The organism is Fontibacillus phaseoli (genome assembly GCF_003337355.1).
Lineage (GTDB): Bacteria > Bacillota > Bacilli > Paenibacillales > Paenibacillaceae > Fontibacillus > Fontibacillus phaseoli.
In genome coordinates, this window is record NZ_QPJW01000003.1 from 237,672 (window position 1) to 287,522 (window position 49,851).

At 50.9% G+C, this 49,851-nt stretch carries 44 protein-coding genes and 1 pseudogene; 13 read left to right on the forward strand and 32 right to left on the reverse strand.

Annotated features, from left to right (window positions below; genetic code table 11):
- Together DFP94_RS25490 and DFP94_RS11245 are read right to left on the reverse strand one after the other, a co-directional pair.
- The coding region (locus DFP94_RS25490; RefSeq protein ID WP_181873102.1) for an InlB B-repeat-containing protein at positions 1–1,916 on the reverse strand (1,916 nt) is incomplete at its 3' end.
- A gap of 243 nt (positions 1,917–2,159) precedes the next feature.
- A complete protein-coding gene (locus DFP94_RS11245) occupies positions 2,160–3,035 on the reverse strand; it encodes a cation diffusion facilitator family transporter (RefSeq protein ID WP_114496570.1) in 876 nt (291 codons plus the stop codon).
- Positions 3,036–3,348: 313 nt separating this feature from the next.
- On the opposite strand from DFP94_RS11245, the gene DFP94_RS11250 reads away from it, so the two are divergent.
- Positions 3,349–3,630: a phosphatidylinositol kinase gene (locus DFP94_RS11250; protein WP_114496571.1), complete on the forward strand. Its 282-nt coding sequence runs from the start codon at positions 3,349–3,351 to the stop codon at positions 3,628–3,630.
- A gap of 121 nt (positions 3,631–3,751) precedes the next feature.
- On the opposite strand, the gene groL is transcribed toward DFP94_RS11250, so the two are convergent.
- The 7 genes from groL to DFP94_RS11285 all read right to left on the reverse strand — a co-directional run bounded on the left by groL (position 3,752) and on the right by DFP94_RS11285 (position 8,946).
- On the reverse strand, positions 3,752–5,371 hold the full coding sequence (gene groL, locus DFP94_RS11255; RefSeq protein ID WP_114496572.1) for a chaperonin GroEL: 1,620 nt from the start codon (positions 5,369–5,371) through the stop codon (positions 3,752–3,754).
- An 88-nt stretch (positions 5,372–5,459) separates the two neighbouring features.
- On the reverse strand, positions 5,460–5,741 hold the full coding sequence (gene groES, locus DFP94_RS11260; RefSeq protein ID WP_114496573.1) for a co-chaperone GroES: 282 nt from the start codon (positions 5,739–5,741) through the stop codon (positions 5,460–5,462).
- A gap of 304 nt (positions 5,742–6,045) precedes the next feature.
- Positions 6,046–6,804 carry a twin-arginine translocase subunit TatC gene (gene tatC / locus DFP94_RS11265; protein ID WP_114496574.1) on the reverse strand — a complete coding sequence of 253 codons (759 nt, stop codon included), beginning with the start codon at positions 6,802–6,804 and terminating at the stop codon, positions 6,046–6,048.
- A 101-nt stretch (positions 6,805–6,905) separates the two neighbouring features.
- Positions 6,906–7,124 (reverse strand): twin-arginine translocase TatA/TatE family subunit, encoded by a 219-nt coding sequence (locus DFP94_RS11270; protein WP_114496575.1) that lies wholly within the window; start codon positions 7,122–7,124, stop codon positions 6,906–6,908.
- 126 nt (positions 7,125–7,250) lie between these two features.
- Positions 7,251–7,736: a MogA/MoaB family molybdenum cofactor biosynthesis protein gene (locus DFP94_RS11275; RefSeq protein WP_114496576.1), complete on the reverse strand. Its 486-nt coding sequence runs from the start codon at positions 7,734–7,736 to the stop codon at positions 7,251–7,253.
- A 62-nt stretch (positions 7,737–7,798) separates the two neighbouring features.
- Positions 7,799–8,266, reverse strand: coding sequence for a cyclic pyranopterin monophosphate synthase MoaC (gene moaC / locus DFP94_RS11280; protein WP_114496816.1), 468 nt, complete (start codon positions 8,264–8,266; stop codon positions 7,799–7,801).
- Between the two features lie 38 nt (positions 8,267–8,304).
- Complete coding sequence (locus tag DFP94_RS11285) at positions 8,305–8,946, reverse strand: 5-formyltetrahydrofolate cyclo-ligase (RefSeq protein WP_114496577.1); 642 nt, start codon at positions 8,944–8,946, stop codon at positions 8,305–8,307.
- A gap of 190 nt (positions 8,947–9,136) precedes the next feature.
- On the opposite strand from DFP94_RS11285, the gene DFP94_RS11290 reads away from it, so the two are divergent.
- Positions 9,137–11,098, forward strand: coding sequence for an ABC-F family ATP-binding cassette domain-containing protein (locus tag DFP94_RS11290; protein WP_114496578.1), 1,962 nt, complete (start codon positions 9,137–9,139; stop codon positions 11,096–11,098).
- Between the two features lie 327 nt (positions 11,099–11,425).
- Here the strand turns inward: DFP94_RS11290 and DFP94_RS11295 are convergent, their stop codons facing one another.
- Positions 11,426–11,743: a YciI family protein gene (locus DFP94_RS11295; RefSeq protein ID WP_114496579.1), complete on the reverse strand. Its 318-nt coding sequence runs from the start codon at positions 11,741–11,743 to the stop codon at positions 11,426–11,428.
- Positions 11,744–11,916: 173 nt separating this feature from the next.
- Here DFP94_RS11295 and DFP94_RS11300 point away from each other — a divergent pair, with 173 nt between their 5' ends.
- On the forward strand, positions 11,917–12,795 hold the full coding sequence (locus DFP94_RS11300) for a hypothetical protein (protein WP_114496580.1): 879 nt from the start codon (positions 11,917–11,919) through the stop codon (positions 12,793–12,795).
- Here DFP94_RS11300 and DFP94_RS11305 read toward each other — a convergent pair.
- Positions 12,782–13,288 carry a hypothetical protein gene (locus DFP94_RS11305; RefSeq protein ID WP_114496581.1) on the reverse strand — a complete coding sequence of 169 codons (507 nt, stop codon included), beginning with the start codon at positions 13,286–13,288 and terminating at the stop codon, positions 12,782–12,784. The two genes, DFP94_RS11300 and DFP94_RS11305, sit on opposite strands and share 14 nt — an antisense overlap.
- A gap of 232 nt (positions 13,289–13,520) precedes the next feature.
- Between DFP94_RS11305 and cysK the strand changes: the two genes are divergently transcribed.
- Positions 13,521–14,444 (forward strand): cysteine synthase A, encoded by a 924-nt coding sequence (gene cysK / locus DFP94_RS11310; protein ID WP_114496582.1) that lies wholly within the window; start codon positions 13,521–13,523, stop codon positions 14,442–14,444.
- Here cysK and DFP94_RS11315 read toward each other — a convergent pair.
- The 4 genes from DFP94_RS11315 to DFP94_RS11330 form a co-directional block, all read right to left on the reverse strand.
- On the reverse strand, positions 14,421–15,242 hold the full coding sequence (locus DFP94_RS11315; protein ID WP_114496583.1) for an AAC(3) family N-acetyltransferase: 822 nt from the start codon (positions 15,240–15,242) through the stop codon (positions 14,421–14,423). The two genes, cysK and DFP94_RS11315, sit on opposite strands and share 24 nt — an antisense overlap.
- Positions 15,243–15,422: 180 nt before the next feature.
- Positions 15,423–15,842 carry a DUF6157 family protein gene (locus tag DFP94_RS11320; RefSeq protein ID WP_114496584.1) on the reverse strand — a complete coding sequence of 140 codons (420 nt, stop codon included), beginning with the start codon at positions 15,840–15,842 and terminating at the stop codon, positions 15,423–15,425.
- Complete coding sequence (locus DFP94_RS11325) at positions 15,839–16,708, reverse strand: VanW family protein (protein ID WP_425459254.1); 870 nt, start codon at positions 16,706–16,708, stop codon at positions 15,839–15,841. The genes DFP94_RS11320 and DFP94_RS11325 overlap by 4 nt, the downstream gene beginning before the upstream one ends.
- Positions 16,709–17,087: 379 nt before the next feature.
- A complete protein-coding gene (locus DFP94_RS11330; RefSeq protein ID WP_114496586.1) occupies positions 17,088–18,179 on the reverse strand; it encodes a ParM/StbA family protein in 1,092 nt (363 codons plus the stop codon).
- Between the two features lie 372 nt (positions 18,180–18,551).
- Between DFP94_RS11330 and DFP94_RS26280 the strand changes: the two genes are divergently transcribed.
- Together DFP94_RS26280 and DFP94_RS11340 are read left to right on the forward strand one after the other, a co-directional pair.
- Positions 18,552–19,568, forward strand: coding sequence for a M23 family metallopeptidase (locus DFP94_RS26280; RefSeq protein WP_114496587.1), 1,017 nt, complete (start codon positions 18,552–18,554; stop codon positions 19,566–19,568).
- Entirely contained in the window at positions 19,568–20,044 is a 477-nt protein-coding gene (locus tag DFP94_RS11340; RefSeq protein ID WP_114496588.1) for a bactofilin family protein, read from the forward strand. Before DFP94_RS26280 ends, DFP94_RS11340 begins: the two co-directional genes overlap by 1 nt.
- 119 nt (positions 20,045–20,163) lie before the next feature.
- On the opposite strand, the gene tsaD is transcribed toward DFP94_RS11340, so the two are convergent.
- The 4 genes from tsaD to tsaE are packed head-to-tail and all read right to left on the reverse strand — an operon-like array spanning position 20,164 to position 23,124.
- Positions 20,164–21,213, reverse strand: a complete 1,050-nt coding sequence (gene tsaD / locus DFP94_RS11345) for a tRNA (adenosine(37)-N6)-threonylcarbamoyltransferase complex transferase subunit TsaD (protein WP_245954725.1) — start codon at positions 21,211–21,213, stop codon at positions 20,164–20,166.
- 2 nt (positions 21,214–21,215) lie between these two features.
- Entirely contained in the window at positions 21,216–21,728 is a 513-nt protein-coding gene (gene rimI, locus DFP94_RS11350) for a ribosomal protein S18-alanine N-acetyltransferase (protein ID WP_245954733.1), read from the reverse strand.
- A gap of 11 nt (positions 21,729–21,739) precedes the next feature.
- The gene (tsaB, locus tag DFP94_RS11355; RefSeq protein WP_114496590.1) at positions 21,740–22,627 is read right to left on the reverse strand and encodes a tRNA (adenosine(37)-N6)-threonylcarbamoyltransferase complex dimerization subunit type 1 TsaB; all 888 of its coding nucleotides are present in this window, start codon (positions 22,625–22,627) and stop codon (positions 21,740–21,742) included.
- Positions 22,628–22,632: 5 nt separating this feature from the next.
- Entirely contained in the window at positions 22,633–23,124 is a 492-nt protein-coding gene (tsaE, locus tag DFP94_RS11360) for a tRNA (adenosine(37)-N6)-threonylcarbamoyltransferase complex ATPase subunit type 1 TsaE (RefSeq protein WP_114496591.1), read from the reverse strand.
- Positions 23,125–23,758: 634 nt separating this feature from the next.
- On the opposite strand from tsaE, the gene ku reads away from it, so the two are divergent.
- The gene (gene ku, locus DFP94_RS11365) at positions 23,759–24,808 is read left to right on the forward strand and encodes a non-homologous end joining protein Ku (RefSeq protein WP_114496592.1); all 1,050 of its coding nucleotides are present in this window, start codon (positions 23,759–23,761) and stop codon (positions 24,806–24,808) included.
- 22 nt (positions 24,809–24,830) lie between these two features.
- Here ku and DFP94_RS11370 read toward each other — a convergent pair whose 3' ends face one another.
- The gene (locus DFP94_RS11370; RefSeq protein ID WP_114496593.1) at positions 24,831–25,778 is read right to left on the reverse strand and encodes an ATP-dependent DNA ligase; all 948 of its coding nucleotides are present in this window, start codon (positions 25,776–25,778) and stop codon (positions 24,831–24,833) included.
- A 173-nt stretch (positions 25,779–25,951) separates the two neighbouring features.
- Here DFP94_RS11370 and ligD point away from each other — a divergent pair, with 173 nt between their 5' ends.
- Positions 25,952–26,854: a non-homologous end-joining DNA ligase gene (gene ligD, locus DFP94_RS11375; RefSeq protein ID WP_114496594.1), complete on the forward strand. Its 903-nt coding sequence runs from the start codon at positions 25,952–25,954 to the stop codon at positions 26,852–26,854.
- Between the two features lie 25 nt (positions 26,855–26,879).
- On the opposite strand, the gene cls is transcribed toward ligD, so the two are convergent.
- Positions 26,880–28,310 (reverse strand): cardiolipin synthase, encoded by a 1,431-nt coding sequence (gene cls / locus DFP94_RS11380; protein ID WP_114496595.1) that lies wholly within the window; start codon positions 28,308–28,310, stop codon positions 26,880–26,882.
- Between the two features lie 176 nt (positions 28,311–28,486).
- On the opposite strand from cls, the gene DFP94_RS11385 reads away from it, so the two are divergent.
- A complete protein-coding gene (locus tag DFP94_RS11385) occupies positions 28,487–29,473 on the forward strand; it encodes a M23 family metallopeptidase (RefSeq protein ID WP_245954737.1) in 987 nt (328 codons plus the stop codon).
- Between the two features lie 32 nt (positions 29,474–29,505).
- Positions 29,506–29,916 carry a bactofilin family protein gene (locus DFP94_RS11390; protein WP_114496596.1) on the forward strand — a complete coding sequence of 137 codons (411 nt, stop codon included), beginning with the start codon at positions 29,506–29,508 and terminating at the stop codon, positions 29,914–29,916.
- 198 nt (positions 29,917–30,114) lie between these two features.
- Here DFP94_RS11390 and DFP94_RS11395 read toward each other — a convergent pair whose 3' ends face one another.
- The 5 genes from DFP94_RS11395 to DFP94_RS11415 all read right to left on the reverse strand — a co-directional run bounded on the left by DFP94_RS11395 (position 30,115) and on the right by DFP94_RS11415 (position 34,785).
- Positions 30,115–30,318, reverse strand: coding sequence for a hypothetical protein (locus DFP94_RS11395; protein ID WP_245954739.1), 204 nt, complete (start codon positions 30,316–30,318; stop codon positions 30,115–30,117).
- A gap of 79 nt (positions 30,319–30,397) precedes the next feature.
- Positions 30,398–31,228: a phosphoenolpyruvate hydrolase family protein gene (locus tag DFP94_RS11400; RefSeq protein WP_114496597.1), complete on the reverse strand. Its 831-nt coding sequence runs from the start codon at positions 31,226–31,228 to the stop codon at positions 30,398–30,400.
- Positions 31,229–31,257: 29 nt separating this feature from the next.
- Positions 31,258–32,469: a Tm-1-like ATP-binding domain-containing protein gene (locus DFP94_RS11405; RefSeq protein ID WP_114496598.1), complete on the reverse strand. Its 1,212-nt coding sequence runs from the start codon at positions 32,467–32,469 to the stop codon at positions 31,258–31,260.
- Between the two features lie 132 nt (positions 32,470–32,601).
- Complete coding sequence (locus DFP94_RS11410) at positions 32,602–33,831, reverse strand: phosphoenolpyruvate hydrolase family protein (protein WP_114496599.1); 1,230 nt, start codon at positions 33,829–33,831, stop codon at positions 32,602–32,604.
- A 213-nt stretch (positions 33,832–34,044) separates the two neighbouring features.
- Positions 34,045–34,785, reverse strand: coding sequence for a hypothetical protein (locus DFP94_RS11415; protein WP_114496600.1), 741 nt, complete (start codon positions 34,783–34,785; stop codon positions 34,045–34,047).
- Between the two features lie 343 nt (positions 34,786–35,128).
- Here DFP94_RS11415 and DFP94_RS11420 point away from each other — a divergent pair.
- A pseudogene (locus DFP94_RS11420) lies at positions 35,129–35,458 on the forward strand (phosphatidylglycerol lysyltransferase domain-containing protein); the annotation flags it as partial.
- A gap of 338 nt (positions 35,459–35,796) precedes the next feature.
- On the opposite strand, the gene gltB reads toward DFP94_RS11420, so the two are convergent.
- From gltB to DFP94_RS11435, 3 genes are all read right to left on the reverse strand, one after another.
- The gene (gene gltB, locus DFP94_RS11425) at positions 35,797–40,392 is read right to left on the reverse strand and encodes a glutamate synthase large subunit (RefSeq protein ID WP_114496602.1); all 4,596 of its coding nucleotides are present in this window, start codon (positions 40,390–40,392) and stop codon (positions 35,797–35,799) included.
- 393 nt (positions 40,393–40,785) lie between these two features.
- Positions 40,786–42,966, reverse strand: coding sequence for a YhgE/Pip family protein (locus DFP94_RS11430; protein WP_114496603.1), 2,181 nt, complete (start codon positions 42,964–42,966; stop codon positions 40,786–40,788).
- Positions 42,967–43,039: 73 nt separating this feature from the next.
- A complete protein-coding gene (locus DFP94_RS11435; RefSeq protein ID WP_114496604.1) occupies positions 43,040–43,618 on the reverse strand; it encodes a TetR/AcrR family transcriptional regulator in 579 nt (192 codons plus the stop codon).
- Positions 43,619–43,907: 289 nt separating this feature from the next.
- Between DFP94_RS11435 and DFP94_RS11440 the strand changes: the two genes are divergently transcribed.
- Positions 43,908–45,074: an MGDG synthase family glycosyltransferase gene (locus DFP94_RS11440; RefSeq protein WP_114496605.1), complete on the forward strand. Its 1,167-nt coding sequence runs from the start codon at positions 43,908–43,910 to the stop codon at positions 45,072–45,074.
- Positions 45,075–45,078: 4 nt separating this feature from the next.
- Here the strand turns inward: DFP94_RS11440 and DFP94_RS11445 are convergent, their stop codons facing one another.
- Positions 45,079–45,894 carry a cell wall hydrolase gene (locus DFP94_RS11445; protein WP_181873103.1) on the reverse strand — a complete coding sequence of 272 codons (816 nt, stop codon included), beginning with the start codon at positions 45,892–45,894 and terminating at the stop codon, positions 45,079–45,081.
- A gap of 183 nt (positions 45,895–46,077) precedes the next feature.
- Positions 46,078–46,668, reverse strand: a complete 591-nt coding sequence (gene thpR / locus DFP94_RS11450) for an RNA 2',3'-cyclic phosphodiesterase (RefSeq protein ID WP_114496607.1) — start codon at positions 46,666–46,668, stop codon at positions 46,078–46,080.
- A 160-nt stretch (positions 46,669–46,828) separates the two neighbouring features.
- Between thpR and DFP94_RS11455 the strand changes: the two genes are divergently transcribed.
- A complete protein-coding gene (locus DFP94_RS11455) occupies positions 46,829–48,523 on the forward strand; it encodes a methyl-accepting chemotaxis protein (RefSeq protein WP_114496608.1) in 1,695 nt (564 codons plus the stop codon).
- Positions 48,524–48,622: 99 nt separating this feature from the next.
- On the opposite strand, the gene DFP94_RS11460 is transcribed toward DFP94_RS11455, so the two are convergent.
- Positions 48,623–48,898, reverse strand: a complete 276-nt coding sequence (locus DFP94_RS11460) for a KGG domain-containing protein (protein WP_114496609.1) — start codon at positions 48,896–48,898, stop codon at positions 48,623–48,625.
- Positions 48,899–49,851: the final 953 nt, after the last annotated feature.

Consider the following 49,851-nt stretch of genomic DNA (forward strand, 5'->3'; position numbering starts at 1 on the left):
AGCGTCGGCTCTGCAGGTGCGGCTATCTTCGAGCCGAAATCCGCGGAAATCGGTGCTACCGGACTGCCGCCGGTGCTGTTAAAGTTCACCGTGTATTGGTTCGCTTCGTATTGCGCGGTCACCGTCAAGGCACCGGTCACATTGGTAAACTCCTTGTCCCAGCCCGTGAAGGTGTAGCCGGCTCTCGAAGGTGCCTGCGGTGCTGTGGCAGCTTCTCCTCGGTTCACCGTCTCCGTCTTCAACTCGGTCCCGTCCCAGTCCTCGAAGGTGACCTGGTAAACGCTGATTTTCCACTTCGCGTACAAAGTAATCCCGTCCAGCGGTACGGTATCCGCGGCAAAGTTCCATGCCTGCGTCAATCCCGAGTCCTTGTACCAACCGTCAAACGTGGAGCCTTCCAGCGTCGGCTCTGCAGGTGCGGCTATCTTCGAGCCGAAATCCGCGGAAATCGGCGCTACCGGACTGCCTCCGTTGCTGTTAAAGTTCACCGTATATTGGTTCGCTTCGTATTGCGCGGTCACCGTCAAGGCACCGGTCACATTGGTAAACTCCTTGTCCCAGCCCGTGAAGGTGTAGCCGGCTCTCAAAGGTGCCTGCGGTGCTGTGGCAGCTTCTCCTCGGTTCACCGTCTCCGTCTTCAACTCGGTCCCGTCCCAGTCTTCGAAGGTGACCTGATAGGCTGCGGCTAGGCTGTGCCTTAAAAGCCAAACGTCATAAGTACTGCGACCGGCTTCTTTATCATTAATTAGGGCGGACAGCTTCCCGTCCACATCCAAAAAAGGAATACTCGTGCCATATTCATCATTCAAAGCTGGCAGGCTTGACGATACATCGCCTTGATATGCCCCCGTATCGTCGAAAATTTCGAAATAGGAATGATAGGTATCAGGTTCGGTATTATAGTCCAAATAGGAAGTTCCGAGTAAAAATCCTCCTTCCGGAAGAAGGATCGGTTCGGATATGCCTCCCCATGAATTTAGATTCCGTATCAGGGTCTCCTCTTTGTATGTAGTTCCGTCGGAATTGTAAATTTGGAGTGCCGCGCTCCTGGAGCTGGTATCGGCTCCCGTCTTCTTTTGATAAATAGCCAAAAACCTTCCGTCCGGCAGGGCTTTCAGCCATTGAACCTCATTTCCGTTCTCACCCCGATTTGAAATGACGAAGGAGTTCTGCCCATTGACCTGGATCGGGGTCGATGAATCGTTATTAAAAATCATTCCTACGTAGTTGGGGTTATAATATGAAATCATAATCATATATTTGCCGTTCTCTTGGGCTGCAATATCATGGGTATATTGCGATCCCGAAATCCCCGCCAAAGAAGTGACGGAAAGCTGTGCGGCGTCCACGGGATTCCCGTCCGGCTGAAATTTTCTTAAAGCATAATTACTGCCGTTCGTCGCCCATACAAACGCCAAATTGCCGTTGGACAGCTCGGCAAATTTCGTAAAGCGATTCAATTCGCCTGGACTGGAGTTGATTTTGGTCGCCTCGACGACTTCCGTACCGCTTTGATTAATGATCTTAAAGTAAGTATCCGTAAATCCCTTACCTGAGCTGCCGCTATACCAATATACGAGGATATTGCCGTTCGAAAGCCCCTCGTAAACAATCGTATCGCTCTGGTCATTAGTTCTGGGACCAATCGCCGGAGCGGGCAGCGATTCGAAAGAACCGTCAGGATTCATAAGAATCAGATGGTCCTCCGGAATGGAATAGTCCTGCCAATACACAAGGAGCTTGTCCCCCAACAGCACCGGTTTCAGAGGCGCATAACCATCTTGGGCATCATTAGTCTCCACATCCACCCGGACAGATCCGAAATCGATATCGGCTGCGGATGCTTGCGGGGATAGCCAAGAGAATAAAACAAAAAATAATAGTACGGGAATAAATAATTGTCTCCGTTGCAACATGCCTCACCTCCTTGATTTTAAATATCAAATTTTAAATATATTTAAAATAAACTATAATATAACCTGTCCCATATGAATAGTATTAAAATGTCGAAAATTACCGTTTTTTTTGCAATTTATCCGGCAGAACAGCAAAAAACGATTAAAAAATCCAAGAGAATACAAGAAAAGACTTCCCTAAGGCGAAATCATCCTTGGTAAAGTCTTTTTTCAAATTGGATTTAGTCTAATGTTGTTTTCCCGTTATGCGTGCTCTGGTTCAACATGGACATGCACCGCATAAACATCATGCTTGTTCAATAATGCATCTTCCACATTAGTCGAAATATCATGAGCCTGTTCAATGCCCAAGTCGGATTTGACCGTTATTACGACATCGACGACTGCATTGTTGCCGTAGTTGCGAGCCTTCAAATCTTTAACATCATCCACACCTTCAATATTCGTGACTTCATTTTTGTAGACTGCAATTAATTCTTCATCAAAACCATCCGTGAGATAGTGTGTAGCTTCACGAAAGATATCCCATGCGGTCTTACAAATCAACAACCCTACCGCCACTGCTGTTAACGGATCCAGCCAAGGCAGGCCAAATTGAGAACCAACAATTCCGACAACAGTACCGAAGCTTACCCAAGCATCCGAAATATTATCTTTTGCGGCAGCCATAACAGCCTGACTCTTGATTTGGGTTGCAAGCTTTTTATTATATCGATAGACAAAATACATGACCGCGGCACAGAAAATGCCTGTCCATCCCGCTATAAGATCCGGGGATTCACTCTTTCCACCAAAAATGGATGGAACTGCTCCAAATAGTACCTGTAGGCCAACCGCCATCATAATAAATGAAGACACTAATGATGCGACCGTCTCAGCTTTCCAATGACCGTACATATGATCTTTATCGGCCGGTCGTTGCGCAAGCCTCAAACCGATTAAGACCGCAAGGGAAGCTACAATATCGGTAGCATTGTTTAGCCCGTCAGCTTTTAATGCTTCAGAATTTGACATAAAACCGATTATCAGTTTTATGGCCGATAGGCAAACATAAGCAACTATACTTATGATTGCTCCTTTTTCGCCCAATTTCAAATTACTATATTTAAGTTGATCCACCAGCCGAATCCCCCACCGTTCTCTAATATTTCCTACCCTCGTTCCATGGTATCACCCGGATATAAAGTGGGTCTAGAGAAACGTTTTGACGCCCGCGAAACATAATCTGACGGCCGAAAGAGTTTAATAGAGAACAAAAAAAATTGACCGGGGCAAACTTAATTTGCCGAATGCATTTTGATACTGTGGAAAAAGATAGCCTGCTTCCTATGACACGAGTTTAAGTTATTTTTTATCTTTAGGCATTTGCCGCGAGCGGAATGGGTTGAAGTCCATAGACTGTAGTCGAGTAAAAATATTGAGGAGGTTATCCATGGATACCAATTATCAGCAAATCGCACTGAGTTGCATGAATAAATATGTTGGTATTACTACTACTGACGGACAGTCTCATGACGGGTTTATTGCACATGTTGGCCAGGACTACATTACTCTTGCAATTCCTTCATCCGACATGAACGGAATGCCCGTCAATGCATCTACGTACAGACAATTCGGATTCCATCCAGGTTTTTTCCCGCGCCGTCGCTTTTTTCCGAGACGCATCCCATTTCCTTTTATCACCAGCTTGTATTTGCTTCCGTTTTTCATTTAGAGTGCTTACTCAAAATAGAGTCGGTTTTGCAAGAAACGTGGTTTTTTCGTGATTTCACGTAAAAAGGCTCCCTCTCGGGAGCCTTTCGTATTGCGGTATTTCAGGGTTTTAGAACCCTTTATTACATCATTCCACCCATGCCGCCCATGTCAGGCATAGCCGGTTTTTCAGGTTCCGGTTTGTCGGCAATTACAGCTTCAGTGGTCAGGAACAAGCCAGCTACGGAAGCGGCATATTGCAATGCGGAGCGGGTTACTTTCGCCGGATCGACGATCCCTGCGTCAAACATGTTGACCCATTCGCCAGTAGCAGCGTTGTAGCCGATGCCTACTTGCTCTTTTTTCAGGCGGTCAACGATGACGGAGCCTTCTTCGCCAGCGTTAGCAGCGATGGTGCGAACCGGCTCTTCCAGTGCGCGAAGCACGATTTCGGCACCGGTTTTTTCGTCGCCTTCCAGGTTCAAGGAAGCCACAGCGCTATATACGTTCACGAGGGCTACGCCGCCGCCGGATACGATACCTTCTTCAACCGCTGCACGCGTAGCGTTCAGGGCGTCTTCGATGCGCAGTTTGCGCTCTTTCAATTCGGTTTCGGTAGCCGCACCGACTTTGATTACCGCTACGCCGCCGGCCAATTTAGCCAAACGTTCTTGCAGCTTCTCTTTGTCGAATTCGGAAGTCGTTTCTTCCAGTTGTGCGCGGATTTGGTTAACGCGGGCGTTGATGTCGCCCTTGTCGCCGCTGCCGTCAACGATCGTCGTGTTTTCTTTAGTAACGATAACTTGACGAGCATTACCCAGTTGTTCCACGGAAGTACTCTTCAGATCAAGGCCCAGTTTCTCGGTAATCACTTGACCGCCGGTCAGAGCGGCGATATCTTGCAGCATTGCTTCGCGACGGTCGCCAAAGCCAGGCGCTTTAACGGCTACCGCGCTGAATGTACCGCGCAGTTTATTCACGATCAGCATCGCTTGCGCTTCGCCTTCGAGGTCTTCGGCGATAATAAGCAGCGGTCTGGATTGTTGAACGATCTTCTCGAGGATCGGCAGGATCTCTTGCGTGCTGCTGATCTTCTTGTCAGTAATCAGGATGTAAGGATTGTCGAGCACGGCTTCCATTTTGTCCGTATCGGTAATCATGTACGGGGAAACGTAACCGCGGTCGAATTGCATCCCTTCAACCACTTCCAGCTCCGTTGCGAAGCCGCGGGATTCTTCAACGGTAATAACGCCGTCTTTACCCACTTTTTCCATGGCTTCGGCGATCAATTCGCCAACTTCTTCGTCGGCTGCGGATATCGCGGCAACTTGAGCGATCGATTGCTTGCCTTCGATGGCTTTGGAGATCTTCTTCAGTTCTTCTACTGCGGTGCGGACCGCTTTGTCGATCCCTTTACGGAGTCCGATCGGGCTAGCGCCTGCAGTCACGTTCTTCAAGCCTTCGCGGATCAGCGCTTGAGCCAGAACCGTTGCTGTAGTCGTACCGTCACCGGCAACATCGTTGGTTTTGGTAGCTACTTCTTTAACGAGTTGAGCGCCCATGTTTTCAAAAGCGTCTTCCAATTCGATTTCTTTAGCGATCGTCACGCCGTCATTCGTGATGAGCGGGCTGCCGAATTTTTTCTCCAATACCACATTGCGGCCTTTCGGTCCGAGCGTAACTTTAACTGCGTTAGCCAAAGTGTCGACCCCACGAAGCATGGAGCGGCGTGCGTCTTCACTGAATTTGATTTCTTTTGCCATGGTTAAATTACCTCCCTGGTTAATATGAATGGTGAAGAATTAGTTGATGCCGTGCTTGCTAACAACACGGTGATATAATGCTTTCGCCTTAGCCGACGATTGCGTGAATATCGCTTTCTTTCATAATCAAATACTCTTTGCCTTCATATTTAACTTCCGTGCCGGCATATTTGGAGAACAGCACGCGGTCGCCTTCCTTCACTTCCAAAGGTACGCGGACTCCGTCTTTCAATGCGCCGCTACCCACAGCGACTACTTTACCTTCCTGCGGCTTTTCTTTAGCCGTGTCCGGAAGCACGATACCAAAAGCGGTTGTTTCCTCTTGTTCGATCGGTTCTACCAATACGCGTTCACCTAAAGGTTTGATCATGAAAAAATAGCCTCCTTTAAATATGTTGTGTTAATGGATAGATGTAATCTATGTATTAGCACTCGACATCCTCAAGTGCTAATAACCACTTTTATGATACTCAACTTAACTGCAGATTTCAAGTCCCTGATCCAATTTTTGTTTCCGATTGCGAAAAAAAATGGACGAACACACCCTCACCATTTTATCCTCCGGCACATAAAAATATTCCAACCTTTCCCTGAGGCCAGCAAGCCGCCGGTTAACCTGCATTTTCCTAAAAAAAGACACCCCCGCTAATGCAGACATGTCTCTAAGTTAGTCATTATTTATATTTTGATTCCCGCTCCGCATCGGCTGCCAGCTGTTTTTTGTATACCCGTTTGGAAAGCATCACACTCAGTTCATACAGAAGCACGAGCGGGATCAGCACAAGAAATGCCGAAAAAAAGTCCGCCGGAGTTATCATTACCGAGATGACTACCAGAATAAAATACGCAACCCGTCGCATCTTCTTTAGCCGAATCGGGTTCAAAATCCGTAGTTGTGTCAGGAACAAAATCACAAGCGGCAATTCAAACAGCAGAGAAATCGGCAGAACGATGTTCAGCAAAAATTTGAAGTAGTCCGCCATCCCATACGTTTCAATCAGCCCCAGCTGTTTGTTAAGCGAACCTGTAAACGACATCGCTAGCGGGAAAACGACGAAATAACCAAAAGCGAGTCCCGCCAAAAAACAAATAAAGACGAACGGGATGTACTTAAGCGTAGCCTTCTGTTCCGCAGGCTTCAGCCCCGGGCTTACAAATGCCCAAACCTGGTACAACGTAAACGGCAAAGTGATTCCCAGGGCTACAACCATAGCGATTTTCATGTAGACGCCGACTCCATCCCAGAAGGAGAACGCGTTCAATTCGATCCGGACGCCGGAGAGCGCATTCACGGTCAGATAATGATAGATCGGATCCACAACGAAGAACGCGGCGACCAGAACAAGGACGAACACGGACAAGACATAAAACAGCCTGCGTCTCAGCTCCGACAAATGATCGAACACGCTTTGATTATTTTTTTCCTCCGCCACAGGCCAGCCTCCCCGCCATCCTAGTGCAAACCTTACATACAAAATCCCTCCCGGACTAGGAAGGGATCGCAGCCATTTATATTCCTCACGGACTCAAGTTATTATTCGGGCAAACGCCGATGATCGGTCTTCTCGGGCGATGGGGTCGAAGCTACTGGCGCCTCCGCCTTCTTCACCTCGGGTTGATCATCCACAATATCCCGGGTGGCATCTTTGAATTCACGGAACGTACGACCAACCGCCCGTCCCAGTTCCGGCAATTTATTCGGTCCGAACAGCAGCAATGCCGCGATAACGATTAACAGAAATCCGGCTGTCATGCTCGACTCTCCCTCCGCAACAATAGGATTTCAAACCTCATTTAATATAGTAATACCATAACCTATATCACAAAATTAGTCCATCCATCCGATAATATTGCGTCAAATAAAAAGAGCCGTTATAAATTAAAGACGGAATTGGCCGGTTACCATCAATAACGCTTCCGGAAGTTGATCCATAATGGCAGCCAGATTTTCATGCACGCCCTTCGGGGTTCCCGGCAAATTTACGATCAAGGTGCGGCCACGGATGCCGACAATACCGCGAAACAGCATCGCTCCTCTATTTTTTTGCATCGACGCATAACGCATCGCTTCCGCCATTCCCGGAACTTCCCGTTCTATGACTCTCCGTGTCGCTTCAGGAGTTACGTCACGGATCGCGAGCTCTGTACCGCCTGTCGTCAGCACCAGATCGGCTTGAAAATAATCGGTCATCTCGATCAGGGCAGCAATAATTTCATCAGGTTCATCGGGAACAATGCGATATTCCACAATTTCGCCGCCGAGTTCTTCTTCCACCAGTTCCCGGATTACCTGGGCGCTCGTGTCTTCACGTTCACCTCTAGCTCCTTTGTCGCTTGCCGTTAGGATCGCTGTTTTCCAAACCATGAGTCACCCTCCTTATCCAATTCTCGATACGATTACTGATCGGCTTCGATTTCTGCCTGTATCTAATTGCCCCGTACGTAATCACCGCTCTTTCCGCCGCTCTTCGAACGAAGCTGCGTCGGTCCGATCACCATATCTTTTTGCAGTGCTTTGCACATATCATAAACGGTAAGCGCAGCGGACGATACCGCCGTGAGCGCCTCCATCTCTACCCCGGTTTTTCCTTCGGTCTTCACGGTAGCCTCGATATAAAGCCGGTCCGTCCCATTATCACTGAATACGAGATTAACGCCGGTCAGCGGTAGGGGATGGCACATCGGAATCCAGTCCGATGTCCGCTTGGCTCCCTGTATTCCGGCTATTTGGGCTACGGCAAGCACATCGCCTTTCCCGATTCTGCCTTCCTTGATCGCCAGAAGCGTCGAAGGTAGCATAGTGATCGTCGTTTCCGCGACGGCGATACGAACCGTAGATTCCTTGCCCGATACGTCGACCATCCGGGCTCTTCCCTGTTCGTTAAAATGAGTCATTTGGCCTTGACCTTCTGCCGAATCCATTATGTGTCTCACTACTTTCCTTCTATATATATGGTACCGGACTCCGTAAACAGCAAGTCCAGTTTAAAATCATGCTCTTCCATGGGGATCAAGCCGGACAGGATCTGTTCCTTGAACGCCAGTGCGGCTCTTAACACGGGTTCGCCATTCTTCGCCTGGGCTTCTAGCGCCCTTCTTAATTCAGCCATGAAACGATCATAATATCCTGCGCCGAATCCGATCCGGCCTCCCTGCAGGTCATAAGCCAAGCCCGGCACGAGGACGAAATCAATCTCGCCGTAGCGGCTGACCGGCCATTCGGGAATATGGCTGTCCGGTTCAGGAATGCCCCATGTTCCGGATACGAGATCCTGCTCTGCGGGCAAAAGATGCAATGATATTCTGTCGTTTCCGGCCACTTTAGGTACAAGCACCACGTCGCCCCGTTCCACACAGTTTCGCAGCAGCGGGCGAGTGTCCGGTTCATCCCGAAACGACAAATAACTGAATACCGTCAGCTTGGAACCTTTACGGGCCCGTAGCGGCCGCAGCACCTCGCGCTCGGCATGCATGCATGCCTCCAGCGATTGCCGGCTTCGGGACTCCGAGGATATCCCGGAACGAACCCCGGTCATCACTGCTCTCAGCCCTCTTTTGCTATCCCTGATGTCCATCTCAAGAACTCCTCCCCCGCCAACGACGGGACTTGCTATATCTTTCCTTAGTGTATCATTGTTGAGGCAAAATGAAAACTGAATCGGGATCGCTCAAAGCCCGGCCCTCCGGGAATGAGCGGTGCATTTATGCGTTATTTCATGTACACTATTTAAAGATAGGGAGTTATATAGGAGGATCGAATAAGATATGCTGCTTCAAGCTACTGATATTACCAAGCTTTACGGTGTCACCACCATTCTGGGAGGAATTGGCCTGCAGGTTCTTGAACGGGACCGGATCGGTCTCGTCGGCGTGAACGGTGCCGGCAAATCTACCTTCCTGCAAATTTTAGCGGGGGAATTGACACCGGACGGCGGTCAAATATTCAAAGCAAAGGAAACCAAGGTCGGTTATCTTGCGCAAAATAGCGGTTTGCAATCCGATCGTACCATTTGGGAGGAAATGCTTGACGTGTTCTCCGACCTGACGGAAGCGGAACAGGAACTCCGGCGGATGGAGCTGCAAATTGCCGATCCGTCTCTGCCCCATGAAGATAAAGCGTATCAGGAACTGCTGAGCCGTTACGCAACCAAATCGGACTGGTTCAAAGACAACGGCGGCTATGAGATAGAAACCCGTATCCGCAGCGTGCTGCACGGCATGGGCTTCGGCTCTTTCCCGCCGGATACGATCGTTTCCACCTTGAGCGGCGGCCAGAAGACCCGGCTTGCGTTAGCGCGAATTCTTTTGCAGGCTCCGGACCTGCTCATGCTGGATGAGCCGACGAACCATTTGGACATCCAGACACTGACCTGGCTGGAAGACTATTTGCGCAATTACTCCGGTGCCCTGCTCGTCGTTTCCCATGACCGCTACTTCCTAGATCGCCTTGTTACGGCAATCGTGGAAATCGAACGGCATCAATCCCGCAGATACACCGGGAATTACAGCCGCTACATTGAATTAAAAGCCGTGGAATATGAGAGCCAGATGAAGTTGTACGAGAAGCAGCAGGACGAAATTGCCCGGATGGAAGGCTTCATCCAGCGTAATATCGTGCGTGCTTCAACCACCAAGCGGGCGCAAAGCCGCCGCAAGGCCTTGGAGAAGATGGATGTTATGGACCGGCCGCTCGGGGATTTGAAGAAAGCTAATTTCACTTTTGAAGCCGAAATCATGAGCGGCAAAGAAGTGCTTCATGCTGACGGGTTAAGCTATGCCTTTGAACCCGGCTCTTCCCCATTGTTCCGGGGCGTATCTTTCTATCTGAGGCGCGGAGAAACAGTCGCGCTGATCGGGCCGAACGGAATCGGCAAATCGACGCTTCTGAAAATATTAACCGGAGATTTGCAGCCTTCTTCCGGCTCCATCACATGGGGAGCCAAAGTCAAGGTAGGTTATTATGACCAGGAGCAGAGCCATTTAAATCCGCAGAACACCGTGCTGGAGGAAGTCTGGAACGACTTCCCCTATATGGAGGAAGCGCGAATCCGCAGCGTACTCGGCAATTTCCTGTTCAGCGGCGAGGATGTGCTCAAGAAAATTTCAGCCCTCAGCGGCGGCGAAAAAGCTAGAATCGCACTCTCCAAGCTCATGCTTCAAAAGGCCAATGTCCTGATTCTCGATGAACCTACCAACCATTTGGATCTGTTCAGTAAAGAAGTGCTTGAATCGGCCCTGCTGGATTATGACGGAACGCTGCTGTTCATCTCCCATGACCGTTATTTTCTAAACAAAATGGCGGAACGGATCGAAGAGCTTCATCCGGGCGGCGCAGAACATTTCCTGGGTAATTATGACGACTATTTGGAGAAAAAGCAGGAATTGCAAGATTTGGCCGCCGAACAGGCCGGTTTAGAAGTCTCGAAAGCGAGCCCGAATGACCGAAATGCCGATAATGAAAACTCGGCTGGAAAAGCGGGAGCGGCTACGTTTGAAGCGGATAAGCAAGCCAAGCGCCAGGAAAGAGCCCGTCAACGCAGACTTGAGCAATTGGAAGAGGTCATTTCCCGGTTGGAGCGCGAAATTTCAAGCCTTGAAGCGGAATTGATGCTTCCCGAAGTATATCAGGATTATACAGCGCTGCAAGAGCGCCAATCCGTTATCGATAAAAACAAATCCGAACTAACCTCTGCCTATGAAGAATGGGAATCACTCGCCGAGGAATAATTTTAAAAAAAGTTCAAAAAAGATAATTCATCCTTTATACACATTGATATCCACAACGATGATATGATATTCACAAAAAAAACGACCCCCAAGGTCGTTTTTTTAACGTTTTTCCGCCCTATTTTAAAAAATGTACAATTTATCCACCAGGTTATACACATTATCCACAGTTTTCAGAAAAAAATGACTCAATTTTCGAGATGAAGCTCAATTCGTTGGCAGACAAGCTTTCAAACTATTTTCAATAAGCTGCCTGTCAAGCTGTGGATAATCTTGTCCACAGCTTGACAAAAGAATTAGAATCGTAGTATGCATCCTTGAAACCTATCATCCCATCCCCAAGTGATTGTTCTCCTCGCATGAAATTTCCCAGGCCCTTAGTTCGTAGTTCTCAGTTCCTGATTTTATGAACGGATCTCGCTCGGCCAGAGCCTTTGCTTCCTCCAGATTCTCAGCCTCAATAATGACCATTCCGCCGGGAACATCGGCAAAAGGTCCGCACATGACGAGCTTTCCCATCGATTGCAAATCTCTTAAATACGCGACATGGCTGCGGATTAATTCCTCATTGAAACTTTTTCCGGGATTCATCGAGAGCAAAATCACATACTTGATAAATGTCTGATTTTCTGCTGATTTCGACATAGATTTCTTCAACCTTTCCTTCTGATGCTATTCTCCCAAAAAAATCGACTTTACTCTTTGCGGATCACGCGTTAACCGTAAACCATCCGAAATACCTATTGTCATTTCTGCAAAAAAACACAATCATTTCAATAGTAATTCAATAAAATCTGTAAAAAAAAGGAGAGTATGAAATGAAGCTGGTAAAAATCGTCTCCCTCACCGCACTAGGGGCTAGTCTTGCCTTTGTCGGAGGGTGTCAGTTGTTTAGCGTTGCTGAAAGCTCTTCATCTTCCGCGCCCTCCTTCAAGGAATCCTCTTTGCCGGGCGGTGGGATGGCATTTCCGCACAACGAACGGATTCATCTGTCGACCGATCAAAAATGGGTAGCTTCGGAAGGCCATTTATCCGACCTGATCCGGTTGCAATGGACCGCAGACCGGGCAAAACCCGCCATTTCTTGGGCGGACGAAAAGGGAAATGACAAAACGGCCATCGTCTCCCACGATAAAGCGAACAATCCTGAACAGCATGATCATAAGCATATTTCCATCGAAACCACGATGTCCCCTACAGGGGAGAACAAGGACCAGTTGTTTACCCGGCTTGAAATTCCGTACGATGCCGATGTGGCGGAAATTCGCACGCACTCATCTAACTTTAATGTAATGGACGGCATTCTCAGGGTTGCCGCCGAAGGTAACCGGGACATTCAATTTGCCAAAACCGGTAAGGATAACGCTACGACTCCGCTCTGGAGCCTCCGTACGAACAGCGGAGAAAAAGGCGGAAATTCCGGGGCCGATTTCAATATCATTCGTTATGACGATAAGGGCGAAGCCGTAGACAGTGCTGTAACCGTAAGCCGCAGCGAAGGCAATGTCGGCATTGGAACCGCCACTCCCGAGAGTAAACTCGATGTCAATGGCGATAGCCTGCGCATCCGCGAATCCAAAACGCCCGCTTCAGCCAATGCGCCGGGTAATCAGGGAGATATCGCCTGGGACGAGAACTACATGTACATCTGCGTGGCCAAGGATACTTGGAAGCGGACCGAGCTTAAGTCATGGTAACGCCTTTCCCGCTTTCCTCATCTCTGCCTTGCTGAGGTTCATAATAGTCTCTTGATGAGGGAAGAAGGGTCACGATCTGAATCACCAATCCGAGCGTCATGTAGATGACATGGATGACGGAGGTCTCTTTAATAATATATAGCTGTACCATAATCCAAATGATCAGAGCAAACGCAGTATACAAGGAGAATGTCCAGGACCAGTGCATCGGCCTGAACAAATTCAACTTCTCACCCAGTGCCCATTCCTTTCTTCGCAGCAGCGAAACCATAATGGCCAGCGGTCCGATTCCCAGGACGATCAGGAGGATTAATCCCGGGATCAGGAAGTCGGGAAAGATCGGCACCTTCATCATGTCCGTAGGCATGCCGATCATCTCCCCACTGGGGTCTATCACCAGTACTCCCCCTCCAAAAACGGCTCCCGCCCCCAACACCCCTTGAAGCAAGATTAGCAGTTTTACGGCGAACGGCATACTTCCTTTTTTGTTCATATGTATTCCCTCTTTCTCTTCTCGTTTGTGATTTCCCTCACATGTGCATACAAAAAAAGATGAAACCTTGGCGATCTCATCTCGTTGTTAGTCTTACTTTATCACAAGATCATCAGTTTGAACATCTTGGGTCGCTTGCTTGAAACAATAGCAGCAGCCTTGTTAGAATAAACAAAAACGACCGGTGAGGATGTTAAAGTATAGGCCGGTTCCTAAAGTGGGGGCACATCATATGGCACGAATGGTTGTTAACAGCATAACCGAACTCGTCGGGGATACACCCGTGGTAAAAATAGGGCGTCTAACCGGTGAGGAGGACGCCGACGTTTACGTCAAACTGGAGTACTTTAACCCAAGTGGCAGTGTGAAGGACCGTGCCGCATCCCATATGATTGCCGAGGCGGAAAAAGCGGGGCTGCTCCAGCCCGGAGCTACCATTATCGAGCCGACCAGCGGCAATACCGGAATAGGTCTGGCTATGAACGCTGCCGCAAAAGGATATAAGGCGATACTGGTCATGCCGGACAATATGACCCGGGAGCGGATCAACCTGCTCAAAGCCTACGGCGCGGAAGTCGTGCTGACTCCTGCCGAAAAACGGATGCCCGGCGCAATCGAGAAGGCTCTGGAACTACAAGCCGAAATTCCCGGCAGCTTCATTCCCCAGCAGTTTCGAAACTTCGCAAATCCCGCTATCCACAGGCTCACGACCGGACCGGAAATTGTCAGGCAGATGGACGGCAGACTGGATGCCTTTGTGGCCACTTCAGGCACCGGAGGCACCATTACGGGCACCGGCGAATATCTGCGGGAGCATATCCCGCAGATCCAAATCATTGTCGTGGAACCCAAGGGCTCACCGGTCCTGTCCGGTGGACAGCCGGGACCGCATAAGCTCGTCGGCACCAGCCCCGGCTTCGTTCCCCAAATTCTGAACACGAACGTCTACGATGAAATCGTTCAGGTGAAGGATGAAGACGCCATCCATACGGTGCGCCGCCTTGCAGCCCTGGAAGGTATCCTCGTCGGCCCGTCATCCGGAGCATCCGTCTGGACAGCTCTCGAGCTTGCACGAAAGCTGGGAAAAGGAAAAGCAGTCCTATGCATCGCTCCGGACAATGGGGAAAGATATTTAAGCATGGGGATCTTCGATTGAGCGATTAAGCTTCATCCATCCCGCGGCGTAATCCACCAACGCCTTTTGCGGCATCAGCATCGCAGCGGCTCCGGCAATATTTCCGCGAAGCACTTTGCCCGCGTCACGTTCAAAATCAGCTCCGATTTGCTCAAAGTCGCCGGAGTCGGTCTCAATGTCGCGGAATTCAGCCCATTGTCTCCGGCCCTTCACGATCATGGGCGCTTTGCTGACGATTTCTTTTTTTCCTGGATAGTCGGCCCGGTATTCCGCCAAATGAATCGAGGTATTGTTGGCATGTCCTACGCCAAGCAGCAGGACCCACCCCTCCGCATCATAAATCCGGGCCAGCGGAGACCGTTCCCCGAGCCCGAAATCCAGGCCGTGCTCTCCGGTGATCAGGTCGGCGTTCGCCCCTCTTGCGGCAAAAGAAACATGCGGATGTCCGCTGCGCTTTACTCCGCCTTGCTTGCGGAACAGCTCCGGGATAATCCCCATATGCCACAGGGGCGTCAGGTCGGGATCGTAAGCCGGCATCTGCTCACGGATCGTATCCCACCACTCGGCGGGGACGGGAGGATTCTCCCAGCCGGACGGATCGCTCAGATCATTCGAGTGGGTAGGCACCACCATCGTCCCTGCAGGTCCAAGGACTTCCTCCAATGCCAAGATCATGGCGACCGGTCCACCAGCAACCCATTTTCCCAACGCATTAAAGGAGGAGTGCACGAGCAGCGTCATTCCTTCCCGAACGCCTAACGCTGCCAGATCCTCACGCAATGTGGCGACGGTTATAAGTGTTCCTTGAATCTCTTCCATCCAGGCAAATCCCCCTTATCGTTCTCTCATGATGTCATGAAGCTTAGCCTTGTTCTCCGTCCAATTGAATCAATGTACCCCCGTCTTCTTCCTACTTGGATCAACGGAACGCCGTAGCCGCAATGTGTTGAGGCAGCATAGCCTGAAATCTTTCTCCCATCAAATCTCATCCTGTCTTAGTCAGGCTTTCCGGCTGCGCATGCCCAACAATAATTGGATGCCGGTATCGGCAGAATCCGCAAAGCTTTTATATTCCGGGGAATCCATGGCGTAAATGGCAATTCTCCCGTCATCGTCATAATGAACGCCCCAACCGAATTTCTTCGGAAGCGCGGAAGCGCGAAGACAAGCATGTTTTTTCGCAAACAGTTCATCCCGTATCTCCTGACCGCGCCGGCTCAACTCTTCAGCGGAAATTTGCTTATGCCGGATATGCGTCTCGAGCAGCAACTCCGGATAATCATAACTGTAAGGATGTTCGGTCAACAGCTCGTACTGGATTAAATGAACAGGCATATTCCCTTTTGTTGAAACCGGCACAATCCCCTTAACGGCCGGACAATCCGGCGACACCAGGATGAACGTATTCTTATAACTCACTCATTCACAGCCCCTTCCCTTCCTGCTTCAAGCAGCGGTTCATACATCATCAGCGCGTGGTTCTCCGTCACGTATTCGTCCTTGACCAAATCGCCTTCCGGGTTAAAGATCCTGCGAAAAATCAGGTTATGCCGGATATGCCCGCCCCAGTATTCCCGGGTAATCTTATGTTCCCGTTCATATACCTCATAACGATGCAGCGGTCGGTTAGCCGATCTAATTTCTCCAATCAGATCGTGTTCATTCAAATATACATGAAGCTGAAAAGGTTCCGCTGTCGGGTTGTACAACTGCAAATCCAAATAGTTATAAGAGCAGGTCGCCCCGCTTCCAAAAGGCTGGGTCCGCCCCGAATCCGGAAATACATCGTAACTGTGGCGATGGCGTTCCTTCACTTCAAGCGGAGAATGAAGCGCCATCCAATACAACAGATTCGTAAGCTGGCATAACCCGCCTCCAATCCCCTGCTTGTATTTTCCGTAATGAAGCACCATTCCGGGGACATAGCCTTTTCTCCGATTCGGTTTGCCGACCCTCCGCCAGAAGGAAAAGGTCTCGCCGGGCTGAATTGTAAGTCCGTCAATGCGCTTGACCGCGAGCTTCAGATTGATGATCTTGTTGTGCTGTAGCTGCATATCTACATCCTTTAACTGACGGAGCAGAATACTGCGATGGGTCGCCACCTGATGGGAGAGAAGCTCTTTTTGCACTCCGGCAGCGATTTTTTCACCGCCAAACCACCAGGTACAGTAACGTCTTAACCGATAGTACCTCGTTCCGAGCCATACTCTTGCTTTGGATCGTTGCACGGGTTTCAGCGAATGGAACAGATTCAAATCAATCCCTCCAATACGGCAGTCCAACATTAAACATCCCAATGAATTGTCGGAAGTTGTGGTGTAGTTTCCAACATTATACACAGTTTCGCTGTAAAAAAAGAAGCGCTAAATGGACTTTTCTGCAGCTTAAATCATCTCATTCTAATGAAATACCTGGAAAACCTCCAGTTAATTGAATTGAAAATGACTCAATTTGAAAGTTAACTGGAAAGCATCCATTTATTATTTGGTATTTATGAGAGATTAGGCGCAGTCCGCAAAATTAGCTGTAGGTTTTCCATTTAAATTCGAAACTTAGATTGGACAGCCGCATCCCCGCCTCCCATACACTCCTAATCAAACAAAAACGGATGGACAAGGAATTAGGCTCACTCCCGCGTCCAACCGTTTTTAGTTCAAAATCGAATCAGGATTGCGCCGGAGCTTGTCCGGTCTTGCTCTTGGCCAATTTCAAGTAACCGTGCACATTCAGCATTTCGCTGTCATCCTCAAATCGAAGCCGTATGCCTCCGGAAGCCTCCAGCATATAGGAACGAAGCGCCGAAGCACCGCCGCCCAGCACATAAAAACACTCGATATCAGGGTACTTTCTCCAGCGCTTGCGGATGAGATCGACCAATTTTTGCGCGGCACGGCTGAAGTACATGTCCACGATCGGACGAATGTCAGCCTTTCCTTCGCCGACCCGCTGCACCGTAAATTCCCGGTTTCGGATCCGACCGATCAGCTTCGCGCGGCTTGGAAAATGATAACCGTACTGATCTTCGACATCCCTGATGATGGAATCCAGGTATCCCGCCAGTCCGAATTGCTCTCCTGTACTGAATTGGTTATCGATATTCATCCGTTTTACAACCGGAAAATCCGTCGTTAACGCCCCAATCTCGCAGATGCCGATACAGCCATTATGTATCTCGTCATTTTTTACCTGCAATTGTTCATTGGTAGCAAGATGGTACAAAGCGGCAGCCCCCTCTACGGATACTACGGCCCTGCGAATGATTACTCTAACCGTTCGGCCCCGAAGTTCGGGAGTTGAAAGAAACGCAACCTCGTGTTCTCCGACCAAACGTTCTTCAAAGACATGCTGGAAAGCAACGAACGTACGAACGGGAAGACCCGTTCCGATAATATACTCCGCTTCCTCCAGCCCGCTTGCGGCGGGATAAGATTGACCGGCAATTGCGGCATAGGCAAGTGCCGTCAAAGCAACGACCAGCGACTGGTCGCTTGTAGCCTTGTTATCCGTTTCTTCCAGTTCGGAATTATCCTGATCCTCCATAGCCAGCAATCCTACGAAATAACGCTGATTGTTTCTTTTCAGCTTGGGACTGCGGATTTGCACATCGAGCGCTTTAAGGGGGGAATCCTCCTCCTGAAGCACGTGTCTGTCATATCCCGGAGACACGATACACGGAATAAGAATGGGACGCGGAGAGCCGTCAACGACAACCTTGACACTGTCATTTCCGACATCGATACCGGCAACTTTAATCATAATTACCTCCTCGACTTTTTAGGTATTCTCGCATTTTTTGCATGTGAAAGGTGCATTGACGGGGCTATGCTTGGCGCGCATTACCCCACTTAGTACACTTGGCTCATCTAGCGCATTTAACATACTTAGCGACTTAGCACACATAGTACTCTTAGCCCACTTCATGTATTTGCACATTTGCGTTTTGCGTATTTACCAATCTTTTACTGAGTTCGCGTTTTTCCGACAAAATCCTTCTTGTTCCAGGAATGTTCGAACATTTTTTTTACAGGGGAGGGATTTGGAATGTTTTGCCGAATTAGTACATTTGGAATAAAGACTTTCGCCCCTTTACAAAAATTGCGAATTACTCATTAGATTCAGGAGGAACACATGAAATTTAGATTCAAGCCTGCAAACAAGCGTTATACCATTCTTATCGTACCGGAAGGGACCAGTCCCGTATTCCGGTTTAAAATGCGTTTTACCCTCATGTTGTCCATGCTCATTACAGCGGCGGTAATTATTTTACTGTTACTGATTCTTGCCATGGCGAATCGCAGCCACTCCAACCGTATAGTTTCCCTGGAAGCCGAACTTACGTCTTCAACGGACCGACTGCAAAGTACGGTCGACGACAAAGAACAGGCCATCGATAAACTGCTTACGGAACTTTTGGACCTGTCCGAAAAATCCAAAACGATTGAGTCGAAAATGTTGGAACTTGAAACGCTGGAAGCCGAATTAAAGTCGATTACGAGCGGCAACAGACAAGCTAACGGCACAAATACGGCTGTTGCGAATCCATCCGCGCAAGCCCTGGATCAAAATGGCGGAGTAGGTGGCGAATCCATCCCTTTATCGGATGAGGACGTCCGGGCCTTGATTGCCGAGACTAAGGAAAGCATCACCATTTCTTTGAACGAAATGCCGGATTTGCAGAAACGGCTTAAACAAACAAAACTTAACGTGGAAAAATACAAGGAAATGATGATGATTCTGCCGACCTATTGGCCTACCGATTCCACGCGGATCACTTCCCATTTCGGAAAACGGAGCGATCCTTTTAGCAACCGACTCACCTCTCATAATGGCCTGGATATCGGCGGTAATTCCGGGGACCCGGTTTATGCTGCGGCCAATGGTAAAGTCACGGATACCGGATACAGTTCCGCAAGGGGCAACTTTGTAACGGTCTCCCATCCGTCGGGACTGCAAACCATCTATATGCATCTGAAACAAAATATCGCCGCCAAGGGAGACACCGTCAAGCAGGGGGATACTATCGGACTTCTGGGTTCCACCGGAAGAAGCACCGGGCCCCATCTGCATATTGAAGTCATCAAGGGCGGCGTACCCGTCGACCCTTTAAATTATTTAACTATTCCTGGAGAGGATGACAAACTGTAATGTTCAAGAACAACAAAACCGTCAAGCTGGATCCGAATTCGACCGATACCCTGATCGGAGAAGGCAGTATTTTCGAAGGCAAAATTACTTCCGGCGCCGGAGTCCGCATCGAGGGACACATCATCGGAGATATCGAATGCGAAGGGGATGTCACCGTCGGCGAAAAAGGGGACGTCAAATCCAACAACATTATTGCCAGAAACGTCATTATCGCCGGAGTCGTAAACGGCAACGTCCAGGCAAGACAGAAGCTCTCTATCACATCCAAGGGTAAGCTGTACGGCAACATCTCGGCCGTCTCTCTCTCCATTGAGGAAGGAAGTACTTTTGAAGGGACCAGCCGGATGGAGGGCGGCTCCGAACCTTCCGCTCCAATCGCGGTAAAGGAATCCGCGGCTGCTGCAGAACCGTCTTCCTCCGCTCCCGACAACCATCAGAAACAGGAAAATGGCGCTACACCTTATAAAGCTTGGTAAGCTCCGGTAAGCCGAGTGCCTACCGAAACTATGTAAATACAAAAAGAGCCGCATTCCGGGTGTAAAGTTGCACACGGATTGCGGCTCCTTTTTAGTTAAATGACGGATTCATGGATTCATTAGTCTCTCGGATCTCTGGTCTGTCCGATCGACCAGGAAGATAGCGAGAGTGAAGGCTCGGCTTTAAGCTCCATCCCGGAAAACTCACCGTGTTTCCATTTCAGGTAAGCGGCGGCTCCGATCATGGCGGCATTGTCGGTACAGTATGCCAGCGGCGGAATGGACAGCGGGATGCTTTCCTTTTCGCAACGCTCGCTCAAAGCTCCGCGCAGGCCGCGGTTAGCGGCAACCCCGCCGCAGAGCAAAAGCTGGACAGCTCCGGTTGATTTGACCGCCCGGATAGCTTTCTCCACCACCACATCGATCACCGATTCCTGAAAACCGCGGGCAATCGCGGCCTGATATCCATCTTCTCCACGCATCTTGTGCTGGTTCACCGCGTTCAGCACGGCGGACTTGAGCCCGCTAAAGCTGAAGTCGTAAGAATCCGGTTCAAGCCAGGCGCGGGGAAGTTCTTCTGACACTTCCGACGAAAGCGCCAGTTTGTCGACATGCGGCCCGCCTGGATACGGGAAGCCGAGCGCGCGCGCAACTTTGTCGTAAGCCTCGCCAACCGCGTCGTCTCTGGTACGCCCGATCAGATCAAAACTCCCTTCCCTCTGCATAAGCACCAACTCCGTATGCCCGCCGGAAACGACCAGTGCCAGACAAGGATACTGAATCTCGCCTACCAGCCGGTTCGCGTAAATATGCCCGGCGATATGATGCGTGCCGATCAACGGCTTGTCCAGCGCGAAGGCAAGACTTTTGGCCGCCATAATCCCGACTAGCAGAGCGCCTACCAGGCCCGGCCCTTCGGTCACGGCCACCGCCGACAATTGCTCAAGTGAGATACCCGCTTGGTTCACGGCTTCCTCCAGCATCAACGTAATGCTTTCGACATGTTTGCGGGAAGCGACCTCCGGTACGACGCCCCCAAAAGCCTTATGCGTCTCGATCTGGCTGGCGATCAAATTCGACAGCACCTCTGTCCCGTTCTTGATCACCGCAGCCGATGTCTCATCGCAACTGGTCTCCACCGCAAGTATATAGCAATCCTGATTCAGCAATTTCAGTTCCTTCCTTCCTCTACTCCGCTGCCGCTCTCTTGCTCCGGCAGCTCACACCACATAATAATGGCATCCTCATGATTGTCCGAATAATAACCTTTGCGTACTCCCGCAGGTATGAACCCCAGCTTCGCATATAACGATTGCGCCACCAGGTTCGAAGCCCGCACCTCCAGCGTCATGCGCTCCAGACCTAATTCTCCCGCCCAACCCATTATTTGACACAGCAGCCGTTCACCCAAATGTTGTCCGCGGTAGGCGGTTCTGACCGCAATGTTGGTAATGTGCGCTTCATCCACGATCGTCCACATTCCGGCGTAACCGGCAGGTTTTCCGTCCACATCCATAATGATGTAACGAGCGAAATGGTTTAGCGTCAATTCGTTACGAAAGGCTTCCTCGCTCCAAGGCAGCGTAAAGGACTCATGCTCGATCACCATGATATCCGGAATATCTTCAAGTTTCATCGAACGAAATTGCACTCGTTCCGACTCCTCAATGCTCAAACTATTCATTACAGGTCCCCCTATCGCTCGCGGAGCCGCTTGGCTTCGGCTTCGGCCAACTGGGTATAGTTCGGCTCCAACGCATGCACATCATCGCCCCCACGCAGCAGCGCGCGGCGAGCGCCGGCCAAACCGATCCAGATCCCCTCAAGTTCATAGGGAATCAGATGCAACGCTTCGCCCAAAATCGGCCGAAGTGCCTCGACCGGAGGCTCATGCTGCGCCGTTTCGCCCACGAACCACACGCCGGACGGTCGATCCTCCGGCGCCAGCGAATTCAGCAGGCCGGCCAACTGCTCCGTCCAGCTCGCCATCAGCCGGATTCCATCCGGCTCCAGGCGCTCCGGCATCCTGCCGGCCTCTGCGGCAAACAGCGCGGTATACGCCTGTCCGCGCCGCGCATCAACCAGCGGGATGATCCAATGCCCGGCTGGCCGATTTGCCTCCGCGGCGGCTCCGTCAGTCCCGCTGCGGTCCCCCGTGGCCGGGTCAGACTTGGCGGCCTCCGCTAAATCGCTCAACGCGCGGCCGAGCTCGGCCGCGTCCTGGCCTGCGCTGCGCGCCCATCCTCCAAGCGCGATCGCCTCCAGGCTCGATACGCCGAATACCGGCAGGCGTAGCGACCATGCCAACGTCTTCGCCGTCGTAACGGCAATCCGGGCCCCGGTGTAGGAACCGGGCCCCATACCGACGGCGATGCCGTCCAGCTCCGCCTTCGCTATGCCTGCGGCGGCAAGGACATCGCCGATGGCGCTGACCAGATACGCCGAATGATTGCGTTCGGCGTGAATGTTCGTCTCGGCCAACAGCTTGCCGTTCTCCATGACGGCAACCGCCAGGGAAGAGGTCGATGTATCAAACGCCAATAACCGCTGCAGCGGCCGTTTTTCATGCTTTAAATGATTCATATAGGTCAGGCTCCATTCTCTCTCAAGGTGTTGATCCAGGCTTCGTAAGGTTGACCGGAGCCTTTTAAGTAAAAAGTGCGTTCCGTTCCAGCCGACGATTCTATGTAAATATGAAGCACTTCCGGCGGTAAAATTTCCTCAATCAAACTTCCCCATTCCACCAACGTAACGCCGGAACCGAAAAAATACTCATCCAGCCCGAGTTCTTCGGCCTCCTGCAGCGACAGCCTATAGACATCCATATGGTAGAAAGGCAGCCTGCCCTCATATTCCTTAATTAACGTAAATGTCGGACTGTTAACGGTATCGCGCACATTCAGATGCTGGGCAAACCGCTGGGAAAAAGCCGTCTTCCCCGCCCCCAGATCGCCATCCAGCGCAATTACCGTCCCGGGCACCGATTGACGCGCCAAAAAAGCGGCGAGCTTGTCCGTCCCGTTCAAATCCGCCACCTCATAAATATAACCCGCAGTTTCCTTATCAAATATCCATTCCATCGGTTACCCTTCCTTTACGTGAGCCAGCAAGACAACCCGGATCTCATCGGCCACGGCCAACAATCCGCAACGCACCCGGCATAGTCAGCTGGCATAGTCAGCTGGCATGCGACATCACACCCAGCATTATCGACCTGTAAACATCCACGGATACCAGTTATCCCCAGTAACAGATAAACCCTCGACGTTCACTAACTATCGTAATTAACTGGATTTTCTCCAGTTAATATTTCATTTTCCTCGCTCATATCTCAAATAGCTGGATAATCTACATCTAAATTCGGGATTTTCCCACTGCCATGATGATATCGGCTCAATTAGCTGCATGTTTTCCAGTTAATATGAAAATTTCAGCCCTTGGCAGAAAAATAACTGTGTATTTTCCAGTTAATCAATAATTTGCAAGATTCCACGTTCTGATTTCATTCAAGTCTGTTCATTTAAGAAATCATATGTCCCCATTATATCGGTCCGCTCCGGCACCCGCAACACGCAACCATCTGGGAGTCCTGTTTCTTGCTCTTAAACTCCGCCCGGATTCCGGAGTTCATAGAATTTTATTTTTTTATCCATACTAAGGGAAAAACTGCAAGGCGTATCGGCCGCTGCAGCGCTGAAAGGAGTTAATCTTCAGGTGCATACGGTTTGGAAAGGAGCTATCAGCTTCGGGCTGGTCCACGTGCCGGTCAAAATGTTCTCCGCTACGGAGGATAAAGATATTTCCATGAAGTACATTCATAAAGAATGCGGCAGCCCGATTTCTTACGTCAGACGCTGTCCGGCCTGTAACGTTGATGTAAACTGGGAGGATATTTCCCGCGGATACGAGTACGAAAAAGGAAAATACGTGCTGTTTGAAAAAGAGGAACTCGAACAGTTGTCGGCAAGTACCGAGAAAACGATCACTATTCTGGACTTTGTTGATTTACACGATATCGATCCGATCTACTTTCAGAAGACATATTATTTGTCTCCCGACCAGGCCGGGTCGAATGCCTATCAGCTTCTGCTGGAAGCGATGCGGCAATCGGGGAAAATCGGCATCGCCAAAATCGCCATCCGCTCCAAGAGCAGCCTGGCGGCCATCCGGGTGATGGAGGGATGTCTCGCGGTGGAAACGATTTTTTATCCGGATGAAATCCGGCCGATCAGCCAGGTGCCGAATCTGCCGGAGAACGTCAACATCAATGATAAAGAATTGACGATGGCAAAACTGCTGATCGAACAATTATCGACCCCATTTGAGCCGGAAAAATACAATGACGATTACCGCGACAATCTGTTGCAATTGATCGGGCAAAAAGTAGCCGGAGAGGAAATCAGTCTGGCTCCTGCCAAGCCGGAGAGCAACGTGATTGACCTGATGGCTGCGCTCCAGGCCAGCATCGAAGCGGTCAAACCGATCGCTACCGATCCCGGCCCGGGCAAAGCCAAGCGGACCCGGGGGGCGTCGGCCTCCGCTGCCGGTACCCGCGGCCAAAAGGGAACCGCCGCCGAGGATGCGTCAGCATCAGGAGCCGCCGACAGAACGGGTGCGGCTGTTACAGGAACGGCTGCCCCCCGTAAGAAGAAAACTGCCGCCATATCGGCCGCAGCCAATCCCGGAGACGGTCCGGCAGAAACCGTCGTCGTTCCAAAGCCGAAGCGGAAAAGCGCCAAAACCGCCAATAAGACCATCTCCTGACAGGCACCCTGTGCCTGCTAAGCTAAATGCTCTGCGATACGATACAAGCCTCCGGCGGCACATTCGCCCATCCCTGTATGACGGGATGACGCATCGTTCCCCCGGGGGTCCACTCCAAGAACTGCACCTTCACGGTAAGCTGCGGGTCGATCCACTCCGCACCCTTGATCCGATCCGGGGTGTTGGCAAACGGACGACTGGCGGTCCTCAGCCGCGACGCTGTCTCGGTCATCGTGACCCAGTCCCCCGCTTTCCATTTCCCTGTTCCCGCATGCCCAATATAAATGAATCTGCCTTCCTCATCGTACAGACCCAGCAGCAGCGCATTTACTCTTCCGTCACGATAAGTCACTCCGCCAATTACGGCATAGAGATCATGGGCCAGCTTCAGTTTGCACCAGCGTGAATCTTTGCCGCCAATGGCATAGGTGCTATCCAGCCGCTTGCATACGATACCTTCCCAGCCCTGTTGCTTCATTACGGTGAACAGGCTCTCGGCGTTCGTCACATTGGGAACGAGCTGTAGCCGCTCGTGCGGCGTTACGATGTCTTGAAGCAGCTGCTGCCTCCGGCTTAATGGAAGACCGGTTACCCATTCCCCGTCATAATACAGGACATCGAATATCATATAGATCGCCGGAATGCGCGACGCCGCAAAAGCGATTTCCTGACCCCGCCGCAGACTGTCGCGCCGCATCACTTCATGAAACGAAGGCTTTCCGCCGGCTAGCGCGATCATCTCCCCGTCCAGGATAACGGAATTTGCGCTGCAATAAGCCGGAACATCGGTAAATTCCGGATATTGCAGCGTGCGATCATTTCCTTTACGGTTAATCAGCCGCACTTCACGACCATCGTAATAAGTAAGCATCCGAACTCCGTCCCATTTCACTTGAGCGATCCAATCGTCGCCATGGGGAAAGTCATGGGCCCGGACCGGCTCAAAGGGAATTACCGGCTGCAATTTCATTCACAATGCCTCCTCCACATGCTCATCACAGGAACTCCAAACCCGGATCTTACTTTTCCGGATATTAGTTGTCCAAAAGTGTTCCCTCCGCCGGGGATAACCATTCCCTGTTCGGGCTCATCAGTTTCAGACAAACGGGCAAAGATAATAAGAAAAGGAGGAATCTGCTCAAGATGGCGCGCAATATCAAAGGAACCATTGTTATTGAAGGGGAAGAGGTCCCCGTAAGCAATCCGGACAAGCTGTTGTGGCCGGAAGCCGGGATTAGCAAATTGATGTATCTGCAAAAGCTCGCGGAGCTGTCGCCTTACCTGCTGCGCTACTGCCGGAACCGGCTGCTTACGACGATACGTTATCCAGGGGGGATACACAGTAAGTTCTTCTATCAAAAAAACGCCCCGGAGCCGCTGCCCCCATTCGTGCAAACCGCGGTTCACGACGGCATTAACTATGTCGTGTTGGATAGTCTCCCGGCGCTGCTGTGGCTGGGCAATCTCGCGGCCATCGAATTCCATCCTTCCCTCCACTACGTCGGCGAGCAGCTCCCCTGCGAGTGGATGATTGATCTCGATCCGTCGATGGATGAAGAACCCCGCATTATGGAGGCCGCTTCGTATGTCGGCGATATTTTGACCTCACTAGGTCTGTCTTCCGTACCGAAAACCTCCGGGGCCACCGGCGTGCAAATTATCGTCCCGATCCGGCATGGCGTATCTTTTGATGACCTCCGCCTGATCGGTCATTTCGTCGCCCGTTACGTAACGGAAAAATACCCCGGGCTATTTACGATTGAACGGCTTAAGAAAGACCGCGGCGACAAAATTTATTTTGACTACCTTCAGCACTACGGCGGAAAAACGCTCGCCGCCCCGTATACGCCGAGAGCACGGCAGGCCGCAAGCGTGTCGACTCCCCTAACCTGGGAAGAAGTACGGCGTAACCCTTCCCCGTCCGATTTCCATCTTCTGAATATCGGCAGCCGCCTAAAGGAACGGGGCGATCTGCTTGAAGCCGTCCCTCCTCAGTCCGTGGAAATGATTCTTCAGCATTTGCGGCAGCCCGCCGGAAAAAAATGACCCGCACGGATCGGCACGCCATGCCTCACAAAAGCGGGGACAACAGCCTGGCCACCAGCTCGGCTCCCTTTTGCAGACGGGACCGGCGGGCAAACTCCCGCGGAACAATCAAGCGGCTATCGTTTAAATCCTGCTCGAAGTCCCTCGACAGTCGGGAAACCGCTTCCTGATCAAACAGCAGCGCCGTCATCTCGAAATTGTAAAAGAAACTGCGCATGTCCATATTGGCCGTGCCGACCGAAGCCAGCAGATCGTCCACGATCAACACTTTGGCATGAATAAAGCCCTTCGTATATTCATAAAATTGCACCCCGGCCTGCATCAGATCTTCCACGTAAGAGAGCGAGGCAAGCTTTACCAGTCGGCTATCGGAATGATAGGGGATGATGATTTTCACCTCGACGCCGCTGACTGCAGCCGTCTTAAGACCCGCATAAATGCTGGGATCCGGGATGAAATACGGCGAAGCGATCCAAATCCGCCGCTTGGCAACCGAAATCGCGCCGAAGCACATTTCCTGCAGAGCGTTCCAGTGTTGGTCAGGTCCGCTGGTCAAAATTTGGACCTGCTCCGCGCCTTGGCAATCATGCTCAGGAAATAAAGCGGGATCATTAATTCTCTGCCCGGAAGCGAGTCTCCAATCACCCAAGAACGTATTCTGCAAAAAGTACACCGCATCGCCTTTAATTTGCAGATGCGTATCCCGCCAATACCCCATTTTTTCATACAGACCGAGATAATCATCGCCGACATTCAATCCGCCCACAAACCCGACCGTCCCGTCGATCACGATGATTTTCCGGTGATTCCGGTAATTCACCCTGCGATCCAGCGTGGCAATCAGCGGGGGCAAAAAGAAGAAGAACTCGACGCCCGCCTCCTCCAGCTTCCCTACAAAGGAGCGCGGCAATTTATAGCTACCCAGCCCGTCGCATACCAGCCGGACCTTTACGCCTTCCCTCGCCTTGCGAATCATCACTTCCTGAAATTGAGTGCCGATCCCGTCATTCCGGAAAATATAGAATTCGATATGTATATGGTCCTTGGCTTTGTCCATTTCCCCCAGCATGGCATGAAACGCGGCCTCCCCATTGTTAAACACCTGTGTCTCATTGCATCCCGTTATCGGACTTTCGGACAGATGCGTCAACAAGCTGAACAACCGTTCATGGCCGGCAAATTCCCCGTTATGCATGCTCCCGATCGAATCCACGATTTCGGACTGCTGCCACAAGCGGGCTTTCATTTCCTGAAACAACCGGCTTCCCCGTCTCCGGAGTTTTCTTCGCTTTTTGTAATCCTGGGCTACGAAATAATAGAGAATAAAGCCGATTAGCGGGACTACGAACAGAATGAACATCCAGGCTACCGCCTTGCTGGGGCTGCGGAATTCCAATACAAGAATCGTTGCGATCTGAAAAATAAAAGCGAGTAATATCAGCACCAGCCAAACCATATCTTTCACCCTTCCCTTTAATCAGCATTAACCATCCTACAACCAATTTATTCATAAATCCTAGTTCAGATATATCAGATCAGACGCTTTTTTTGACATGATTTAAGAGTCATAGGAATAGATAAGTTATAGAAGGCTTTCATTTGCAATCTCATATTGAGAGGAAAGGAGACGCCATGAAAACCGCCAGCATCGGCTTATCGAACCCTAACCGGATGACTCTGCTCGTCCTCAGGGATGCGAATCAGCCCGTCAAGCAGCTTCATGTGTCCAAGCCGCTTGTTGTCGCCGTCCCGCTGATCGCCCTGCTATCCATATCCGGCCTGATTATTAGCCTGCAAATTCAGTCCAGCCAAACGATCGGCAAGCTCGAGCGGCAGATTCAAAGCCAGGATCTTCGGTTTGAAGCGGTCGTAACCGACAAAGACGCGGCCATAGAGCGGCTGCAGAACGAAGTCATCGCTTTGTCCGGACAGTCCAAGGAGATGATGGAACGGATGGAGCGGGTAACCGAGCTTGAAACCGAACTGCAAAAGTTTATTGACAAATACGGTCCCGGAGAGGAACTCAGGAAGCTGTCCTCCCTGACTTGGGACGAGGATGAACCGCTGGGTGTCGGCGGCGAATTTATCGCGGTCCATGAGAACGAAATTGAACAATTGGCCACGGATACGAGGGATCAATTTTTCCAGATGAGCATCATGCTTGACGAAATGGAGAAAAACGTCCCCGTCACCCTGAAAAAAGCCCGGCAAACCCAATATACGCTCTCGGGGACGCCGACGGAATGGCCGACTCTTTCCAAACGGCTCACTTCCAACTTCGGCTACCGAACCGATCCCTTCACGGGACGGGCCTCTTTTCATGCCGGTATCGACATTGCCGGGAAAACCGGAGATCCCGTCTATGCTGCCGGAGCCGGCAAAGTGATCACTACAGCAAAAGACGGATCACATGGCAAGTACATCGTCGTGGAGCATCCCGGCGGCTTGGAGAGCTGGTATCTCCATCTCAGCAAAATCAGCGTTTCCGAAGGCGATACCGTGACCAAAGGAGAAAGAATCGGCAGCTTGGGCAGCACCGGCCGCAGCACGGGGCCGCATCTGCATTTTGAAATCGTGAAGCAGGATAAGCCCGTCGATCCGCTCCCTTATTTGCAGTAATCCATTTTATGACTTTTGGAGGATGAAAAAAGATGTTCAAAGAAAGCAAAGTTTCGGCAGGCACTACGGATACGCTCATCGGCCAAGGCAGTTCCGCCGAAGGCAAACTTGAATGCGAGGCTAATCTCCGGATTGAAGGGAAATTCCACGGGGAAATACACTGCTTAGGACAGATCATTGTCGGGGAAACCGGTGAAGCAAGGTCGAATATTATGGGTGCCGACATCGTCGTGGCGGGGAAAGTCATTGGAGATATTTTGAGCCACGGGCGGTTAACGATTACCGGAAGCGGTCAAGTTGACGGGAATGTCAACGTCGCCAAGCTGATTATCGTGGAAGGAGGCCTATTGAACGGCTCCAGTCAGATGGAGAAAGTCGCTCCCGCCGTGCTTCCTGTCAAGGAAAAGGCATCCAAAAAGTCGGCGCGGCCTGAAGCGGGGTAATCCAAGTGAAGCTTATAAAATAAGTTCCCGCCTGCTCTTTGGAGCAACGGGAACTTTTTGTTCTTTTGGCGAGCTCCCTAACGAGAACAGCATGCCGAACAGAATCGCCAGAACCACCAGGATGGACGCCATTACCGCAACAGAACACAAGATGATGAAGCGACTTAATCACGAACTCGGTTAATTCTATCTTGCGGTTTACGATACCTTGAACATAATCAATAGCTTCGGAATGATTGACGACTTCAAAATGCTCACGCAGCGTGTTTCCTTCGATCGCATTCGAGTAGTGATAGGTCCATTCGGTTCGATAGACTTCTCCAGGTTTTTGACGGCTGCTGCCGGCAAGGGCCGGAGAGAATCCGGTTCACTTTTGAGTTGATCTATGGTATCGAAGTCCATATCCCCCCTCCTCGCTTCACTTTATCCATCATTATATTACGAGTCGGTATAATATAGTCTGGACTTCTCCGCCTTTTTCTTATTTCGAAATGGCCTTAAACGCGGCGGACTGCTCCCGGATCCCCTTCTCCGCGGCAAAACGCTCGATGCTGGAAGCTCCGAAGAAGCCGTCGATGTCGGGGATATTTTGCATGATATAAGCAGCATCCGCCGGCTCGGCGATCGGGCCGCCATGGCAAATGACCATGATGTCCGGCCGGACGGCACGCCCTGCGGCAATGATATCCTTGATTTTTACGACGCAATCATCCAGGGTGAGCGCTGTCTTCGCGCCGATCGTGCCCTTCGTGGTAAGACCCATATGAGCCACCAAAATATCAGCACCGGCTTCCGCCATCGCCTTGGCCTGATCCGGGTCAAAGACATAAGGGCAGGTCAGCAGGTCCAGCTGATGCGCTTTGCGGATCATTTCCACCTCCAGGTCATAACCCATGCCGGTTTCCTCCAGGTTCTGCCGGAACACGCCGTCGATAAGGCCCACCGTCGGGAAGTTTTGCACGCCGTTAAAGCCCGTATCCTTCAATTGCTTTAAGTAAATGTCCATGACGCGGAACGGGTCGGTACCGCAAACGCCGGCCAGCACCGGGATGTTCTTCACAACAGGCAGCACCTCGGAAGCCATCTCGACCACGATCGCATTGGCATCGCCATAGGCGAGAAGCCCCGCCAAAGAACCTCTGCCGGCCATCCGGTAACGGCCGGAGTTGTAAATAATCAGCATATCCGCGCCGCCCGCTTCGCTGCTCTTGGCGGTAATGCCGGTGCCGGCGCCTACGCCCAAGAGGATTTTTCCGCCGTCCACCTCTGCTTTGAATTTGGCAATAATTTCACTTCTGGTCATCGTATTCATGTTTTATATCTCCTTTTCCTGTGATTGTTTTATGCTTTGCTCTCCATCATGGCTATAAGTTTTTTGGCGGCGGCAAGCGCGAACGAGTCATCGTTAATATGTGCATCCCATTCGCAGAGCTCCACCTTGCTGGTATCCAAGTTGGCTCTTAAAGCATCAAACAAAGCCTGGTCCTCCTCAGGGCCATGGAAAGGCTGACCTTCGGCGTCAATCATGGAAACGCCCTTCAACGGCAATATTAAAACGCTTTCACCGCTAGCCAAATTCAGCTTCTCCGCCAATTTCTCGCCAACGGCTCTATTTTCCTGGGCGGTAGTGCGCATCAAGGTGACCGATGGATTATGCTTGTAAAAGTTACGGTTCTTGTAATGCTCAGGCACGGTGTCAATGGGCCCAAAGTTAACCATATCGCAAGCTCCCACGGAAACTACCTGCGGCACGCCGCAAAGTCCGGCGGCTTCGCTGCGATGAGGCCCGGCATTCAGCACGCCGCCAAACAGCTCGTCGCACCATTCGGTCGTCGTCAAATCCAGCACGCCTTGGAAATAACCGCTGCGCACCAAATCCTCCATCGTACGCCCACCGGTACCGGTAGCATGGAAGACCAGCACTTCATAACCCTGCTCCTCCAAATAGGCTTTCGCGGTTTCTACGCAGGGGGTCGTGACCCCAAACATGGTGGCGGCAACCAATGGCTTTTTCTCTACTTTCGTAACTTCATGCTTCAGCATGCCCGCCATGGCAAAGACCGCATTGCTGAAAATCTTGGTGGAAATGGAGTTGAGCCCAGCCACATCCACAATCGAAGGCATTAAAATCACGTCGCTCGTGCCTACATACTGTTCGGTATTCCCGGAAGCCATGGTAGAAACCACGATTTTCGGTACGCCGATGGGCAGAGCCCGCATCGCTGGTGTGATAATCGAAGTGCCGCCTGAGCCGCCCAAGGAGATGATGCCTTGGAACTTACCTTCCTGATAAAGCCGGGGAACGATCTTTTCGGTTCCCTTGGCCATCGCTGCTGTGGCGCGAGCCCGGTCCTTTTGGGCTACTAGTTCCCGCAGATTTTCGCCGACCTCGGCAGCGATTTCCTCGTTGGAGACATCGGGAACAAAGGCGGGTTCAAAGGTTCCCGTATGCAGGGTCAAGGTGTTAAAGCCGATTTCCGCAAACAACTCTTTTAAGTAAAGGAATTCCTTCCCCTTGCTGTCGAAGGTCCCCACGATGGCTACGGTTTTCATTGATTAAAAACACCTCCTGAAATGATCTGGTTTCTGTCCGCCGTTAATTTTGTAACGGCTTTCAGAAATGATAATTTAATTGTACGGCTTGACGGAAAGTTTGCTATTGTTTGATGTAAGCTGTTTTTGTGTTTATGTTAGATTTCGCTCCGCCCGCCGCATTTCTTTCGGCGAGGCGCCTTTTCGATAACCGGTGGGCGTCGTGCCTTTATATTTCTTGAACATTTTAGTGAATTGAAAATAATCTCCATAGCCGACCAACTCCGCTACCTTTCCCACGGGCATGTCGGTCTCCCTTAGAAAGTCCCCCGCCTTGTTCATCCGGAACCTGATTAGATATTCCGTAAAACTGCAACCGACGATCCGTTTGAATTTCGCGCTTAAATAGGAAGGCGACACATGGGCCGCCAAGGCCAGCTCGCTGAGGAGGATGGGTTCATCATACTGGTTGATGATATGTTCTTTGATAAACTCCACATAATCGTAGTCTTGAGCTTGTCCGTTCAGCACCTTCATGAGGCTGTTCTCTTCCTCGGCGCTTTGAGCGATTTTAAAGGATTTGGTCGTGTTCAAAATGGCCTTTTCCGCCGGAATCCGTTCGAAGGAAGAGCCGCCTACAAAGCCCTGGCAAGCAGAGTTGTCATAAAAGTAGCGGGCATCGATGGGAGATTTGATCGGACCGCCGTAGACCATCTTAATCGCCTCCGGACGAATTCGGTTACAGGCATCAAAAATCTGTTGGGCATCCCCCCGCCCTCTGTCCAACGACTGCACTTTTTTCGCGCCCAACACGCCGCCGGTCGTCAGCCCCAAATGAGCGCATATAATGTCTGCTCCGGCCTTTAACATTTGCTCCGCCTGCCAAGCATCAAAGACGAAGGCCAGGGTAAACAGCCCCTGCTCATGAGCGATGCGGATAGCCTCGATTTCCTGGCGATACGAGATTCCCTCTTCCTCCAGCGCCTCGCGAAACTTTCCGTCTATGAGTCCGACGGTGGGCCAGTTGTTGATCCCGTCAAAGCCGGATTTTTTGATATGCAAAATGTATTCCGGGAGGGAAATCCCGGGATCCGTAGCGTTCAGCCCAAATAAAATCGGGGTATCCTGCAAAAGGGGCATCAACTCGCGCGAGGCAAAATCCATTACGATTTCATTGCTGTCGGAATAACAAAGATAACATCCCAAAGACGCCCGTCCCATCTGTCGAAAGCGTCCGGCACTGAGGGCCAGAATAATATCTGCTCCGCCCAAAACGCTGTATTTGGTCGTCATGCCGCTGCCGGCAGCGACACCTATAATATGTCCATTGACCTTAATTTGGGCATGTAGCCGCTTGAGTATTTCCTGTCTTGATATTTGCATGGCGACACCTCCTTTTATGCCAAACAAACAAATCCATCAGATTATTCAACAAATTTCGCCCTTTTACAACATGATCATACATCCAGATATTGTAAAATAATATGTGATCCTATATTTATTTTATGTGTTTATATCTTCTTTCCGCTATAGCATTTAGGTTAATTTGCCGGAAACCATCCGAAGATTGCCAAAAAAGTAGGACAAGCTTTTTGTCTATTTTTCAATAGGGTTAACTGTAATTTGATCCGCAACAAATTCATGCTTGGCACTGTCGTATTTATAAGTGACATTGAAATCACACACATATGTGGTAGACCCGGCCACAGCTCCCCCGAGGTTTAATTTTATTTTTTGATTCTCCAATGAATAAATATATACACCACCAAAAGCAAGGCTATCTTGCTTGTAATCCGGCACTGGATCAAACCCATAATTGAAGTTATATTCTTTTCCTTGTGTTTTAACTGAAATTGCTAACGCTCCGTCACCCTTTTTAGCAACATGCGTTTCAAGCTGCTCGGCAACAATCTCCTCATAGCTTTGGACTTTAAACTCGGATAGATCCTCGGCGTTAACAACATGAATATCATAATTGTTCAATCCTGTTCCTCGCCCAGTCTGGATGATAATTACGGCTTCTTTTTTTCCGTCGCCTGTAACATCCGTATAAAATACCTGTGGGGCAGTTCCAGTATCAACAGGGACATTCCAAGAAAAGTCTTTTTTATTACCGTTAATGTCTAGTGTTACCCCATCGGTTTTAGTATAAAATTTAACTTTTTCATCCTCTGAAGACCCAAGCAATTTCGCATCCGTATCTTGCACCGGCTGTGTTGTTACTTGTTTACCGGGAGACTCACCCGTTACTTGCGAAACTGTTTCAGGCTTATCTGACCCACATCCTGAAAGCAAAATGACACTCAAAAACATCAATACACCAAGCTCTTTTTTCAACCCTATAATCTCCTTTCGTCCACCTAGCAGAAATTATATCAGAGCAAATAAACCGATAAATGACATATCATTAACATTATTTACGAATAAAGTTAAAATTGCGCTATCTAAATACTTATTCGTTTTTTAAAAAAATATCTGATCTAAGCGATGCCTTTAATGGCTTAAAGATTTTGACCGTGAATACATAGCCGTTTTCCTGTGGCTTTATTGGTCGGACCGGACGGAGCATACGAAGCCCTCACTTCGATCGGCGTCGACCCGCCTCTTCTCCCGGTCTCGGGGAAAGTCACGGTTTCCCGGCAGCTTACCGTCGACTTGATACAACTCGAATGCATGCCCCCATGGGACGATGGATGTCCTCTTCGCCACCCTGTTCAAATGGGCTCAAGCGCATCATTATGCAGTCTGGGAAGCTCCCCTGACGAACGTGAGCGATCTGCTGATCGCCAGATGGATCCACCAATTCGGAAACCGCTGGTATAACTTTAAAGGGCTTTACGATTACAAGAACAAATTCGCCCCGGGATGGAGAGAAGGTGTATCCGTCTTCCTCCTCCATGTCGCTCGCTGGCTCTCCTGGATGTATATGGTCCATACGCCGGCACCCGAAAGCTCGCCAGAAGCAGCCCTGCGCATAGCGTTTCGTGAAGCAAGGGGGAAAAAAGCCTAGAGATGATAGCTGTTCTAGGGTGACCACCCTGGAATCTAACACAACTAACGGGAATTCCTCCCGCTAATTGCGTATGATTTCCCGCACGGGCCCCATTTACCTGGAATTTCTCCAGCTAATTCGGGCGATTCGGCACCTTGCGGCTTATATCCTCGTTATTAGCGGGACTCTTTCCCGTTAATTTTTCCCTGAGACATTTCCGGGAGGAATTAACGGGAGGTTTTCCTGTTAATTCCTTGCGAATTACATGTTTGGCATTCCTCGACGAGAATGATACGGCCAAAAAAAGCGCCGCCCTCGCCAAATACATGACAGGGGCGGCGCTGAGCGCCTGTTATTTAGTTGCCGGAACGGGCTAGCTCCCGCGTGTTGGCTTCGAATGCGGCGAGAAGGGCGTCTTCGCCTTTCAAGCCTTCGTTCTCCACTTTGCGGATTTGCTCCAGCATCCGCTTGTAATCCTTCGGAATGACGCGGACAAATTTCAGCAGCAGCTCATTCCAGTTATCCAGTACGCGGCGGCCGACTACGCTGTCCGTGTACAGGACATGGCGGCTGATCAGCGTGCGGAGCTGGTCGACTTCCGCCGGGTCGGCCACAGGTTCCAGCAGCACCATCTCCAGGTTGCAGCGGTTAATGAAGTCACCGTGCAAATCGAGCGCATACGCGATGCCTCCCGACATCCCGGCCGCGAAGTTACGGCCCGTGCCGCCGAGGACGACGACGCGTCCTCCGGTCATGTATTCGCAGCCGTGATCTCCTACGCCTTCAACGACGATGTTCGCGCCGGAGTTCCGGACCGCGAACCGTTCGCCGGCGATGCCGCGGATGTAGGCTTCCCCGCCGGTCGCCCCGTAAAACGAGGTGTTCCCGACGATGATATTCTCCTCGGCCGCGAACGTCGCCCGCGGCGACGGCTTCACGATCACCTTGCCGCCCGACAAACCTTTGCCGGTATAGTCGTTGGCGTCGCCTTCCACCGTCAGCGTCATGCCCTTCGGCACGAAGGCGCCGAAACTTTGTCCCGCCGATCCCTCGAACCGGAACGTAATCGTATCCTCCGGCAAGCCTGCCGCGCCATAAATGCGCGTCACTTCACTGCCGAGGATCGTGCCCGTAGCCCGGTTCACGTTGCAGATCGGCAACACCGCACTGACGGCTTCGCCGCGTTCCAGCGCCGGCGCCGCCAGGCCCAGGAGATGCGTGAGGTCCAGCGTCTCTTCGAGACCATGGTTTTGCTGGCGTGTGCAGAACCGGCTGCTGCCTTCAGGCACCTTCGGCATATGCAGCAAAGATGACAGATCGACACCCTTCTTCTTCCAATGGTCGATCGCTTTGAACGTATCCAGGCAATCTGTGCGTCCGATCATTTCCTCCAAACTGCGGAAGCCGAGCTCGGACATCCATTCACGGAGATTTTCGGCTACAAACGTCATGAAATTGACGACATGCTGCGGATCACCCGTGAAATTTTTGCGCAGCTCCGGATTTTGCGTGGCCACGCCGACCGGACAAGTATCCAGTTGGCAGACGCGCATCATGATGCAGCCGACCGCCACGAGCGGTGCCGTGGAGAAGCCGTATTCTTCGGCGCCGAGCAATGCCGCTACAGCCAGATCCCGTCCGGTGAGCATCTTGCCGTCCGTCTCAAGAACAACGCGGTCGCGCAAATTGTTCAGCATCAGGGTCTGATGCGTCTCGGCCAATCCAAGCTCCCACGGAAGCCCTGCATGGCGGATCGAGCTCTGTGGCGATGCCCCGGTTCCGCCGTCATAGCCGCTCACGAGGATCACGTCCGCGCGCCCTTTGGCCACGCCGGCCGCGATGGTGCCGACACCCGCTTCGGACACCAGCTTCACGTTAATGCGAGCCCGCGGATTCGCATTCTTGAGATCGAATATAAGTTCAGCCAAATCTTCGATCGAATAAATGTCATGGTGCGGCGGCGGCGAGATGAGGCCGACGCCAGGCGTCGATCCACGGACTTCCGCTACCCAAGGGTATACCTTCTTGCCCGGAAGCTGGCCGCCTTCACCCGGTTTTGCGCCTTGCGCCATCTTGATTTGAATTTCATCGGCGTTGACCAAATAGTGCGATGTTACGCCGAACCGGCCCGAGGCGACCTGTTTGATCGCGCTGCGGCGCGAATCCCCGTTGTCATCCCGTACAAAGCGGGCCGGATCTTCCCCGCCTTCACCGGTATTGCTCTTGCCGCCGATGCGGTTCATCGCAATCGCTATCGTCTCATGCGCTTCTTTACTGATCGAACCGAAGGACATGGCCCCCGTCTTGAAGCGGCGCATAATCGATGCCGCCGATTCCACTTCCTCCAATGGTACTTTCGGCCCGGCAGGTTTCAAATCAAGCAGCGAACGGAGCGTCAAATATTTCTCGTTTTCCCCTTGAACGATAGAGGAGAATTTTTTATAAATTCCATAATCCCCGGTGCGTACCGACTGCTGGAGCAAATGAACCGTCTGCGGGTTAAACAAATGCTCTTCGCCGTCGCTCCGCCATTGATATTCCCCGATGGAATCGAGCACCCGATCATTGCCGTCCAGATTCGAGAAAGCACGGAAATGATGACTAAGCGTCTCTTTGGCAACCTCATCGAGGCCGATCCCGCCGATTCGCGAAGGTGTCCAGGTAAAGTACCGGTTTACGAAATCTTCCTTAAGTCCGACCGCCTCAAAAATTTGTGCGCCACGATAAGATTGAATCGTGGAAATTCCCATTTTTGACAATGTTTTGATGACGCCTTTAGTAGCTGCCTTGATAAAATTGTATACGGCTTTTTGGTGGGAAATCCCTTGCAGCATCCCCTGGCTGATCATGTCATCCAGCGTCTCGAAGGCAAGATACGGATTCACCGCGCTCACACCGTAACCTAGCAGCAAAGCGAAGTGATGCACTTCTCGCGGTTCTCCCGATTCCAGCAAAATGCTGACCTTGGTGCGCGTCTCTTCCCGGATCAGGTGATGATGCAGCGACGACACGGCGAGCAAGGCAGGAATGGCAGCATTCTCTGCATCTACACCACGGTCGGACAAAATCAGAACGTTATGGCCTTTGGCAATAACGCGGTCCGCCGCTTCGCAGAGCGTATCGACCGCCTTGCGCAGCCCTTCCGCACCTTGATCCGCAGGGAACAAAATCGGAATGGTCATCGCTTTGAATCCAGGACGGCGAATGTGGCGCAGCTTGGCGAAATCCTCATTCGACAGAATCGGGGATTCCAGCCGGATTTGGCGGCAGCTCTCCGGTTCCGGGTTCAGCAGGTTCCGTTCAGGGCCGATCATTGTAGCCGTAGAAGTAACAAGTTCCTCCCGGATCGCATCGATCGGCGGGTTCGTTACTTGGGCGAACATTTGCTTAAAATAATTGTAAAGCCGTTGCGGCCGATCCGACAGTACGGCCAGCGGTGCGTCGTATCCCATGGAGGCAATGCCTTCCGCACCCGTCAGCGCCATCGGTTCGAACACTTTGCGCAAATCTTCGAAACTGTATCCGAACGCCATCTGGCGCAATGAAATATTCTCATGGCGTTCCGCCGGCAGCTCCGGCGCTTCCGGGAGATCCTCAAGGACTACCATGTGCTCATCCAGCCACTCGCGGTAAGGATTCTCCTTGGCGATCGACGCTTTGACTTCCTCGTCCGAAATAATCCTTCCTTCTTTCGTATCGACGAGAAGCATGCGTCCTGGCCGCAAACGATCTTTGTACAACACATCTTCCGCGGGAATGTCCAGTACGCCTACTTCGGAGGAGAGTACAATCAGATCGTCTTTGGTTACGTAATAACGGGAAGGTCTCAGTCCGTTCCGGTCAAGAATCGCCCCGATCTGGATTCCGTCGGTAAAGCCCATGGCTGCAGGCCCGTCCCATGGCTCCATCAGGGCGCTATGGTATTCATAGAATGCCTTTTTGTCCCCATCCATTTCGGCATGGTTGCTCCATGGCTCCGGCACCATCATCATAGCGACATGCGGGAGCGAACGACCGCTCAGATATAAAAATTCGAACGTATTATCAAACATCGCCGTATCCGAACCATCCGGATTAATTACCGGCTTCACCTTTTCAAGGTCGCTGCCGAAGGCTTCCGTCTCGAACATCGACTGCCGGGCATGCATCCAATTCACATTGCCGCGAAGCGTGTTGATCTCGCCGTTATGAATCATGAATCGATAAGGATGCGCGCGTTCCCAGCTCGGAAACGTATTCGTACTGAAACGGGAGTGGACGAGCGCTATAGCCGATTCCAGGGTTTCATCCTTCAGATCAAGATAGAATTGCCCGACCTGCTCCGTCGTGAGCATTCCTTTATATACGACTTTGCGGCAGGACATGCTGGAAACGTAAAAAGCATCGCCCTCTTCCGCACCGCCATAACGGATAGCAAGCTCCGCCCGGCGCCGGATTACATACAACTTGCGCTCAAAATCCAAATCGGTCAGAAGGTTTCCGCTGCGGGCAATGAAAATTTGCCGGACGAACGGCTTGGCTTCTCTCGCCGATTTACCGAGCATATCATCCCGGGTCGGGACGGTCCGGAAACCGATCACTTTATGCCCCTCTTCTTCCACGATCCGGATCAATTCGGCTTCTTGCCGGCTGCGGACTGCCGCATCATGCGGCAAAAACAGCATTCCGACTCCGTATTGTCCCGCTTCCGGAAGTTGGTATCCCAATTTCTTCGCTTCCGAGGTAAAAAACCGGTGCGGGATTTGCAGTAATATACCTGCGCCGTCCCCGGAATTCGGCTCGCTTCCCTGTCCCCCACGGTGCTCCATATTGCTCAGCATCGTGAGCGCCTGACTAACGATAGCGTGCGAAGCCTTGCCTTTGATATGGGCTACAAAACCCATTCCGCAGGCGTCTTTTTCGAAGGCGGGATCGTAGAGTCCCTGCTTTGGTGGTATAACTGTGTGTTTCATGTTCAGCGCAACCTTTCTATAAATAAAGTAAGTCACCTTGTAAACGACGGGTTTTATTTAGTATTTTTATTCTAACGGAAAACGCTTCGACTGTTTTTGCACTATCTTCTCTTTCTTTTGCACTAATGCTAATAAATTTTAGAAGGAATCAAGTACATTCACTTTGAAAACGGTCTCCCCCTGGCTGAACATACCAGATTCGGCTTTTTTATTAATAAACTAAAATGGCGCGGGAACCTGCCTCCCCCTCCATCCGGTACAGAACAACGGATCGACAGCTTGATGATAGAACGCCCGCTTCGTGATAAAGCGTTAGGCTTGCATCATAGAAAAAGAACCTGCAAGGCCACTTCTTAGGTGGTTTTGCAGGTTCTCTCATTTTACGACACTAATTTAAGCGTTCATGCTCGCTTCTGCACTTACATCATCGCTGTGCTTATGAGTGAGGAAGTAGAGGAGCGTAATCGCCAGGAAGACAACGCCGAAGCCGGCCAGTACGCCAAGTTGCTGCCAAGCATGGCTCAAATCGCCCGTCGATACGACCGCTTTGTAGCCGCTGACGCTGTAGGTCATCGGGAGAATCGGATTGAATGCCTTCATCCAATTCGGAATCAATTCCAGCGGGAACGTGCCTGCGCTGGTGGTCAATTGGAAAATCAGAATCAGAATCGCCAGGAAGCGGCCCGGATTTTCCAACCATGTAACCAGTGCCTGAATGATGAACATGTAGCACAGGCTTGTGACGAAGCTGAACAGATAGAACATTGGAACACTCTGTACTTCCAGTCCCAAACCGTATAAAGTCAGCATCGTTGCAAGCAGGGACTGGACCAGGCTCATGCCCCCAAACGAAAGGGCCCGGCTAACAAACCGGTTCCAACCGGTTGCCCCCTCCACCGATGTTCCGCGAAGCGGTACGACCAGCGTCGAGATCAATGCGCCGACGAACAAGCCGAGGGAGAGGAAGTAAGGAGCAAAACCCGTACCGTAGTTCGGTACTTCACTCATCTTTTGCTCGCTGATTTCAATAGGTTCCGCATACATATTAACAAGCTTGTCGGTTTTCTTGACCCCGGAAGTTTGCTCTGCGGCATCATTCAGCTTGCTTGCCAGTTCTCCGGAACCTTCGGCCAGCTTATCCATTCCGTTTTTAAGCTCTCCGGCGCCCTCGTCCAACTGCTTGGAGCCGTTTGCCAGCGTTTTGACACCGCCGGACAATTGGCCCATGCCGCCTTCGATCTGTTTTGCCCCGGCGCTGAGCTTGCTTGCGCCTTGGGCCAGCCGTTCGCCGCCTGCCGCAGCTTCGGACAGCTTGCCGCCGAACAGCTTCAGACCGCCGTTCAGTTCCTCTTGTCCGGCCGTCAACTGCGAAGCCCCTTGTGCCAGTTGCTGCTGGCCTTGGGCCAACTGTTCGCTGCCTTGCAGCAGTTGCTGTTGTGCACCGTGCAGGTCCTTGCTGCCTTGCAGCAGTTGTTCCTGGCCTTGCTGTACTTGTTCGCTGCCTTGAGCTACCGCTTTGCTGGCTGCGATCAATTGCTGAACCGTCGGATTTTGCCCGAGCTCAGGACTTGCCTTTGCAAGCTGTTCCAGGCCTTGAGCTACGCCCCTGGCTCCTTCAGTCACCTTTGTGCTCCCTTGGAGCGTAGATTCCAGGCCGGCTACAAGATTGGAGCTGCCTTCCTCCGAAGACGTCAGTCCGGCTTTGAGCTTGTTGGCTCCTTCCACCGAAGCATCAAGTCCGTTTTTCAATTGTACACCGCCATCGTGAGCTTTCACGGCTCCGCGCTCCAATTGTTTTTCCGCAGCGGCCAATTGATCCAAACCGCCAGCTAGCGTATCGGCTCCGGTTTTCAAATCCGCGGCCCCTTGGCTAAGGGAATTTGCACCCTTCTGAAGCGGGCTTATCCCGTTTTCAAGCTTGTTTGTTCCAGCAACCAGTTTGGAAAGGTTCTCTTTCAGCGTTTGGGCGCCTTCATCCAGTTGAACCGCTCCGTCGTTAATCGTAGTGGCGCCTGTACCTGCATCGCCCAAGCCTCCGGATATTTTTTCCACTTGATCAAACAAGGTCTCCGTATAGGCTTCCGTTACTTTGGCGGATACCTTCGACTTGATTTCCTTTACCGCCGTGCCGCCGATTTGGGCAGCCAGGAAGTTGTAGCCTTCATTTGGTTCATAAACCAGCTGTGCCGGCCGAGGATTTTCATCCATCAGCGTGGTCGCTTGGGAGGAGAAATTGTCTGGAATGACGATCGTCATGTAATACTTGTTCGACTTCATCCCTTCCTCCGCCTCATCGCGGGAGACGAATTCCCATGAGAAGTCATTGCCCTTCTTAAGCTCTTCCACCAGGTCTTTACCGACCTGAAGCGACTTCCCTTCATATTGCGCCCCTGTGTCCTGATTGACTACGGCCACCGGGATTTCATTCATTTTACCGTAGGGATCCCAAAACGCCGCCAGAAACATTCCGCTGTACAAAACGGGAATGAACAGCACGACAATGATCGGGATAATTACTTTTGGTTTTTTGAAGGAAGTAAGCAGGTCCTTAAAAAATACCGACATTGATTTCATGTTGATTCTCTCCTTGTATCCATATGTCTATTTCTCTTGTTCTACCGTCCAGGCTCCTTCAAGGCCCGAGTCATTATGCCGGTGAAAGCCCGCCCGATAAAAAGCGGCGGATGAATTCCTTAATCTGGTCTTTGCTCAAAGGATCGTGAATCTTGTTCCAGTCCGAAGTCAGCGCAATGTAGAGCTTTAAAAGGACGAAAGACAATACCTTTGGATCAAGGCCCTGGATCTCTCCCCGCTGCGCGGCACGATCCACCTGCTTTTCCAGATAATTCAGAATCGCGCTCTCGATTTTCTCAAGTCCTTCCCGGGCCTGGGGAGTTCCAAAATCACGGACTTCCTGAAACAGCTTGATCAACAGCTCATGCTCACCCCGGTACTCCAGAAGCGAATCCATGCTGTGATACAAATTTTCGAAGAACGGCCTGTCGTCCCGGACTTCCAGTTCCGAAATCCGTTTCATCTCCAGGATGACCGAACGGAGAATCTCATCAAAAAGCTCCTCCTTGTTTGTAAAAAACGTATAGATCGTCCCTTTGGCAACATTAGCGATCTTCGCCACGTGGTCCATCGTCGTCGCCTTGTATCCGAACAGCGCGAAAGATTTCTCCGCAGCCGCGATGACCTGCTTGCGGCGATCCACCACAGCCATTTCGAACACCTCCTTCACCGTATCATATGTGGCTTTTCAACAGAAATGACTAAAAATCAATTTCGGTCATTTGGTCAATCATCACTTTATCACTTCCCTTATCACATTGCAAGTTCTTTTTTCAGTAATTTTCATAGCGACTTGCATCCTGTTTTCAGTTTACAGTCCCGACTTAAGTCCAGCCTCAGACCAGTCCCCAGTCTCTTTTTTCCAGCAGCAAAAAAAAATAAACTGAAATTACGAGAAATGCATCGTTCCCGCAAATTCAGATTATGAAAAGGGTGATCTCATGCCGTTCAAAAAAGTGCTGATCTTATCGGAGGGGTTTGGTAGCGGCCATACCCAGGCTGCTCATGCGCTGGCAGCCGGACTAAAAAAAGTGGACCCGCAAATACGCACGCAAGTGTTGGAACTTGGTTCCGTGCTTAATCCGACGCTAGCCCCATGGATATTATCCGCTTACCGGGTCACCGTAAACACGAGCCCCGCGCTTGTAGGGATGTTTTATCGTAAAAAATACGAAAAGCCGGTTGGACGCCTCGCCCGGCTTGCGCTTCATAAATTGTTCTACAATCACGCTGCCCGGGTGATCGGGCAAATGAGTCCTGATCTGATCATTTGTACGCATCCCATTCCGGGAGCCGTCATTTCAAGGCTGAAGTCCTCCGGGCTCAACGTTCCTCTTTACACGCTGATTACGGATTATGATGCCCACGGTTCATGGATCAGTCCGGAGGTCGACCGCTATTTCGTATCCACTCCCGAAGTCCGGAGCTTGCTGATCCAGCGGGGGGTAAAGCCTGAGGCAATCCAGGTATCCGGCATTCCCGTTCATCCCGAATTCTGGAGTCGTCAGGATAAGGCTTCCGTCAGACGCGAACTCGGGCTCACAAACATTCCCACCGTCCTTATCATGGGCGGCGGATGGGGCCTGCTTTTTAAAGACGAACTTATGGCCAGGTTATCACAATGGAAAGAAAAAATTCAGATCGTATACTGCCTGGGCAGTAATGAGAAGCTAGCCGCCAAGCTGCGGGGCCATCCCGAACTGCAGCATCACAATGTCAAAGTGCTTGGCTACACTTCGGAAATCAGCAAATGGATGGATGCCTCCGACCTGTTGATAACGAAGCCCGGCGGAATGACCTGTACCGAAGGGTTGGCCAAAGGCGTCCATATGTTGTTCTACGAATCCATTCCCGGACAGGAGGATAAGAATCGTGAGTATTTCATCAAAATCGGCTGCGGGGATGAATTATCCTCGGCAGAAATTCTCGATCTGTGGTTCGGCAAAATAAGCACCGCACGGAAAATCGGCGGCGGATTTTCCAAGATCAGAACCTATCCGGATACTTCCTTTTACCGGCCCGACCGTTGCGCCCGAAAAATTGCAGATCTGCTATCCCCCATGGATCAAACGTATGTCCATGGACACGGCAGACAGGCGGCGAACTAGCCGGTTATTTATAAAAGGTGTGATTGCCGATCACATGCGCCTTGTCCTTGGTCCGGGCAATCGTGAGATCCTTGGCCAGCTTCAGGGACAGGAAATAATAAGTATCGTCCGATACTTCTTTTCGCCCGTTCAGCGCTTCATTCACCGCATGAATCGTGTCCTTGCTCGGTTTAACCTTCTTTAGCCGGCCGTTGCGGACCGGACTGAACTGCGACTTCTGATAAATAACATCCTTAATCGTATCGGGATAATTAGCGGACCGTAGCCGGTTTAAGACAACATTGGCAACTGCCACTTTGCCTTCGTACGGTTCGCCTTCTGCTTCTGCCATGACGATTTTTTGCAGGAGAAGCAGCTCTTCTTCATTCAAAGCGTACGTCCATGTAGCCTCTTCCTTATCTTCATGGCTTAGCAGCTCTGTACGCGTGAAGAATAATTGGGTGGGGGGATTGAATTTATCCGGAGCAGACTCTTTAATTGTTGGCGCTGGCGTCTGTTTACGCAGCCAAAGCACCTCTTCAGCAAGTTCATGAAGCTGTTCCGAGCTTCTGATGCCGGTATCGATGACCCGATTTTTTAATTCCAACGTCGTTAAAAATGGCAGAAATTGCTTCTCATTTTGCGTCACTGTTCCGCTCTGCGTAAATGAAACGGTCTTTACCGCAAGGTCCGCGTTCAGGAAATTCTGATAATGGGAAAATTCACGCTTTTTCGTGCTCTCCTTTTCCGAATTTTGCCCAAGCAAGTAAATGGCGCCAAGACAAACAAGAATAGCTCCTACAAGGAGCGCGACGTAACGGTTTTGCCGAAAAATATGCATAAGTGACCTCCTACCCGACATTTCTCTCTATTAATTAGCATCCTTATTTAAGGACTTCACGCGGGATGACATATTCTTTCATCTATGTAACCGAAAAAAAGCGGTTTGAATAACAAAAGACTATTTTTTTCAACAAAATAAGCCTTCCGAAGGACGGAAGGCTAAGGAGAGGCCGGGGAGAAGTTACTGGCTTACAGTCTGGCCGGAAGTTAAGGGGGCTCTGAAAACCTCTTCGTACATAGGCGTTTTACCCATTCGCGTACGATAAACGACGATGGCATCCACTGCCCATTCTCCAAAATCCGGAGGGTTAGCGTTTAAAGGCTCCGGCCCGAGCTTTCGCTCCTCCTTGTATTTCCGCGCCAAGGTAATATGAGGATTGTACGGACGATCTTCGGGGAGAAATCCTAAGTCCCGGTTAGCTTCCGCCACGCTCCGTTGTAGCGATTGAAGCTTGTCCAGCTCCCCGTCTAAGCCGGCCCAGAGAACGCGCGGATTCGAAGCACGCCCAAAAATGCCGATCTCCTTAGCATGAAGGCAAAACCCGTTCAACCCCTTCGCCGTCTCAGCCAGCCGTTGCTTAATGGCATCGATTCTGTTCCGGGGAACATCGCCAAGAAACTGAACCGTAATATGATAATCTGCGGGATTTACCCACTTGACGAATTCCAAAGCCCCCTTTTGTTTTTCAGTCCATTGGGATAGGGCTTGTTTAATCGCCTCAGGGAGTGGGATGGCTATAAAAATGCGCCAAGATTCGATAATTTTTTCCATAAAACAGTACCTCCTATGTAGTAAATGATAAAACAATTCATCCTTTTGTCACATTTTGAATGATTAAGGTAATAAAGTCCTAAAACATTCGTAAGCTATAATGTGATTTAGACCTTACAGCAGGTACCGGCAACAAACCTAATATGATTGGGGAATGACTATGGGATTCGCTAGAAAAATAACCGCCGGCATTGTAGGAGTACTCCTACTTGTCAGTGCGATCATTGGTGTATTCAGCTACCAGACTGCCTACCATCAAGTGGAAGAGGCCGTGGGCGTCGAAACGGTGGGCTGCGCAAACATCACGACAGGTCTTGTGGATCCGGGAATTATCGAACGTTTGACTCAAGGCGATACCTCCGATCTGGGAGCGCTTGAGGAACGTCTCAACTGGACAGTCAATCACAAGTCCTTGTTCAAGGAAGTATTTATTCTTTCTTTAGACGGCAAAATCCTCGCCGCAGACCAAAATATAAAGAAACGCGGCTACAAGGCCGGTGATGAGTTCTACTTTTCCGAAAAAGATCGCGATATGATTATGCACATGAAACATTCCGTTTATACAAAAGTATACACCTATGACGGAGTCGGCCTCCTGACGGGTTATGGCCCCATTTATAAAGACCATGATCCGACCAAGGAAATCGTTGCGCTGATGGCGATCAACTTCGATGCCTCGATCATCCAGGAACGGGTCTGGGATATCATCGCGCTGCCGTTTATCATTGGCGGGGTCGTTTTCCTGCTGGCGATTGTTGCGGTCTACCTGTTTATTCACCGGATGGTTCGCCCGATCGAGCGTCTGTCCCGCCAAGTTAATTTGGTGGCCCAAGGGGATTTGACCGTTCAGCCTTTGACCATCTCCAGTAAAGATGAAGTGGGCACCTTGGCGCGAGACTTCGGCAATATGACGGTAAGTTTGCGTCAACTGATTACCGAAGTCAACGAAACATCCATGCAGGTAGCCTCTTCTTCCCAAGAGCTGTCAGCCAGTGCCGAACAAACGGGAAAATCCAGTGAGCAAAACGTTTACATCACCCAGGAACTTGCGGAAGGTGCTGAGAAACAACTGCAAAGTCTGGAAGAAAGCTCTGCGGCACTGCAGGAAATGTCTTCTTTTATCAGCCGGATCGTAACTACTGCCGACAACGTGTCGGAAGAAGCGCAGATTTCCGCATCCGCCGCAAAAAAAGGGGTAACATCGATTCATCTTGGAGTAAAGCAAATGAACACCATCGAGGATAAAATTGTGACGCTCTCTACGAGCATCCAGCAACTAAGCAGCCACTCCAAGGAAATCCAAAGTATTGTCGATATCATCACCGAAATCGCGGCGGAAACGAATCTGCTTGCGATCAATGCCGCCATCGAAGCCGCCCGGGCCGGCGAACAGGGCAGCGGCTTTGCGGTCGTAGCATCCTCCGTCCGAAAGCTCGCGGAACGATCCGCGGAATCGGCCAAGCAGATCGCAGCACTGATCGCCTTCATCATTAATCAGATGGAATTGACAGCAGATACGATGGAATCGGCTACCCATGAAGTGAAGCTGGGAGCTGATCTTGTAGGCAATGCCGGAAATTCGTTCGAGGAAATTCAAAGATCCACCAGAAACTCAGCAGAAGCTGTTGAAAACGTCGGTGAGACCGTACGTCAATTGTCGGCGAACTCCAAATTGATTGTTGAAGCTGTGGAAAAACTCGTGAATGTTGCCAATACAACGGTGGATGGTACCCAAACCATGTCCGCTGCTTCCCAGGAGCAGCTCGCTGCCATGCAGGAAGTCGATGCTTCCGCCACTTTGCTCTCCGATCTGGCGGAGAAGCTGCACCATTTGATCGAACGCTTCAAGGTGTAGGTTTAGACTACACGAAAACAAAACGCCTCTCATCCGTTAAGGATGAGAGGCGTTTTTTATAGATTAGTATCGCAGCTTCCGCACCGCATTGAAACTATATTATTTCCGCTGACGCGCCCGTGCCTCGCCGCCCTTGCGGCCAGCCTCTTCCCGGCTCATTTTGCCGTCACCGCCGTCTGAATTCCCAGGCGCTTCGCCGCCTTTTCGGCCGATTTCTTGATAAAAATCTTTATCGTGGGAGCGTGAAGTTGCCTCCCCGCCTTTTTGGCCGATGTCCTGGTAGAAATCTTTATCTTGATTTTTCGCCGTTGTCTCTCCACCCATACGACCGGCTTCCTCACGGCTCATTCTGCCATCTCGATTGTTGTTTGCCATTTGAAATCACTCCTTATCGTTGTTTGGAAGGTACCGTTCTCTCCGGTACGCTATTGTATTACCCCCTCTCTACGAATCAAAACAACTTTTTCTTCACGCAAAACCAGGACAGAAAGCAGTGCACCGGCCTAGCCAGCGCCCTCATTTCAATGAATAACAAGGATCAATTCCAGAACCTGATCATGCCGGCAACGCATAGATATTCGCCCAGTAAGGCAACTTTTTTGCACTTAACTTGCATGGATCCTCAATTGCCACTCACCTTGCCGGAATATGCTTAGAGAACAGTGGTTGCTGGGAGAATTTGTGTTCCTCGCTGATTACGTGAATACGGGGTTACTAGTAACTTTCGTGCTCGGTGTGCGGGTGATTGGGTACTGTAACTCTCATGTTCGGTGTGTGATGATTAGGTACTGGTAACTCTCGTGCTCGGTGTGCGAGTGATTGGGTTCTGGTAACTTTCGTGCTCGGTGTGCGGGTGATTGGGTACTGGTAACTTTCCTGCTCGGTGTGCGGGTGATTGGTTCTGTAACTCTCGTGCTCGGTGTGCGGGTGATTGGGTTCTGGTAACTTTCCTGCTCGGTGTGCGGGTGATTAGGTACTGGTAACTCTCGTGCTCGGTGTGCGGGTGATTGGGTACTGGTAACTCCCGTGCTCGGTGTGCAGGTGATTGGGTACTGGTAACTCTCGTGCTCGGTGTGTGGTGATTAAGTACTGGTAACTCTCGTGCTCGGTGTGCAGGTGATTGGGTACTGGTAACTCTCGTGCTCGGTGTGCGGGTGATTGGGTTCTGGTAACTTTCCTGCTCGGTGTGTGGTGATTAGGTACTGGTAACTCTCGTGCTCGGTGTGTGGTGATTAAGTACTGGTAACTCTCGTGCTCGGTGTGCAGGTGATTGGGTACTGGTAACTCTCGTGCTCGGTGTGCGGGTGATTGGGTTCTGGTAACTTTCG

Coding starts and splice junctions, on each gene's coding strand:
- DFP94_RS11250 (WP_114496571.1), top strand. CDS start 3,349: ATGGATACCAATTATCAGCAAATCGCACTGAGTTGCATGAATAAATAT.
- groL (WP_114496572.1), bottom strand. CDS start 5,371: ATGGCAAAAGAAATCAAATTCAGTGAAGACGCACGCCGCTCCATGCTT.
- groES (WP_114496573.1), bottom strand. CDS start 5,741: ATGATCAAACCTTTAGGTGAACGCGTATTGGTAGAACCGATCGAACAA.
- DFP94_RS11270 (WP_114496575.1), bottom strand. CDS start 7,124: ATGACAGCCGGATTTCTGTTAATCGTTATCGCGGCATTGCTGCTGTTC.
- DFP94_RS11275 (WP_114496576.1), bottom strand. CDS start 7,736: ATGGTTTGGAAAACAGCGATCCTAACGGCAAGCGACAAAGGAGCTAGA.
- moaC (WP_114496816.1), bottom strand. CDS start 8,266: ATGACTCATTTTAACGAACAGGGAAGAGCCCGGATGGTCGACGTATCG.
- DFP94_RS11285 (WP_114496577.1), bottom strand. CDS start 8,946: ATGGACATCAGGGATAGCAAAAGAGGGCTGAGAGCAGTGATGACCGGG.
- DFP94_RS11290 (WP_114496578.1), top strand. CDS start 9,137: ATGCTGCTTCAAGCTACTGATATTACCAAGCTTTACGGTGTCACCACC.
- DFP94_RS11295 (WP_114496579.1), bottom strand. CDS start 11,743: ATGTCGAAATCAGCAGAAAATCAGACATTTATCAAGTATGTGATTTTG.
- DFP94_RS11300 (WP_114496580.1), top strand. CDS start 11,917: ATGAAGCTGGTAAAAATCGTCTCCCTCACCGCACTAGGGGCTAGTCTT.
- DFP94_RS11305 (WP_114496581.1), bottom strand. CDS start 13,288: ATGAACAAAAAAGGAAGTATGCCGTTCGCCGTAAAACTGCTAATCTTG.
- cysK (WP_114496582.1), top strand. CDS start 13,521: ATGGCACGAATGGTTGTTAACAGCATAACCGAACTCGTCGGGGATACA.
- DFP94_RS11315 (WP_114496583.1), bottom strand. CDS start 15,242: ATGGAAGAGATTCAAGGAACACTTATAACCGTCGCCACATTGCGTGAG.
- DFP94_RS11325 (WP_425459254.1), bottom strand. CDS start 16,708: ATGTTGGACTGCCGTATTGGAGGGATTGATTTGAATCTGTTCCATTCG.
- DFP94_RS11330 (WP_114496586.1), bottom strand. CDS start 18,179: ATGATTAAAGTTGCCGGTATCGATGTCGGAAATGACAGTGTCAAGGTT.
- DFP94_RS26280 (WP_114496587.1), top strand. CDS start 18,552: ATGAAATTTAGATTCAAGCCTGCAAACAAGCGTTATACCATTCTTATC.
- DFP94_RS11340 (WP_114496588.1), top strand. CDS start 19,568: ATGTTCAAGAACAACAAAACCGTCAAGCTGGATCCGAATTCGACCGAT.
- rimI (WP_245954733.1), bottom strand. CDS start 21,728: ATGAATAGTTTGAGCATTGAGGAGTCGGAACGAGTGCAATTTCGTTCG.
- tsaB (WP_114496590.1), bottom strand. CDS start 22,627: ATGAATCATTTAAAGCATGAAAAACGGCCGCTGCAGCGGTTATTGGCG.
- tsaE (WP_114496591.1), bottom strand. CDS start 23,124: ATGGAATGGATATTTGATAAGGAAACTGCGGGTTATATTTATGAGGTG.
- DFP94_RS11370 (WP_114496593.1), bottom strand. CDS start 25,778: ATGAAATTGCAGCCGGTAATTCCCTTTGAGCCGGTCCGGGCCCATGAC.
- ligD (WP_114496594.1), top strand. CDS start 25,952: ATGGCGCGCAATATCAAAGGAACCATTGTTATTGAAGGGGAAGAGGTC.
- cls (WP_114496595.1), bottom strand. CDS start 28,310: ATGGTTTGGCTGGTGCTGATATTACTCGCTTTTATTTTTCAGATCGCA.
- DFP94_RS11385 (WP_245954737.1), top strand. CDS start 28,487: ATGAAAACCGCCAGCATCGGCTTATCGAACCCTAACCGGATGACTCTG.
- DFP94_RS11390 (WP_114496596.1), top strand. CDS start 29,506: ATGTTCAAAGAAAGCAAAGTTTCGGCAGGCACTACGGATACGCTCATC.
- DFP94_RS11395 (WP_245954739.1), bottom strand. CDS start 30,318: ATGGACTTCGATACCATAGATCAACTCAAAAGTGAACCGGATTCTCTC.
- DFP94_RS11400 (WP_114496597.1), bottom strand. CDS start 31,228: ATGAATACGATGACCAGAAGTGAAATTATTGCCAAATTCAAAGCAGAG.
- DFP94_RS11405 (WP_114496598.1), bottom strand. CDS start 32,469: ATGAAAACCGTAGCCATCGTGGGGACCTTCGACAGCAAGGGGAAGGAA.
- DFP94_RS11410 (WP_114496599.1), bottom strand. CDS start 33,831: ATGCAAATATCAAGACAGGAAATACTCAAGCGGCTACATGCCCAAATT.
- gltB (WP_114496602.1), bottom strand. CDS start 40,392: ATGAAACACACAGTTATACCACCAAAGCAGGGACTCTACGATCCCGCC.
- DFP94_RS11430 (WP_114496603.1), bottom strand. CDS start 42,966: ATGAAATCAATGTCGGTATTTTTTAAGGACCTGCTTACTTCCTTCAAA.
- DFP94_RS11435 (WP_114496604.1), bottom strand. CDS start 43,618: ATGGCTGTGGTGGATCGCCGCAAGCAGGTCATCGCGGCTGCGGAGAAA.
- DFP94_RS11440 (WP_114496605.1), top strand. CDS start 43,908: ATGCCGTTCAAAAAAGTGCTGATCTTATCGGAGGGGTTTGGTAGCGGC.
- DFP94_RS11445 (WP_181873103.1), bottom strand. CDS start 45,894: ATGCATATTTTTCGGCAAAACCGTTACGTCGCGCTCCTTGTAGGAGCT.
- thpR (WP_114496607.1), bottom strand. CDS start 46,668: ATGGAAAAAATTATCGAATCTTGGCGCATTTTTATAGCCATCCCACTC.
- DFP94_RS11455 (WP_114496608.1), top strand. CDS start 46,829: ATGGGATTCGCTAGAAAAATAACCGCCGGCATTGTAGGAGTACTCCTA.
- DFP94_RS11460 (WP_114496609.1), bottom strand. CDS start 48,898: ATGGCAAACAACAATCGAGATGGCAGAATGAGCCGTGAGGAAGCCGGT.